This window comes from Comamonas guangdongensis (assembly GCF_041079535.1).
In the GTDB taxonomy this organism is placed as follows: Bacteria; Pseudomonadota; Gammaproteobacteria; order Burkholderiales; family Burkholderiaceae_C; genus Comamonas; species Comamonas guangdongensis.
This window is the reverse complement of sequence record NZ_JBFYGN010000021.1, coordinates 1-55,707: the sequence shown is the minus strand read 5'-3', so window position 1 is coordinate 55,707 and position 55,707 is coordinate 1. Positions and strand designations below refer to the sequence as shown.

The 55,707-nt window shown below is 64.8% G+C and carries 51 protein-coding genes, 1 pseudogene and 1 riboswitch (1 of these 53 only partly in view); of the genes and pseudogenes, 36 read left to right on the top strand and 16 right to left on the bottom strand.

The window, feature by feature from the left end; all coding sequences use genetic code 11:
* The 3 genes from AB6724_RS16630 to AB6724_RS16620 all read right to left on the bottom strand — a co-directional run.
* Positions 1–818, bottom strand: the 5' portion of a protein-coding gene (locus AB6724_RS16630) for an efflux RND transporter periplasmic adaptor subunit (protein WP_369339638.1). 409 nt of this gene lie to the left of the window's left edge; 818 of the gene's 1,227 nt are visible here — the first part of the coding sequence; the start codon lies at positions 816–818; its stop codon lies beyond the left edge, outside the window.
* Between the two features lie 104 nt (positions 819–922).
* Positions 923–2,404: a sensor histidine kinase gene (locus AB6724_RS16625; protein WP_369339637.1), complete on the bottom strand. Its 1,482-nt coding sequence runs from the start codon at positions 2,402–2,404 to the stop codon at positions 923–925.
* Entirely contained in the window at positions 2,401–3,066 is a 666-nt protein-coding gene (locus AB6724_RS16620) for a response regulator transcription factor (RefSeq protein WP_369339636.1), read from the bottom strand. Before AB6724_RS16620 ends, AB6724_RS16625 begins: the two co-directional genes overlap by 4 nt.
* A 151-nt stretch (positions 3,067–3,217) precedes the next feature.
* Between AB6724_RS16620 and ilvD the strand changes: the two genes are divergently transcribed.
* The 6 genes from ilvD (at position 3,218) to AB6724_RS16590 (ending at position 11,702) form a co-directional block, all read left to right on the top strand.
* Positions 3,218–5,077 (top strand): dihydroxy-acid dehydratase, encoded by a 1,860-nt coding sequence (gene ilvD / locus AB6724_RS16615; protein ID WP_369339635.1) that lies wholly within the window; start codon positions 3,218–3,220, stop codon positions 5,075–5,077.
* A 114-nt stretch (positions 5,078–5,191) separates the two neighbouring features.
* Positions 5,192–6,223, top strand: coding sequence for a Bug family tripartite tricarboxylate transporter substrate binding protein (locus tag AB6724_RS16610; RefSeq protein ID WP_369339634.1), 1,032 nt, complete (start codon positions 5,192–5,194; stop codon positions 6,221–6,223).
* Positions 6,224–6,386: 163 nt separating this feature from the next.
* Positions 6,387–7,229: a prolipoprotein diacylglyceryl transferase gene (lgt, locus tag AB6724_RS16605; protein WP_369339633.1), complete on the top strand. Its 843-nt coding sequence runs from the start codon at positions 6,387–6,389 to the stop codon at positions 7,227–7,229.
* Between the two features lie 164 nt (positions 7,230–7,393).
* On the top strand, positions 7,394–8,809 hold the full coding sequence (locus AB6724_RS16600; protein ID WP_369339632.1) for a malonyl-CoA decarboxylase: 1,416 nt from the start codon (positions 7,394–7,396) through the stop codon (positions 8,807–8,809).
* A gap of 96 nt (positions 8,810–8,905) precedes the next feature.
* Positions 8,906–9,937, top strand: a complete 1,032-nt coding sequence (locus AB6724_RS16595) for a Bug family tripartite tricarboxylate transporter substrate binding protein (RefSeq protein WP_369339631.1) — start codon at positions 8,906–8,908, stop codon at positions 9,935–9,937.
* 211 nt (positions 9,938–10,148) lie between these two features.
* On the top strand, positions 10,149–11,702 hold the full coding sequence (locus AB6724_RS16590) for a malonate--CoA ligase (protein WP_369339670.1): 1,554 nt from the start codon (positions 10,149–10,151) through the stop codon (positions 11,700–11,702).
* Between the two features lie 174 nt (positions 11,703–11,876).
* On the opposite strand, the gene AB6724_RS16585 is transcribed toward AB6724_RS16590, so the two are convergent.
* Positions 11,877–12,320 (bottom strand): universal stress protein, encoded by a 444-nt coding sequence (locus tag AB6724_RS16585; RefSeq protein ID WP_369339630.1) that lies wholly within the window; start codon positions 12,318–12,320, stop codon positions 11,877–11,879.
* Between the two features lie 194 nt (positions 12,321–12,514).
* Between AB6724_RS16585 and AB6724_RS16580 the strand changes: the two genes are divergently transcribed.
* The 9 genes from AB6724_RS16580 (at position 12,515) to AB6724_RS16540 (ending at position 20,697) form a co-directional block, all read left to right on the top strand.
* On the top strand, positions 12,515–14,890 hold the full coding sequence (locus AB6724_RS16580) for a heavy metal translocating P-type ATPase (RefSeq protein WP_369339669.1): 2,376 nt from the start codon (positions 12,515–12,517) through the stop codon (positions 14,888–14,890).
* Positions 14,890–15,027 (top strand): cbb3-type cytochrome oxidase assembly protein CcoS, encoded by a 138-nt coding sequence (gene ccoS, locus AB6724_RS16575; protein ID WP_369339629.1) that lies wholly within the window; start codon positions 14,890–14,892, stop codon positions 15,025–15,027. The genes AB6724_RS16580 and ccoS overlap by 1 nt, the downstream gene beginning before the upstream one ends.
* 63 nt (positions 15,028–15,090) lie before the next feature.
* Positions 15,091–16,527 (top strand): cytochrome-c oxidase, cbb3-type subunit I, encoded by a 1,437-nt coding sequence (gene ccoN, locus AB6724_RS16570; RefSeq protein ID WP_369339628.1) that lies wholly within the window; start codon positions 15,091–15,093, stop codon positions 16,525–16,527.
* A gap of 19 nt (positions 16,528–16,546) precedes the next feature.
* Positions 16,547–17,179, top strand: a complete 633-nt coding sequence (gene ccoO / locus AB6724_RS16565; RefSeq protein WP_369339627.1) for a cytochrome-c oxidase, cbb3-type subunit II — start codon at positions 16,547–16,549, stop codon at positions 17,177–17,179.
* Between the two features lie 17 nt (positions 17,180–17,196).
* Positions 17,197–17,334, top strand: a complete 138-nt coding sequence (locus AB6724_RS16560) for a cbb3-type cytochrome oxidase subunit 3 (protein WP_369339626.1) — start codon at positions 17,197–17,199, stop codon at positions 17,332–17,334.
* Between the two features lie 27 nt (positions 17,335–17,361).
* Positions 17,362–18,273: a cytochrome-c oxidase, cbb3-type subunit III gene (ccoP, locus tag AB6724_RS16555; RefSeq protein ID WP_369339625.1), complete on the top strand. Its 912-nt coding sequence runs from the start codon at positions 17,362–17,364 to the stop codon at positions 18,271–18,273.
* 81 nt (positions 18,274–18,354) lie between these two features.
* On the top strand, positions 18,355–19,797 hold the full coding sequence (ccoG, locus tag AB6724_RS16550) for a cytochrome c oxidase accessory protein CcoG (RefSeq protein ID WP_369339624.1): 1,443 nt from the start codon (positions 18,355–18,357) through the stop codon (positions 19,795–19,797).
* A gap of 80 nt (positions 19,798–19,877) precedes the next feature.
* Complete coding sequence (locus AB6724_RS16545) at positions 19,878–20,183, top strand: FixH family protein (protein WP_369339623.1); 306 nt, start codon at positions 19,878–19,880, stop codon at positions 20,181–20,183.
* 250 nt (positions 20,184–20,433) lie between these two features.
* Positions 20,434–20,697: a hypothetical protein gene (locus tag AB6724_RS16540; RefSeq protein WP_369339622.1), complete on the top strand. Its 264-nt coding sequence runs from the start codon at positions 20,434–20,436 to the stop codon at positions 20,695–20,697.
* Between the two features lie 64 nt (positions 20,698–20,761).
* Here the strand turns inward: AB6724_RS16540 and fnr are convergent, their stop codons facing one another.
* Positions 20,762–21,484, bottom strand: a complete 723-nt coding sequence (gene fnr / locus AB6724_RS16535) for a fumarate/nitrate reduction transcriptional regulator Fnr (RefSeq protein WP_369339621.1) — start codon at positions 21,482–21,484, stop codon at positions 20,762–20,764.
* A gap of 271 nt (positions 21,485–21,755) precedes the next feature.
* Here fnr and hemN point away from each other — a divergent pair, with 271 nt between their 5' ends.
* From hemN to AB6724_RS16510, 5 genes are all read left to right on the top strand, one after another.
* A complete protein-coding gene (hemN, locus tag AB6724_RS16530) occupies positions 21,756–23,138 on the top strand; it encodes an oxygen-independent coproporphyrinogen III oxidase (RefSeq protein ID WP_369339620.1) in 1,383 nt (460 codons plus the stop codon).
* 3 nt (positions 23,139–23,141) lie between these two features.
* On the top strand, positions 23,142–23,852 hold the full coding sequence (locus AB6724_RS16525; protein ID WP_369339619.1) for a sulfite exporter TauE/SafE family protein: 711 nt from the start codon (positions 23,142–23,144) through the stop codon (positions 23,850–23,852).
* A 111-nt stretch (positions 23,853–23,963) separates the two neighbouring features.
* On the top strand, positions 23,964–25,208 hold the full coding sequence (locus AB6724_RS16520; RefSeq protein ID WP_369339618.1) for a cyclic di-GMP phosphodiesterase: 1,245 nt from the start codon (positions 23,964–23,966) through the stop codon (positions 25,206–25,208).
* 23 nt (positions 25,209–25,231) lie between these two features.
* Positions 25,232–27,688 carry a sensor domain-containing protein gene (locus tag AB6724_RS16515; protein WP_369339617.1) on the top strand — a complete coding sequence of 819 codons (2,457 nt, stop codon included), beginning with the start codon at positions 25,232–25,234 and terminating at the stop codon, positions 27,686–27,688.
* Positions 27,689–28,056: 368 nt separating this feature from the next.
* On the top strand, positions 28,057–29,307 hold the full coding sequence (locus tag AB6724_RS16510) for a helix-turn-helix transcriptional regulator (protein ID WP_369339616.1): 1,251 nt from the start codon (positions 28,057–28,059) through the stop codon (positions 29,305–29,307).
* Between the two features lie 60 nt (positions 29,308–29,367).
* On the opposite strand, the gene AB6724_RS16505 is transcribed toward AB6724_RS16510, so the two are convergent.
* From AB6724_RS16505 to AB6724_RS16490, 4 genes are all read right to left on the bottom strand, one after another.
* The gene (locus AB6724_RS16505; RefSeq protein WP_369339615.1) at positions 29,368–29,823 is read right to left on the bottom strand and encodes a universal stress protein; all 456 of its coding nucleotides are present in this window, start codon (positions 29,821–29,823) and stop codon (positions 29,368–29,370) included.
* A 243-nt stretch (positions 29,824–30,066) separates the two neighbouring features.
* A complete protein-coding gene (locus AB6724_RS16500; protein WP_369339614.1) occupies positions 30,067–30,375 on the bottom strand; it encodes a hypothetical protein in 309 nt (102 codons plus the stop codon).
* Between the two features lie 665 nt (positions 30,376–31,040).
* Positions 31,041–31,433: a cell division protein ZapA gene (locus tag AB6724_RS16495; protein ID WP_369339613.1), complete on the bottom strand. Its 393-nt coding sequence runs from the start codon at positions 31,431–31,433 to the stop codon at positions 31,041–31,043.
* Between the two features lie 41 nt (positions 31,434–31,474).
* Positions 31,475–31,684, bottom strand: coding sequence for a DUF904 domain-containing protein (locus AB6724_RS16490; protein ID WP_369339612.1), 210 nt, complete (start codon positions 31,682–31,684; stop codon positions 31,475–31,477).
* A gap of 231 nt (positions 31,685–31,915) precedes the next feature.
* Positions 31,916–32,156, top strand: a riboswitch (cobalamin riboswitch).
* Between the two features lie 70 nt (positions 32,157–32,226).
* Here AB6724_RS16490 and AB6724_RS16485 point away from each other — a divergent pair.
* From AB6724_RS16485 to cobT, 13 genes are all read left to right on the top strand, one after another.
* Positions 32,227–34,122, top strand: coding sequence for a TonB-dependent receptor domain-containing protein (locus tag AB6724_RS16485; protein WP_369339611.1), 1,896 nt, complete (start codon positions 32,227–32,229; stop codon positions 34,120–34,122).
* A gap of 4 nt (positions 34,123–34,126) precedes the next feature.
* Positions 34,127–35,551, top strand: coding sequence for a cobyrinic acid a,c-diamide synthase CobB (locus AB6724_RS16480; RefSeq protein WP_369339610.1), 1,425 nt, complete (start codon positions 34,127–34,129; stop codon positions 35,549–35,551).
* Between the two features lie 17 nt (positions 35,552–35,568).
* Positions 35,569–36,162: a bifunctional adenosylcobinamide kinase/adenosylcobinamide-phosphate guanylyltransferase gene (locus AB6724_RS16475; RefSeq protein WP_369339609.1), complete on the top strand. Its 594-nt coding sequence runs from the start codon at positions 35,569–35,571 to the stop codon at positions 36,160–36,162.
* Between the two features lie 26 nt (positions 36,163–36,188).
* Positions 36,189–37,085 (top strand): ABC transporter substrate-binding protein, encoded by an 897-nt coding sequence (locus AB6724_RS16470; protein ID WP_369339668.1) that lies wholly within the window; start codon positions 36,189–36,191, stop codon positions 37,083–37,085.
* Between the two features lie 14 nt (positions 37,086–37,099).
* Entirely contained in the window at positions 37,100–38,107 is a 1,008-nt protein-coding gene (locus tag AB6724_RS16465; RefSeq protein WP_369339667.1) for a FecCD family ABC transporter permease, read from the top strand.
* Between the two features lie 8 nt (positions 38,108–38,115).
* Positions 38,116–38,895 carry an ABC transporter ATP-binding protein gene (locus AB6724_RS16460; protein WP_369339608.1) on the top strand — a complete coding sequence of 260 codons (780 nt, stop codon included), beginning with the start codon at positions 38,116–38,118 and terminating at the stop codon, positions 38,893–38,895.
* Positions 38,896–38,943: 48 nt separating this feature from the next.
* Complete coding sequence (cobO, locus tag AB6724_RS16455; protein ID WP_369339607.1) at positions 38,944–39,513, top strand: cob(I)yrinic acid a,c-diamide adenosyltransferase; 570 nt, start codon at positions 38,944–38,946, stop codon at positions 39,511–39,513.
* Between the two features lie 36 nt (positions 39,514–39,549).
* The gene (bluB, locus tag AB6724_RS16450; protein ID WP_369339606.1) at positions 39,550–40,260 is read left to right on the top strand and encodes a 5,6-dimethylbenzimidazole synthase; all 711 of its coding nucleotides are present in this window, start codon (positions 39,550–39,552) and stop codon (positions 40,258–40,260) included.
* Complete coding sequence (gene cbiB, locus AB6724_RS16445; RefSeq protein WP_369339605.1) at positions 40,257–41,339, top strand: adenosylcobinamide-phosphate synthase CbiB; 1,083 nt, start codon at positions 40,257–40,259, stop codon at positions 41,337–41,339. The genes bluB and cbiB overlap by 4 nt, the downstream gene beginning before the upstream one ends.
* Positions 41,332–42,339, top strand: coding sequence for an aminotransferase class I/II-fold pyridoxal phosphate-dependent enzyme (locus AB6724_RS16440; RefSeq protein ID WP_369339604.1), 1,008 nt, complete (start codon positions 41,332–41,334; stop codon positions 42,337–42,339). The genes cbiB and AB6724_RS16440 overlap by 8 nt, the downstream gene beginning before the upstream one ends.
* Positions 42,336–43,829 carry a cobyric acid synthase gene (locus AB6724_RS16435; RefSeq protein ID WP_369339603.1) on the top strand — a complete coding sequence of 498 codons (1,494 nt, stop codon included), beginning with the start codon at positions 42,336–42,338 and terminating at the stop codon, positions 43,827–43,829. Before AB6724_RS16440 ends, AB6724_RS16435 begins: the two co-directional genes overlap by 4 nt.
* Before the next feature lie 151 nt (positions 43,830–43,980).
* Positions 43,981–44,391, top strand: a complete 411-nt coding sequence (locus AB6724_RS16430) for a hypothetical protein (RefSeq protein ID WP_369339602.1) — start codon at positions 43,981–43,983, stop codon at positions 44,389–44,391.
* 165 nt (positions 44,392–44,556) lie between these two features.
* On the top strand, positions 44,557–45,690 hold the full coding sequence (gene cobT, locus AB6724_RS16425) for a nicotinate-nucleotide--dimethylbenzimidazole phosphoribosyltransferase (RefSeq protein ID WP_369339601.1): 1,134 nt from the start codon (positions 44,557–44,559) through the stop codon (positions 45,688–45,690).
* Positions 45,691–45,735: 45 nt separating this feature from the next.
* Here cobT and nth read toward each other — a convergent pair whose 3' ends face one another.
* From nth to AB6724_RS16410, 3 genes are all read right to left on the bottom strand, one after another.
* Positions 45,736–46,386 carry an endonuclease III gene (gene nth / locus AB6724_RS16420; protein WP_369339600.1) on the bottom strand — a complete coding sequence of 217 codons (651 nt, stop codon included), beginning with the start codon at positions 46,384–46,386 and terminating at the stop codon, positions 45,736–45,738.
* A gap of 76 nt (positions 46,387–46,462) precedes the next feature.
* A complete protein-coding gene (locus AB6724_RS16415) occupies positions 46,463–48,208 on the bottom strand; it encodes a ShlB/FhaC/HecB family hemolysin secretion/activation protein (protein ID WP_369339599.1) in 1,746 nt (581 codons plus the stop codon).
* Positions 48,209–48,292: 84 nt separating this feature from the next.
* A complete protein-coding gene (locus AB6724_RS16410) occupies positions 48,293–49,294 on the bottom strand; it encodes a collagen-like triple helix repeat-containing protein (RefSeq protein ID WP_369339598.1) in 1,002 nt (333 codons plus the stop codon).
* Positions 49,295–49,896: 602 nt separating this feature from the next.
* Here AB6724_RS16410 and AB6724_RS16405 point away from each other — a divergent pair.
* Together AB6724_RS16405 and AB6724_RS16400 are read left to right on the top strand one after the other, a co-directional pair.
* Positions 49,897–51,093, top strand: coding sequence for an aminotransferase-like domain-containing protein (locus AB6724_RS16405; protein ID WP_369339597.1), 1,197 nt, complete (start codon positions 49,897–49,899; stop codon positions 51,091–51,093).
* The gene (locus tag AB6724_RS16400; RefSeq protein ID WP_369339596.1) at positions 51,090–51,311 is read left to right on the top strand and encodes a SlyX family protein; all 222 of its coding nucleotides are present in this window, start codon (positions 51,090–51,092) and stop codon (positions 51,309–51,311) included. The genes AB6724_RS16405 and AB6724_RS16400 overlap by 4 nt, the downstream gene beginning before the upstream one ends.
* 105 nt (positions 51,312–51,416) lie before the next feature.
* Here the strand turns inward: AB6724_RS16400 and AB6724_RS16395 are convergent, their stop codons facing one another.
* The 3 genes from AB6724_RS16395 to AB6724_RS16385 form a co-directional block, all read right to left on the bottom strand.
* Complete coding sequence (locus tag AB6724_RS16395) at positions 51,417–51,560, bottom strand: DUF3149 domain-containing protein (RefSeq protein ID WP_283488461.1); 144 nt, start codon at positions 51,558–51,560, stop codon at positions 51,417–51,419.
* Positions 51,561–51,673: 113 nt separating this feature from the next.
* Entirely contained in the window at positions 51,674–53,101 is a 1,428-nt protein-coding gene (locus AB6724_RS16390) for a M20 family metallopeptidase (protein WP_369339666.1), read from the bottom strand.
* 41 nt (positions 53,102–53,142) lie between these two features.
* Positions 53,143–54,156 carry a tripartite tricarboxylate transporter substrate binding protein BugE gene (locus AB6724_RS16385; protein WP_369339595.1) on the bottom strand — a complete coding sequence of 338 codons (1,014 nt, stop codon included), beginning with the start codon at positions 54,154–54,156 and terminating at the stop codon, positions 53,143–53,145.
* 206 nt (positions 54,157–54,362) lie between these two features.
* Here AB6724_RS16385 and AB6724_RS16380 point away from each other — a divergent pair, with 206 nt between their 5' ends.
* On the top strand, positions 54,363–55,370 hold the full coding sequence (locus AB6724_RS16380) for a LysR family transcriptional regulator (RefSeq protein WP_369339594.1): 1,008 nt from the start codon (positions 54,363–54,365) through the stop codon (positions 55,368–55,370).
* Between the two features lie 116 nt (positions 55,371–55,486).
* Here AB6724_RS16380 and AB6724_RS16375 read toward each other — a convergent pair.
* A pseudogene (locus tag AB6724_RS16375) lies at positions 55,487–55,707 on the bottom strand (integrase core domain-containing protein); the annotation flags it as partial.

Sequence of the window (55,707 nt, the reverse complement as noted above, 5' to 3'; positions counted from 1 at the left end):
TGCACCGGCTGGCCGAGGCGGTACTGGCTGAATTCCGATTCGGGCACGCTGGCCACCATCCACAGCGTGCGCATGTCGGAGATCACCATGGGCGCGGGGTCCGTGCCGGGCTGCACCAGCTGTCCGGGCTGGGCCGCACGCTGCGTGACGCGGCCCGCAATAGGGCTCTTGACCGCGAATTCGAGGCCGATCTTGCGATCGCGCTCGATCCTGCTGACATCGGCCTCGCTCAGATCGAACAGGCGCAGATTCTGCCGTGCCGCATCGTAGGCGGCCTTGGCGCTTTGCTGATCCGCCTGGGCCTGCAGGTATTCCTTCTGGGGAATGCTGTTGTCCTTGGCCAGTGTTTCGGCGCGCCGCAGCGTCTCATTGGCATTGTGCAGCGTGGCGCTGGCCGAGATCAGCGTGGATGCGGCCTGGGCCATGTCGGGCACGGCCACCGTGTAGAGCACCTGACCGGCCTTCACATCGTCACCGGCCTTGACCAGCACCTGCGAGACGCGCCCCTGATAGGGCGAGAACACCTTGCTGGTGCGGTCCTGGTTGAAGTCGATGGCGCCGATGGAGTGGCGCACATTGGTGAAGGCATGGGTCTCGGGGTGGCCCACGTCGAAGCTGGCCAGCTGGTCGGGCTGGATGCGGACCATGCCTTTGTCGACCTTGCCGGATATGGACTCGACCGGCGTTTCTTCGGCCTGTGCATTGTGCGAGCCGGCATAGATGATGCCGCCCACGAGGGCCACGCAGGCGAGTGCCACGGCCGCGATGATGGTGGTGCGCTTTTTAGGCGAAATACTTTGAGGGACTGGGGCGGACATGTTGGGCCATCCTTGAGTTCAAGCTGCTCGGAGAGCGGCTGGACCCGTCTTGCAGACGTAGTCCAACTGCTGTGCAGCCGAACATAAGCCCGGCAAGCTTTACATCAGCTTGACATCCCGTTCTCGTCGTCGCCTGCGGCGTCGATTTCCAGCCGCTGGACCTCGCAGGGCAGGGTGATCTCAAAGCAGGCCCCTAGTCCCGGCTTGTGGAGCAGTGCGAACCTGCCGCCCAGGCGCTCCACGATGCGCTGGGCAATCGACAGCCCCAGCCCCGAGCCTTCCGGTATGCCGTGGTCGCCGCGCCAGAACGGCAGCAGCAGCTTCTCGCGCGACTGGGCATCCAGCGGCGGGCCGTCGTCCTGCACCTGCACGATCAGGTGGTGCTCATGGTGGTGCAGCAGCAGCGCTATATGCGTGCCGCCGTAGCGTATGGCGTTGTCCAGCAGGTTGGAGATGACCTCGCCCAGCAAGATGGGCGAGCCCTGCAGAAAGAATTCCTGGCGCGGATCGACATGGTTCTCAACCGTCAAGGTCTTGCCCGCAGCCTCGGCATGGCCGCGCCAGCGCGGTGCCGGCTCCAGCACGGCTTCCACGGCATCGAAGCGCTCGGGCTCGGCGGCAGAATCCTCGGCCACGCGCGCATAGGCCAGCAGCTGCTTGACCAGGCGCGCGCCGCGGGTGGCGACCTCGTCGAGCTGGGCCAGTACCTCCGCATCCATGGGCTGCAGCGGGTCGGCTTTCTGTATGCGCCGCATGTCGCCGACCAGCAGGCGTATGCCGGCCATGGGTGTCTGCAACTGGTGGGCGGCATCGGCGATGAAACGGCGCTGCTCGGTAACCGAGGCCTGCAGCCGCTGCAGCAGGGAGTTGGTATGCGCCACCAGCTCGCGCAGCTCCTGAGGCACCTGCTCCACGGGCAGGGGCGATAGATTGTCGTCGCCATGCGCCACGACCAGAGCGCTGAGCTGGCGAGCGGGCGACAGGGCGTGGCGGATGCTGTAGTAGAACAGCGGAATGATGAGGAAGCCGGCCAGCAGGGCCGGCAAAAAAATGGCCGTGGCGATCTCGTCCTTGACCTGGCGGCGCTTTTCCTTGGACTCGGCCACGATGACCCAGACAGCTTCGTCGCCGGCGGCGGGCTGAAGGCGCTGGGCCACGACTCTCAGCGGCGTGCCATGGCGGCTGAGGTGGTCAAAGAAGATGGCCTGTCGTTCATGGCGCAGCTCGATATCAGGGATATCCAGCTGCAGATCGCCGACCAGCTTGCGACCGCTTTCGGTGTGCACCGAATAGTGGCTCAGCGACAGCGAGTCGAACACCAGGGAGTCGGCCGTCTCCTTGCTGGCCGCGAAGCTGGCGATGCCCTCGTTCCAGCGCAGTTGTGCCGACAGGGCCTGGGCGTCGTCGGCCAGCAGCCGGTCGAACGAGGTGCTGGTGCTGCGCCCGGCCAGCAGGTAGGCGGCGCCGGTGGCCAGCACCGCGCAGGCCACCCACAGCGAGACCACGGGCAGCATCAGCTGCTTGAGCAGGCTGGGTCTGATCCAGCCCAGGGGATTCAGGTTCAGACGGTGGCCGCGCGCGCTCACAGCAGCTCCAGTGCGTAGCCCACGCCGCGCAGCGTGACGATGTTCACCCCAGCGGGCGCCAGCTTGCGGCGCAGCTTGAGGATGTAGATTTCCACCGAGTTGGCGCTGAAGTTGCTCTCCCAGCTCGACATGGCCGAGATGATGCGGGACTTGGGCACGGCGCTGCCGTGCGAGGACATCAGCAGCTCCAGCAGCGCCGCCTCGCGCGGGCTCAGCGCCAGCCGCTCCTGGCCGAAGTACAGCTCCTTGGTGTCGGTGTTGAAGCGCAGGTTGCCCAGGCTCAGCAGATTGCTGGCATTGCCGCTGCGCCGGCGCGTGACGGCCCTGAGGCGGGCCACCAGCTCCTCGGGCTCGAAGGGCTTGGCCAGATAGTCGTCGGCGCCGTTGTTCAGCCCCTGCAGGCGGCTGGTCAGCCCGTCATTGGCGGTGAGTATGAGCACCGCCAGGTCCTTGCCCAGGCTGCGCCAGCGCGAGAGCACCTCCAGGCCGCCGCGTCGGGGCAGGCCCAGGTCCAGCACGGCCGCGTCATAGTCCTGCGTTGCCGTTGCGGAAAGAGCGTATTCGCCATCGGTGACGGCGTCGACCTGCCAGCCTTCGGCCTGCAGCATGCGGCTTATGCCCAGTCGCAGGGCGGGATCATCTTCAACAACAAGTACACGCATGGTTGGGGTCTGTGAAATGCTCGGGTGTGGCGGTCGCCATTTTTGCGCCAAATGCGAAGCATTGGTGCGTCCTGTGCCGGTTTGCCGCTCCGCCGTACGGTGGCGGCTGGGACATAATGGATCATTTCCGTCTTACACACCGATATCCCCCATGCCCGCATACCGCTCCAAAACCTCCACCGGCGGCCGCAACATGGCCGGTGCACGCGCCCTGTGGCGTGCCACCGGCATGAAAGATGGCGACTTTGACAAGCCCATCATCGCCATTGCCAATTCCTTCACCCAGTTCGTGCCCGGCCACGTGCACCTGAAGGACCTGGGTCAGCTGGTGGCGCGCGAGATCGAGGCCGCGGGCGGCGTGGCCAAGGAATTCAACACCATTGCCGTGGACGACGGCATCGCCATGGGCCACGACGGCATGCTGTATTCGCTGCCCAGCCGCGACCTGATCGCCGACTCGGTCGAGTACATGGTCAATGCCCACTGTGCCGACGCTCTGGTGTGCATCTCCAACTGCGACAAGATCACGCCCGGCATGCTGATGGCCGCCATGCGCCTGAACATTCCGGTGATCTTTGTCTCCGGCGGCCCCATGGAAGCGGGCAAGACCAAGCTGGCCAACCCCACCACCCATGTGATGGAGTTCAAGAAGCTGGACCTGGTGGACGCCATGGTCATTGCGGCCGACCAGAGCTACACCGACGAGCAGGTGGCCCAGGTCGAGCGCTCGGCCTGCCCCACCTGCGGCTCCTGCTCGGGCATGTTCACGGCCAACTCCATGAACTGCCTGACCGAGGCCCTGGGCCTGTCCCTGCCCGGCAACGGCACCGTGGTCGCCACGCACGCCGACCGCGAGCAGCTGTTCAAGCGCGCGGGCCGCCGCATCGTGGAACTGGCCCGCGAGTACTACGAGCAGGAAGACGCATCCGTGCTGCCGCGCGCCGTGGGCTTCAAGGCCTTCGAAAACGCGATCACGCTGGACATCGCCATGGGCGGCTCCACCAACACCATCCTGCACCTGCTGGCCATCGCCCAGGAAGCCGGCATCGACTTCACCATGGCCGACATCGATCGCCTGTCGCGCGTCGTGCCCCAGCTGTGCAAGGTTGCGCCCAACACGCAAAAGTATCACATCGAAGACGTGCACCGCGCGGGCGGCATCATGGCCATCCTGGGCGAGCTGGAGCGCGCCGGCAAGCTGCACACCGATGTGCCCACCGTGCATGCCAAGACCATGGGCGAAGCCCTGGCACAGTGGGACATAGTTCGCACGCAGGACGAGTCCGTGCGCCACTTCTACCTGGCCGGCCCGGCCGGCATCCCCACACAGGTGGCTTTCAGCCAGAACACCCGCTGGCCCAGCCTGGATCTGGACCGCGCCGAAGGCTGCATCCGTTCCTACGACCATGCGTTCAGCAAGGAAGGCGGCCTGGCCGTGCTGACCGGCAATATTGCCGAAAAAGGCTGTGTGGTGAAGTCCGCGGGCGTGGACGAGTCCATCCTGGTCTTCGAAGGCCCGGCCCATGTGGTGGAGTCGCAGGACGAGGCCGTGGAACATATCCTCCACGACAAGGTCAAGGCGGGCGACGTGGTCATCGTGCGCTACGAAGGCCCCAAGGGCGGCCCGGGCATGCAGGAAATGCTGTATCCCACCAGCTATCTCAAGTCCAAGGGCCTGGGCAAGGCCTGTGCGCTGCTGACCGACGGCCGTTTCTCGGGCGGCACCTCGGGCCTGTCCATCGGCCACTGCTCGCCCGAGGCGGCTGCGGGCGGCGCGATCGGCCTGGTGCGTGACGGCGACCGCATCCGCATCGACATCCCCAACCGCACCATCGATGTGCTGCTCAGCGCCGAAGAGCTGGCCAAGCGCCGCGAGGAGCAGAACAACAAGGGCTGGAAGCCCGTTCAGCCGCGCCCGCGCAAGATTTCTGCGGCGCTCAAGGCCTATGCCAAGCTGGTGACCAGCGCCGATACCGGAGCCGTGCGCGACCTGTCGCTGCTCGAGGACTGAGTTACTTTTGTTGCCGCATCGCGCCGGCATGGTCATGCGTGTTGGCGCACAATCAGCAGCCGCCCGATCTCATTCGGGCGGCTGTTTTTATTGCGCCGCGAGAAAGTGAAGTCCATGCCTGCCCATACCCGCCGTTCTTTTTCCTCAAAGACCGCAGGCCTGGCGCTCAGCGCCTGGTGCACAGGCCTGCTTGCCATGCTGGGCGCGGCGGCGGTGCAGGCCGCCGAACCCAGGTATCCGCAGCGCCCCGTGCGGCTGGTGGTGCCGTTCGCACCGGGCGGCTCGACCGACATCGTGGCGCGACTGATCGCCGAGGCCATGCACACCGGCCTGGGCCAGCCCGTGGTGGTGGACAACCGTGCCGGTGCCAGCGGCCTGATAGGCTCCGAGTTCGTGGCCCATGCGAGCCCCGATGGCTATACCCTGGGTCTGGGGACCATCAGCACGCTGGTGGTCAATCCGATCATGCTGCCCCAGGCTTCGCGCATCGACCCCGCCAAGGCCTTTGTGCCCGTGGTGGCGCTGGCCTCCATCCCCTCCATGTTTTCCGTGAATCCGGGCCTGGGCGTGCACAACTATGCACAGCTGCTGGCGCTGGCGCGAAGCCGGCCCGACCAGCTCAATATAGGCTCGGCCGGTGTGGGCTCCATAGGCCATCTGATTGCCGAGCGCATGAATGCCGATCTCAGGATCAGGCTGCACCACATTCCCTACAAGGGCCAGGGTCCCGTGGTCAGCAGCGCACTTTCGGGCGAGACCCAGGTGCTCAGCGATCAATACCCGTCTTCGGCCCCGCATGTGGCAGCGGCGCGCCTGATCCCGTTTGCCGTGGGCGCGCAGGAGCGGCTGCCGGCCTTTCCCCAGGTGCCGACCTTCAAGGAGCTGGGCCACCCGGGCCTCAACAGCCTGTCCATCACCTGGTTCGGCATCGTGGCCCCGGCGGGCACGCCGGCTGCCGTGGTGCAGACGCTCAACGCGGCGGCCAATGCCGCGCTGCGCGAGCCCGCGCTGCAGGAGAGGCTGCAGAGCCTGGGGGGGCAGTCCCTGGGCGGCACGCCCCAGCGCCTGCGCGAGCTGATGGACGAGACCGCGCAGGTCGTGCGCGAAACCGTGAACGAGCACGGCCTGCAGCCCGCAACGCGCTGATGGCCGGTGCCTTGACGGTGCTGTGGGGCAGCAGGCAGGACCTCTGCAGGTCCGGAAGGACGGTGTTGCGGCTCTAGCCGCGTGCGGTGAAGCCTGCGTGACGCCGTAATAAGCTGTCGGGCGAGGCCGCGATTTGCCGCAGCCGCCTGCGCGCTGCGGCACAATGCCAGCCATGCTGATGTATCCGCACATTGATCCTGTAGCCGTGCAGATTGGCCCGCTGGCCGTGCACTGGTATGGCATTACCTATCTGGTGGCGTTTGGCCTGTTCCTGTTCCTGGGCACGCGCCGTCTGCACCACCCGCCGTTCAAGTCCATGACGGGCGAGTGCGCCTGGTCGCGCAAGGACGTGGAGGACATTCTCTTCCTCGGCGTGCTGGGTGTGGTCGTGGGCGGGCGGATCGGCTACTGCCTGTTCTACAAGCCCGGCTACTATCTCACGCATCCGCTGGAGATCTTCGCGGTCTGGCAGGGTGGCATGAGCTTTCACGGCGGCCTGCTGGGCGTGATCGGCTCCATGCTCTGGTTCGCCCATTCGCGCCGGCGCAGCTGGCTCGAAGTCGCCGACTTCGTCGCGCCCTGTGTGCCCACAGGACTGGCGGCGGGCCGCGTCGGCAACTTCATCAATGGCGAGCTCTGGGGCCGCTTTGCGAGCCCCGATCTGCCCTGGGCCATGGTGTTTCCGCAAAGCGGCTCCATGGCGCCGCGTCACCCTTCGCAGATCTACCAGTTCCTGATGGAAGGCCTGCTGCTGTTCATCATTCTGTGGCTGTATGCGCGCAAGGAGCGCAAGCCCGGCCAGGTGGCGGCGGTGTTCCTGCTCGGCTACGGCGTGTTCCGCTTCACGGCCGAATACTTCCGCGAGCCCGACGACTTCCTGGGTATTCTGTCGCTGGGCATGAGCATGGGCCAGTGGCTGTGCATTCCCATGATTGTGGCCGGCATCGTCATGTGGTGGTGGTGCGGCAAGCGGGCACCGTATGCGCTCAGCCACTCGCCGGACTGAGGGGCGAGCCCCGGAGAGGAAGACGCAGGCCATGGCCTGCGTTTTTTATGCCCGCCTCTTGCAGCCGCGCGATTTGCCACAAACTCTGAACATAATGAGGCAAAGCGTTGCTGAGCATGCGGCAAATGCTTCGCGATTGAGAGCGGACAAACAAGGAGGCGTAGATGGGATGGGCAGCAGACTGGATTGAACAGACCAAGCTCTGGGTGCGCGGCGCGGAGGGCGGCAAGGCCGATGGCCAGCAGCGCCCTCTGCTCCAGAGGCTGGAGGCCACGCTCAGGCGCGGCCAGGAAGCGCTGTCGCCGCGCGATCTGCGCCGTCTGCTGCAGGACATGCAGCAGGTGGCCGACGCCGCGCTCAGCGACGTGGAGGGCGGCCGCCATGCGCTGGTGCTGATGGATTGGTATGCCAGGGCCGATGCGGCCGCGCGCAAGGACTTCTGGCTGCTGGCCATAGAGCAGTTCGGGCCCGACGCCAAGGCCTTGCAGGCCGCGCGCGACCGCTATGACCGGGCCGGCAGCGATGTCGAGCGCAGCGAGGCCGAGATGGCTTTGCGCCGTGCGCTGATTTCCTCGCGCACGCGGCTGCTGCAGCGCTTCGCCCAGCCCCAGGGTGGCATGGAGTTTCTCGTCAATATGCGGGCCGAGCTGCTGGCCTTGCCCAAGGCCGAGCAGCGCTATGTGGCGCTGGATGCCGAGCTCGAGCATCTGTTCTCCAGCTGGTTCGACGTGGCGCTACTGGAGCTCAGAAGCCTGAACTGGGACTCGCCGGCCTCGCTGCTGGAAAAACTCATCCAGTACGAGGCCGTGCACGATATCCGCAGCTGGGCCGATCTCAAGAACCGGCTGGACAGCGACCGCCGCTGCTACGGCTTCTTCCATCCGCGCATGCCCAATGTGCCGCTGATCTTTGTGGAGGTGGCGCTGCTCGACAAGCTGGCGGGCAGCATGGAGCCGCTGCTCGACGAATCCGCGGCCGCGGCCAATCTTGCCAAGGCCAATACGGCCATCTTCTATTCGATCAGCAACACCCAGACCGGCCTCAAGGGCGTGAGCTTCGGCGACTCCCTGATCAAGCATGTGGTGGAAACGCTCACGCAGGAGTTTCCCAAGCTCAAACAGTTTGCCACGCTGTCGCCGATCCCGGGCCTGCGCAGCTGGCTGGGCAAGCACGGCGATGCGGCGCTGGCCGAGCTGGACGAAAAGCAGAAAGCTGCGCTGAAGCAGGCCGCCGGCGGTAGTGATGCCGCACATCTGCTGGCCGCGCTCGACGATCCGGCCGCGCTCAAGGACCGTTCGCCCGTGCGCGCCGCGGCCATGTTCTGCGCCGCGCGCTATCTGGGGCGGGAAACTGCCAAGGGGCGTCCGCTCGATGCCGTGGCACGCTTTCACCTCGGCAACGGTGCGCGCGTGGAGCGCCTGAACTGGGCGGCGGATCTGTCGTCCAAGGGGCTCAAGCAGTCCATGGGCTTGATGGTCAACTATCTGTACGACCTCAAGCGCCTGGACAAGCACCGCAGCCTGCTGGCGCAGGGCAAGATTCCGGTGTCTTCGGAGATCGAGTCCCTGTGCAAAGCGTGATGCGTTCCTGAACCGCCTCTGTCTTTGCCCTGCGCCGTCCAATCACAAGCCCGGCAGCAGCTTTGCTGCAGACCGGGCCAGCAGAGGAGGCAGAGCATGCAGGGCTTTTGGGTAGAGAGTGGGGGTGAGGGCGAACAGGCGGGGGTGAAGCGGCGCGCGCTGCTCAAATCCGCGAGCGCGCTGGCGGCGCTTGGCGGCTGGTCAGGCCTGGTCCGGGCCGCCGGCGACTGGCCGGCACGGCCCGTAAACCTGATCGTGCCGTTTCCCGCGGGCGGCGGCACCGATGCGTTTGCGCGGCCGTTCTCGGCCCAGTTCGCCAAGACGGCCGGCAAGACCCTGGTGATAGACAACCGCGGCGGTGCCGGCGGCACCCTGGGTGCGAGCATCGCCGCCAAGGCCGCGCCCGACGGCTATAACTTCTTCATGGGCGGTACCCACCATGTGATTGCGCCCTCGGTCTACCCGAGGCTGGAATACGATCTCGAGCGTGACTTCGTGCCCCTGGCCCTGCTGGCCAGCGTGCCCCAGGTGGTGGTGGTCAACCCCAAGAAGGTGCAACCCGGCACCGTTCAGGAGCTGCTCACGGATCTGCGCGCCCATCCCGGCAAATACAACTACGCATCGGCCGGACCCGGCTCCTCCCACCATCTGGCCGGTGAGCTGTTCAAGCTGCAGACCAAGACCGAAATCACCCATATCCCATACAAGGGAGCGGGACCGGCGCTACAGGATTTGATAGCCGGCAATGTGGACATGCTGTTTGACGGCCTGGGCTCGTCGGCCCAGCACATCAAGAGCGGCCGCATCAAGGCGCTGATGGTGGCCGGCGCCCAGCGCAACCCGGCGTTTCCGGATGTGCCCTGCGCGGCCGAGTGCGGACTGCCCGATTTCACCGTCACCACCTGGTATGGGCTCTGGGCGCCCAAGGGTACGCCCGTGGCCGCGCAGCAGCAGATGCTGGAGGAGGTGCGCAAGATAGGCGCGGCGGACGAAATCAAGTCCGCCTGGGCCAAGAACGGCGCGGACTACGGCAAGCTCAGCCAGCAGCAGTTTGCGGCCATGATCCACGGCGAGATCCAGCGCTGGGCGCAGGTGGTCAAGGCCTCGGGTGTGAAGATTGATTCGTGAGCCCCTGAGCCGCTGCGCGGCTTCCCCTGCTGCACGTCGCTTTCTCTGGCTTTGCGGGAGTGGTGGCGCGGCCGGCATGGGCTCTTGCTCGGTGCCCATGGTCCGGACCGTGCTTGGGCGCGCGACCGGAGAGGTCCCAATCAGGCCCTATGATGGGCCTGCATTTTTTGCCATTACCGTTATTGAGTTCGACAGCATCACGATGACCGATATGCCTCAAGCCAATCTTTTCAGCGCGCTGCGCGCTGCGTTTCCAGCGGATCTGACAAAAACTGCCGTCGAGGCCATAGAGCCCGATGGCCAGAGCCTGTACTACAGCTGGGCCGATCTCGAGCATGGCAGCGCGCGCATGGCCAATCTGCTGGCTTCGCTGGATCTGCCCGAGGGCAGCCGCATTGCGGTGCAGGTCGAAAAGTCGGTGGAAGCCATGATGCTCTATCTGGCCACGCTGCGCTCGGGCCATGTGTTCCTGCCGCTGAACACGGCCTACCAGAGTGCCGAGATGGAGTACTTCATCACCAATGCCGAGCCGGCCGTGGTGGTGTGCGCGCCCGGTTGCTTTGGCTGGGTGTCCAAGATTGCGTTCAACCACGGCGTGGGCCACGTCTATACCCTGGGCACGGACCGCACGGGCACGCTGCTGGAGCGCGCTGCGCATCATGGCGATGAGCACCAGGTCGTGCCGCGACGCGCCGATGATCTGGCCGCGATTCTCTACACCAGCGGCACCACGGGGCGTAGCAAGGGTGCCATGCTGACCCACGGCAATCTGCTGAGCAATGCCGCCATGCTCAAGGTCTACTGGGGCTGGCAGGAAGGCGATGTGCTGATCCATGCGCTGCCCATCTTCCATGTGCACGGCCTGTTTGTCGCGATCCATGGCGCGCTGCTCAATGGCAGCCCCATGATCTGGTTCGCCAAGTTCGAGCCCGGGGCCGTGATGGCCCGCTTCAAGGATGCGACCGTGTTCATGGGCGTGCCCACGCTGTATGTGCGCATGCTGGCCGATGCGCGGCTGGACCGCGACACGGCCGCGCATATGCGGCTGTTCATTTCGGGCTCGGCGCCCATGTTGATCGAGACCTTCCGCGCCTGGAAGACGCGCACCGGCCACACGATTCTGGAGCGTTACGGCATGAGCGAGACCATCATGCTGACCTCTAACCCTTATCAGGCCGATCAACGTTATGGCGGCGAGGCCGAACGCCGGGGCGGTACCGTGGGTTTCCCGCTGCCCGGCGTGGGCGTGCGCATTCATGCAGATGACGGCCAGGCCTTGCCCGCCGGCGAGATCGGCAATATCGAGGTGCAGGGTCCCAATGTCTTCAAGGGCTATTGGCGCATGCCCGAAAAGACGGCCGAAGAGTTCACGGCCGACGGCTGGTTCAAGACCGGCGATGTGGGCATGCAGGATGCGCGCGGCTATTTCACCATCGTCGGGCGCAGCAAGGACCTGATCATCTCGGGCGGCTACAACGTCTATCCGGCCGAGGTCGAGGGCTTTATCAACGAACTGCCAGGTGTCGACGAGAGTGCCGTGGTCGGCGTGCCCCATCCCGATTTCGGCGAGGTCGGCGTGGCCGTGCTGGTGCCGCGCAAGGGCGCGCAGCTGGACGCGCAGCAGATCATCGAAGCGCTCAAGGCCAGGCTTGCCAATTTCAAGGTGCCCAAGCGCTGCTATGTGGTGGACAGCCTGCCGCGCAACACCATGGGCAAGGTGCAGAAAAAGCTGCTGCGCGACCGCTACCAGCAGGAGTTTGTCTGAGCTTGGGGCGCGCGGTGCCGAGTGCTGGCCCGGCCGCACGCTTCCGATACTTCCGATAGATGAGCGGCTAGCGCCGGTCCTTCAAGGGGTGCAGATAGGAAACCGCCAAAAACAAAAGCAGCTGCTGCGCAAGCTGCTTTTGTTTTATGAGCACGCCTTGGCGCGTGCGGCCACTTAGCGCAGCACCAGCACCGGCAGGTGGGAGTGGGTCAGCACATGCTGGGTTTCGCTGCCCAGCAGCAGGCGCTGCAGGCCCTTGCGGCCGTGCGATGCCATGACGATCAGATCGCATTCGCGCTTCTTGGCCGTGTCCACGATGGACTCGGCGACCAGATCGGAGTGCACGACCTCGGTGGTGACGTTGACCTTGCGCTCATGGCCAAAGGCCTTGATGCCGTTGAGCAGTCCCTCGGCCTGGGCCGTCCACTGTTCCTCGATGCGCTTGGCCTCCTTGAGGTCCAGCAGGTCGCTGCCCTCCAGATAGCTGCGCGGGTAGTGGGACACCACCTTGAGCGCGATCACGCTGGCGCCGCAGAGGGCGGCCAGATCCAGGCCCGCATGCACGGCTTTATCCGAGAGTTCCGTGCCGTCGGTCGCGATCAGGATGCGGTTATACATAGGGTGCTCCTTTCTGGTCTTGTCCTATGAATTCAAGCATAGAACGTTCCGGCTGTTAACGGTTGATTAATGTCAAGGTCGTTATGATGGCGGCCCGTTACGCTTGAAACATGTCTCAGAACCATCCTGTCCAGCCCGCCCAGGCCGAGCAGGCTGTTGTTGACCCCGGTTTCCCCGTCCAGCCCCAGGCATCGATGCATTTGCTGGACGATCCGCAAGAGTGGAGTTCCTTTGGCCGACCCGCGGCCCGGAACTCCCAGGCTCCCATTCCTGAAGACCCGACCGAAGCCCCGGTGTGGGATTCCTTTGTGGTTCTGGAGGGCATGCACTGTGCTGCGTGCGCGCTGACGATTGAGGAAGCGCTGCGAGCCGTGCCCGGTGTGGAGGGGGCCGAAGTCAGCGCAGCCACGCGCCGTGCCCGTGTCGTGTGGCGCCACGCCCAAGTGCTTCCGTCCCAGTGGATGGAGGCCGTGGCGCGCGCCGGCTATCGTGCCCTGCCGGCACGCGACGCTTTCGCGCGCGAGCTGCGCCAAGCCGAAACGCGGCGCGCGCTGTGGCGCTGGCTGGTCGCGGGGTTCTGCATGATGCAGGTCATGATGTATGCATGGCCGGCCTACACGGCCAAGCCCGGCGATCTGGACCTGGAGTTCGAGACGCTGATGCGCTGGGCCTCCTGGGTGATCTCCCTGCCCGTGGTCCTGTTCTGCTGCGGGCCTTTCTTCAAGAGCGCGCTCAAGGACATAGCCCAGCGCCGCGTGAGCATGGACCTGCCCGTGGCCATAGGCATGCTGATCACCTTCGTCATCAGCACCCTGGGCACCTTCGATCCGGCCGGCCCCTTCGGTCATGAAGTCTTTTTCGACTCGCTGACCATGTTTGTCTTCTTCCTGCTCACCGGCCGCTGGCTGGAGCTGCGCCTGCGCGACCGCACGGCGGGGGCGCTGGAGGCCGTGATGAACCGGCTGCCGGATTCGGTGCTGAGGCTCAAGCCCGGCGGCGACGAATTCGAGCGCGTGGCCACGCGCCGCCTGCGCACCGGCGATGTGGTGCGCGTGCTCACCGGCGAGGCCTTTCCCGCCGATGGAACCATTCTGCGCGGCAGCACCCATGCCGACGAGGCCTTGTTGACCGGTGAATCCACGCCCGTATTGCGCGCAGAAGGTGATGCAGTCACCGCTGGAAGCTACAACCTTGATAGCGTTGTCGAGCTGCGCGTGGACAGCGTGGGCGAGAGCACGCGCTTCGCGCAGATCGTAGGCCTGATGGAAAGCGCCTCGCTGCAAAAGCCGCGCCTGGCCCAGCTGGCCGACAAGGTGGCGCGGCCCTTCCTGGTCGTGGTGCTGCTGGCCGCCCTGGGCGCGGCCGTCTGGTGGTGGCCCACGGACCCGGGCCAGGCCATGATGGTGGCCGTGGCCGTGCTCATCGTCACCTGCCCCTGTGCGTTGTCGCTGGCCACGCCCGTGGCCATGCTGACGGCGGCCGGCACGCTGGCGCGCAGCGGCGTGCTGGTGCGCAATCTCCAGGGGTTGGAGGCGCTGGCCAGCGTGGACACGCTGGTGTTCGACAAGACGGGCACGCTGACCCGCGACGGTCTGGTGCTGCGCGCCCTGACCCCGGCCGCAGACCAGAGCGCCGACGCGGTGCTGGCCCTGGCGGCCTTGCTCGCGCGGCAGTCCATGCATCCGGCCTCGAGGGCGCTGGCCCGGGCCGCCGAGGTGGCGGAGCTTGCGGCCGGTGCCTGGCAGCTGGATTCGGTGCAGGAGCTGGCCGGCAGCGGCCTGGATGTCTGGGTACAGGGCAGGGCGGATGCCGGCCTGCGTCGCCATTTGCGCCTGGGCTCGGCCCGGCATTGCGGGGTGGCGGAGCTGGCGCCGCAAGAGCCCGGCCAGAGCGTGCTGCTGGCCGAGGAGGTCGATGGCGGATGGCGGGCTCTGGCCCAGTTTCATCTCAGCGAGGATCTGCGCGCCGAAGCGGCCTGGGTGATTGCCGAACTTGGGCGCCAGGGCGTGAGCGTGCAGCTGCTTTCGGGCGATCGCCCGGCGGCCGTGCAGGCCGTGGCCGCCCAGCTGGGCATAGAGCAGGCGCAGGGCGATTGCCGACCCGAGGACAAGCTGGCCCGGATGCAGGCCGCCCAGGCCGCCGGCCACCGCGTGGCCATGGTCGGCGACGGTCTGAACGACGGCCCAGTTTTAGCCGGAGCGCATGTCTCTTTTGCGTTTGGTAGAGCAGTGCCGCTGGCACAATCGCGAGCAGACTTCGTGGTACTGGGAGACAGCCTGGAGTTAGTGCTGCAAAGCCTGTTGCTGGCCCGACGGACCTTGTCCGTGGTGCGCCAGAACCTGGGCTGGGCAGCAGCCTATAACGCGATCTCTATTCCTCTGGCCCTGATGGGCTGGATGCCTGCCTGGCTGGCAGGGCTCGGCATGGCGCTGAGCTCCTTGCTGGTCGTCGCCAACGCAGCCCGTCTTGCACGTGCGTTGCCGCAGCAGGCGGCTGATAGCAACGCGTCAGGCCCTGCGCATCTTGCGCCGCGGGGCACCGTCATGCCACTGACTCAAGGAGGCCATTGATGGACGTTTTGTATGTATTGATACCGCTTTCGGTGGTGCTTGTTCTGGCCATTGTGGCCGCCCTGTGGTGGGCGGTTTACCGGGGTCAGTTCGAGAGCGTGGAACAAGAAGCTGAACGCATTCTTCGAGACGATTGATATGGCTCAACGAGCCCAATGAGAAACCAATGAACACTTTGCAAGCAATCTAAGAGGTGCCCGATGGAAGCAACAAATAACAATGCTGTCTATTACGACGACACCGTCGTAAGACAGTTCTCTATCATGGCCGTGGTATGGGGGGTGGTAGGTATGGCTGTGGGCGTGTTCATCGCGTCCCAGCTGGCTTGGCCGGAACTCAACTTCGGCATCCCATGGCTGAGCTACGGACGTCTGCGTCCGCTGCACACCAACGCCGTGATCTTCGCCTTTGGCGGCTCGGCTCTGTTCGCCACCAGCTACTACGTGGTGCAGCGCACCTGCCAGACCAAGCTGTTCATGCCCAAGCTGGCCAGCCTGACGTTCTGGGCCTGGCAGCTGGTCATCGTCGGCGCCGCCATCAGCCTGCCGCTGGGCTATACCCAGGGCAAGGAATACGCCGAACTCGAATGGCCCCTGGACCTGCTGATCGCCGTGACCTGGGTGTCCTATGCGATCGTGTTCTTCGGCACCATCGGCATCCGCAAGGTCAAGCACATCTACGTGGCCAACTGGTTCTTCGGCGCCTTCATTCTGGCCGTGGCCCTGCTGCACATCGTCAACAACGTCTCCATCCCCGCCGGCTGGATGAAGAGCTACTCGGCCTATGCCGGCGTGCAGGACGCCATGGTGCAGTGGTGGTACGGTCACAACGCCGTGGGCTTCTTCCTGACCGCAGGCTTCCTGGGCATGATGTATTACTTCATCCCCAAGCAGGCCGGTCGTCCCGTGTACTCGTATCGCCTGTCGATCGTGCACTTCTGGGCGCTGATCTTCACCTATATGTGGGCCGGTCCTCACCACCTGCACTACACCGCGCTGCCCGACTGGGCACAGTCGCTGGGCATGGTGTTCTCGCTGATTCTGCTGGCTCCCAGCTGGGGCGGCATGATCAACGGCATCATGACGCTGTCGGGTGCCTGGCACAAGCTGCGTGACGACCCCATCCTGCGTTTCCTGATCGTGTCCCTGTCGTTCTACGGCATGTCCACCTTCGAAGGCCCGATGATGGCCATCAAGACCGTGAACGCGCTGTCCCACTACACCGACTGGACCGTGGGCCACGTGCACTCGGGCGCCCTGGGCTGGGTGGGCCTGATCACCATGGGTTCGCTCTACTACCTGATCCCGCGCCTGTTCGGCAAGACCAAGATGCACTCCGTGCCCGCCATCGAGCTGCACTTCTGGATGGCCACCATCGGCATCGTGCTGTACATCGCCGCAATGTGGATTGCCGGTGTGATGCAGGGCCTGATGTGGCGCGCCGTGAACCCCGATGGCACGCTGACCTACACCTTTGTGGAAAGCGTGAAGGCGACCTATCCCTTCTATGTGATCCGTGTGACCGGTGGCCTGCTGTATCTGGGCGGCATGCTGGTGATGGCCTGGAACACCTGGAAGACCGCAATGTCCGGCCGTTCCGTGAAGGTGGCAGTGCCTGCCGCCCTGGCCCACGCCTGAGCATTGAGGAGCACAAGCAATGTCTGAACAAAATACCGCAGCTCCCAAGAGCTTTTCCCACGAGAAGATCGAGACCAACAACTTTCTGCTGATCGCACTGACACTGTTCGTGCTGGCCATCGGCGGTCTGGTGGAAATCGTGCCGCTGTTCTTCCAGAAGTCAACCACGGAAGCCGTGGCAGGCCTCAAGCCCTATACGCCGCTGCAGCTCATGGGCCGCGACATCTATCTGCGCGAAGGCTGCTACAACTGCCACTCGCAGATGATCCGCCCCTTCCGCGCCGAGACCATGCGCTACGGCCACTACTCGGTGGCCGGCGAGTTCGTCTACGACCACCCGTTCCAGTGGGGCTCCAAGCGTACCGGTCCCGACCTGCACCGCGTGGGCGGCAAGTACAGCGACGAATGGCATCGCATCCACCTGAACAATCCGCGCGACGTGGTGCCCGAGTCCAATATGCCTGCCTACTCCTGGCTGGAAACCAGCAAGGTGGATGACACCGTGGTGGCCCAGCGCATGAGCGCGCTGCGCAAGGTGGGCGTGCCCTACACCGACGAGGAAATCGCGGGTGCACAGGCCCAAGTCAAGGACAAGACCGAGATGGAGGCCGTGATCTCCTATCTGCAGGTCCTGGGCCGAGCCGTCAAGTAAGAGAGGAGGGGCTGGAAATGGATATCACCACCATGCGCATCGTGGCCACGCTGGCATCGCTGGCGTGTTTCGTGGGTATCTGGTGGTGGGCGTATGCCCGCCGCAACCAGGCCCGTTTTGACGAGGCAGCTCAGCTCCCATTCCTGGAAGACTGAGTCTGATCACCACAACGAGAACATCCCATGAGCGATTTCTTTAACAATTTCTGGTCCGTGTACATCGCGGCCGTCTCGCTGATCGGCATTCTTGGCTGCTTTATGCTGCTGGTGCTGGTGGCGCGCAAAAAAGTTGTCTCCTCGGGCGACAACACCACGGGCCATGTCTGGGACGAAGACCTGCGCGAACTCAACAACCCCATGCCCAAATGGTGGATGGGTCTGTTCGTGATCACCGTGATCTTCGGCCTTGCCTATCTGGCCGCCTACCCCGGCCTGGGTGCTTTCGAAGGCAAGCTGGGCTGGAGCCAGACCGGCGCCTACGACAAGGAAATGGCCAAGGCCAAGGCGGACCTGGAGCCCATGTACGCCAAGTTCGTCAGCATGCCCACCGAGGAAATGGCCAAGGATCCCAAGGCCATGGCCATCGGCGAGCGCCTGTTCATGAACAACTGCGCGCAGTGCCACGGCTCCGACGCACGCGGCGGCAAGGGCTTCCCCAATCTGGCCGACGGCGACTGGCTGCATGGCGGCACGCCCGACAAGATCAAGGAAACCATCACCAACGGCCGCATCGGCGTGATGCCTCCCATGGCGGCTGCCGTGGGTACTGCAGAAGACGTGCGCAACGTGGCCAACTATGTGCTGAGCCTGTCGGGCAGCCCGCACGATGCCGTCAAGGCGTCTCTGGGCAAGTCCAAGTTCGTGGCCTGCGCCGCCTGCCACGGCATGGACGGCAAGGGCAACCAGGCCCTGGGCGCGCCCAACCTGACCGACGACATCTGGCTGCATGGCTGGGGTGAGGCGGCCATCGTGAACATGGTCAATAATGGCAAGCACAACGAAATGCCTGCCCAGAAGGAAAAGCTGACCGAGGCACAGATTGCCGTGCTGGCATCCTATGTCTGGAGTCTTTCGCACACAGAAGCTCAGAAGTAGTCTGGCTTAAAAGGCGGTGCCTAGGCACCGCCTTTTTCTTGTTTGTGATTTCAGAAATTACAAAAACATTAAGGAACTGCGATGTCATGCGATAACGGGAAACCCCGCAAGGTCATCCCGATCACTCCCGAGCCTCAGGAAGGCGGGCCCGAATATGTGCCCATGTTCGCGTCCGAGAAAAAAGTCTATTCCCGCTCCATCAGCGGGCTGTTCTCGCGCTGGCGCTGGATCATGGTGTTTCTCACCCAGATCGTCTTCTACGGTCTGCCGTGGCTGCAGTGGGGCGAGCGCCAGATGGTGCTGTTCGATCTGGGCGCGCGGCGCTTTTACCTGTTCGGGCTGGTGCTCTACCCACAGGACTTCATCTATCTGACGGGCCTGCTGATCATCTCGGCACTGGCCCTGTTTTTGTTTACGGCCGTGGCCGGCCGCCTGTGGTGCGGCTTCTCCTGCCCGCAGACGGTCTATACCGAGATCTTCATGTGGATCGAGGGCAAGGTCGAAGGCGACCGCAGTGCCCGCATGCGCATCGACAAGGGCGGCTGGACCTTCGAGAAGCTCTGGAAGAAGTCGCTCAAGCAGTTCCTCTGGATTGCGCTGTCCCTGTGGACCGGCTTCACCTTCGTCGGCTACTTCGTGCCGATTCGCGAGCTGGGCGTGGAGCTGATGGCGCTGCAGGGCGGCTGGCAGATTTTCTGGGTGCTGTTCTACGGCTTCGCCACCTACGGCAATGCCGGCTATATGCGCGAGCAGGTCTGCAAATACATGTGCCCTTACGCGCGCTTCCAGAGCGCCATGTTCGACAAGGACACCATGATCGTCAGCTACGACGCGGCGCGCGGCGAAGGCCGCGGCCCGCGCAAGAAAGACGCGGACTACAAGGCTCAGGGCCTGGGCGACTGCATAGACTGCAAGCTCTGCGTGCAGGTCTGCCCCGTGGGCATCGACATCCGCAACGGCCTGCAGTACGAGTGCATAGGCTGCGGCCTGTGCATAGACGCCTGCAACTCGGTGATGGACAAGATGGAGTATCCGCGCGGCCTGATCCGCCTGACCACGCAGAATGCCGTGGCCAAGGCCTGGAAGCAGGTGCAGGTGATGCGGCGCATCTTCCGCCCGCGCGTGCTGATCTACTCCAGCGTGCTGCTGGCGCTGAGCGCCGCCATGATTGCCAGCCTGGTGCTGCGTCAGCCGCTCAAGGCCGATGTGATCCGCGACCGTGCATCGCTGTCGCGCATCGTGGCCGGCGGCAAGCTCGAAAACGTCTACCGTCTGCAGATCATGAATGCCACCGAATCCGAGCAGCGCTACCGCATCAGCGCCGTGGGCCTCGAGCATCTGGAAGTGGCTTCCGAGCAGGAGGTCGTCGTCGGCCCGGCCGAGACCCGCGGCATTGCCGTGCGCCTGCAGATTCCCTATGGCTCGGCGGAGCCGGGCTCGCATGCCGTGCACTTCAATGTGGATGCCGTGAATCCCGAGGCGGGGCGGACGTCCGAAAAAGCCGTGTTCCTGGTGCCGCGCTGAGCGGCGGACTATCATCTGTCCGGCCCGAGTCGACCCTGTGCGACACCGGCCGGGCGATAGCAATTTGAAAGAGGTTTCTCATGTCGGCAACACAAGCAAGAGCCGCCCAGGCGCAAAAAGCTCCCCATCCCGAGGACGGCAAGCCCTGGTGGAAGTTCGCCCATGTCTGGCTCATCATCTCCGGACCGCTGGTCGTGGTGATTGCGGGCTTGGTGACCGCCTATATCGCCATGAGCAAGCCCGATCCCGTGGTCGATCCCGATTACTACCGCCATGGCCTGGAAATCAACCAGCGCCTGACCGAAGCGCAAAAAAGCCTGGCTCCGGCCGTGACCGGCCGCAACCATGCGGCGACCCCGGCCCACGACCATCCTCTGGATCGCTGAGCGTCCGGCGCCACTCCATCAAAGGCCGCTTTGCGGCCTTTGTCATGGCAGGACTCTCAAAACATGAGCGCTCTGCGCTGGTTCTTCATGATTTTCAGGTGATTTGAGGTGGAAAATCAATGAGAGGCAGGCGCTGTAAGCTCTCTAAAACATAGCGGTTCAGGGTTTCCCGCCTTGGTGCATGCCCCCGGTCTGCGATCTCCATCCTTGTGCAAAATGGCATTGCCCCCACAGCCCAAGGAGATTCGTGATGGACGCTCGCAGCTGGATGTGGATTGCCTGGCCTGCCTTTCTGGCCGCGGCGATCATGGAAATGGTGGTTTTTGCGTTTGTGGACCCGCTGGATGCGCACTGGATGGGCGCCCCCCTCGAGTGGTCGCGCAGCGCCATCTATACGGTGGGCTTCTTCGTCTTCTGGCTGGTCACCATGGTGGGCAGCCTGATGACCAGGATGCTGGCGCGCTCGGCGCATGAGCTCAACGGCGGCATAGTCTCCGAGCCCTGGGTGGAGTAGGGCGCCGAGGCCGCAAAAACAAAGCCCGCTGCGTGCGGGCTTTGTGCTTGTGGGAGGGAAGGGCTCAGCTCTGGCACTGCTGGCTGTTGACGATACGCTTGAGCGCGTCGGTGTCGAGAATCCGCAGGTGGCGCTGCTTGACCTCGAGGATGCCGTCCTCGGCAAACTTGGAGAAGGTGCGGCTCACGGTCTCCAGTTTCAGACCCAGATAGCTGCCGATCTCCTCGCGCGTCATGCGCAGCACTAGCTCGGACTTGGAAAAGCCGCGCGCCGACAGGCGCTGCACGAGATTGAGCACAAAGGCCGCGAGGCGCTCTTCGGCGCGCATGCTGCCCAGCAGCAGCATCACGCCGTGCTCGCGCACGATTTCGCGGCTCATGACCTTGTGCACATGGTTTTGCAGCGCCGTGACCTCGCGCGAGAGCTGCTCGAGCTTGTCGAAGGGCATCACGCAGACTTCGGCGTCTTCCAGCGCCACGGCGTCGCAGGTGTGGTGATCGTTGACGATGCCGTCCAGGCCTATGATTTCGCCCGCCATCTGAAAGCCGGTTACTTGGTCGCGCCCATCTTCGGTGGCCACGCAGGTCTTGAAGAAACCGGTGCGGATCGCATACAGCGAGGTGAATTCTTCGCCATTGCGAAACAGCAGCCCCCCGCGCTTGACCTTGCGGCGCGTGGCCACGATTTCGTCAATGCGCTCTATCTGTTCATCGTCCAAGCCCATGGGCATGCACAGTTCACGCAGATTGCAGTTGGAGCAGGATGCTTTGATGGTTTGAAGATTCATGGGGTTTGCAGCAACGGCACACACAGGCTTGGCTTTAGCCGTCGTGCCAGTCATTGACCTCGTAGTTTGAGATGAGATGGATCAAATTGTCGCAGCCCTTGCCTTGGAGTCCCTTGATTTTCGTCAAGGACAGGGGGTTTGCCTTGGGGCACAGTGCAGGCATTCATTCAAAAAACCGCGTTTGCTGCACCTGCCTTCAGACTTGTTGCCTATCCCAGGTCATGAGAGCTCTTTGTTGCAGGCAATGTGAGCGCACCCTGACGCCAGAGTTATGACCGCAGTCACGCCCGAGTTGCTAAGCCGTTTTGATATACCGGGGCCACGCTACACGTCGTTTCCAACAGCCGACCGTTTTGTTGAGGCTTTCGGCCCCGACGACTATATATTGGCGCTGCAGCAACGCAAAGCCCATTCCGGCAGCCGCGCCCTGCCTTTGTCGCTTTATGTGCATGTGCCGTTTTGCGAGTCGCTGTGTTACTACTGCGCCTGCAACAAGATCGTCACCAGGCATCATGACAAGGCCGCAGAGTACCTGGACTATCTGGCGCGTGAAGTTGCCATGCATACCCAGCATTGCGGCAGAGGGCAGATGGTGAGCCAGCTGCATCTGGGGGGCGGCACGCCGACCTTCTTCAGCGACGACGAGCTGCGTCGGCTGATGGCCTTGATGCGCGAGCATTTCAAGCTGGACCCCGCAGGCGAGTACTCGATCGAAGTCGATCCGCGCACCGTGAGCAATGAGCGCCTGGCCGTGCTCAAGGACATGGGCTTCAATCGCCTGAGCTTTGGCGTGCAGGATTTCGACCCCGAGGTGCAGAAAGCCGTGCACCGCGTGCAGCCCGCCGAGCAGGTCTTCGCGCTGGTGGGAAAAGCGCGCGAGCTGGGCTTCGTCTCCATCAATGTGGACCTGATCTACGGCCTGCCCAAGCAGACACCGAAGTCCTTTGCGCGCACGCTGGAGCAGGTCAACGCGCTGCGTCCCGATCGCATCGCGCTATATGCCTATGCGCATCTGCCCGAGCGCTTCAAGCCGCAGCGGCGCATCGAATCCGCCGATCTGCCCATGGGCCAGGACAAGCTCAACATGCTCTCGGGGGCCATCGACGCCTTCATGGACGCCGGCTATGTCTATGTGGGCATGGACCACTTCGCCCTGCCCGATGACTCCCTGGCGATCGCCAAGCGCCAGGGCCGGCTGCACCGCAATTTCCAGGGTTACAGCACCCAGCCCGACTGCGATCTGATTGCGCTGGGCGTCTCGGCCATCGGCAAGGTGGGCGCGACCTACAGCCAGAACGTCAAGACGCTGGAGGAGTACTACGACGCGATCGACGGCGGTCTGCTTCCCGTGCAGCGCGGTCTGGCGCTGTCGCGCGACGATCTGCTGCGCCGCGCCGTGATCATGGCCGTCATGTGCCAGGGTGTGGTGTTGTACGAGCCCATGGAGCAGGCCTGGCTGATCAACTTCCGCGAATACTTTGCGCCCGAGATGGCGGCGCTTGAGGAAATGCAGAAGAACGGGCTGCTGACCTTGAGCGATGAAGGTTTTCAGGTCACTGCGCTGGGCTGGTTTTTTGTGCGCGGAGTAGCCATGCTGTTTGACCGCTATTTGCAGGCCGACAAGAACCGGACGCGGTTTTCACGCATCATCTAGCGCATGTTGTTGACGCTGGTCTGGACCGCTTTGATCATGGGGCTCGTGGGTGGGCCCCATTGTCTTGTTATGTGCGCTGCTCCCTGCAGCGCGGTGAGCGGCGTGCGCCCGCGGGGCGAGCAGCCCGTGGTCGTGCACGGGCTGCAAAAGCGGCAGTGGCTGCGGGCCGGCTGCTTCCACCTGGGGCGTATCGCCGGCTATGCGCTGCTGGGCGGCGTGGCGGCCGTGGCCATGGAAAGCCTTTCCTGGCTGACCAGCCAGACCACGGCGCTGCAGCAGCTGTGGACCTTGATGCATGTGGCGGTCATGGCCTGGGGGCTGGCCATGGTGGTGCAGGCGCGCCAGCCCGTGTGGCTGGAGCGCGCGGGCCGCGCCGCCTGGGCCAAGGTGCAGCCCTGGGTGACTGCGCCGGGAGGCAGCCTGGCAGCGGGCTTTGCCTGGGCGCTGATGCCTTGCGGCCTGCTGTATTCCGCGGTGCTGGTTGCGGCTCTCAGTGGCGGGGCCTGGCAGGGGGCGCTGTCCATGGTGGCTTTTGCGCTGGGCGGCGCTCTGTGGCTGGTGGCTGGGCCCTGGCTGTGGCATCTGGGGCATTCGCGGCTCAACGGCTTGCGTGCTCAATGGGGCACGAGAATTGCAGGTCTGATGCTGATCGGCGTGGCCGCCTGGGCTTTGTGGATGGATTTGGTCTACAAACCCAGTCTTTGGTGCCGATAAGCTAGGAGTGTGGTGCTTGGGCAGGTTTGCCCGCATCCCTATTGACCCTAGTTCCGCTCTAGCAGCCACAGAACTGCGGAATAATGCAACATCTTGTGTGTTTAGTCCAAAGTGAATCGTTTCGTCTCTATTGATATCGGACAGTTGCGTCTCGGCATGTATGTCTACCTGGACACAGGCTGGCTGCGTCACCCGTTTCCGGTCAATAGTTTCAAGATCACCACGGCCGAGCAGTTGCAGACGCTTCAGTCGCTGAGCCTGAAGAGCGTTCAGTACGATCCCTCGCGCAGCGACCCCGAGCCCGGCTCGGGCGCCGGCATTGAGGCTCCGGCAGACGGCGGCCAGGAACCGGTGGCGCAGGCCCGCGACGACGTCGAGGCTTGGCGCGCCTGCATGCAGGTCCTGCAATCCCAGTTTCAGAGCGCGGTATCGGATTTCGACGCCGTGCAGGGGCTGGTTCCTACCGATCTTCCGGCCGCGCGTGAGCGCAGCGATGCCCTGGTCGCCGAGTATGTGGTGCAGCTCGCTCAGGAGCGCGACGTGATCTTGCATCTGCTGGCCGATGAGGGCGGTGGCGCGGCCTGCGTGCATGGCGTCAACACCGCCGTGCTCGGCATGCTGGTGGGCAAGACCATGGGCTTGCAGGGACAGGCTTTGCACGATCTGGGCGTGGCCGCCTTGCTGCACGACCTGGGCAAACAGGCGCTGAATATCCCGGTCCATGCGTTTGCGCTGAACCAGGGGCAGGTCGGCAGTTCTCTCTATATGCGGCATGTGGGCGAGTCTGTAGCCCTGGCCCAGGCCATGGGCTATGGGCCGGCCGTGACCACGGCGATCGCCCAGCATCACGAGTGGGCCGATGGCAGCGGCTTCCCATTGGGCTTGCTGGCCAGCGATATGGAGCTGGCCGGGCAGATTCTGGCGCTGGCCAACAGCTATGAGCGTTTGTGCAATCCACCCCATGCCGCCGCGGGCCAGACACCGCATGAGGTCCTGGGGGCGCTCTACGGGCAGTACCGCCAGCGCTACGCTTTCGACGTGCTTCAGGCCTTTGTGCAGACGCTGGGTGTGTATCCTCCTGGCTCGCTGGTAGAGCTCAGCGACGGCCGTCAGGGGCAGGTGATATCGGTCAATACCCGCCAGACGCTCAAGCCCAGTGTTCTGGTCTACAGCCCGGATCTGGAAACCAGGCTGCAGCTGGTGGATCTGGCTCAACAGGACCTGCTCGGCATACGGCGCGGCCTGCACCGGGACCAGGTCAAGCAGGATGCCATCAAGTCCTTGCAGCCCCACAGGCGCACATGTTACTTTTTTGACAGTTCCGCGGCCATCGCGGCAGAGAAAGGCTCGTTGTGACACCGCAGCCGTCGCAGGCAACCATGGGCAATTTTGCCGACAACCTGCTCGTATCCATGCTGGACGGCTTGCAAGAGGCCGTCTGGCTGCTGGATGCACAGAATCTGCAGGTACTGCATGTGAATGCCGCCAGCATAGCCTTGACCGGATATCAGTCCGAAGCTGCACATGGCCTGCATGTCGAGATGCTGTGCGCCACCCTGGTGCAAAAAGCTTTCTGGCAGGATGCCTCCAATTGGCGCAGCGGCGCGCAGTTCATTTCGCAGATCTGCCGTGCGGACGGCAGCCAGGTTTCGGTAGAGATGCGAGTCAAGCCACTGGCGCCGACCCCATGGTTGATGCTGACCATGGTGGATCGCAGCGCTCAGTTGCAGTACGAAACCGAGCTCGAGACCTTGCTTGCCGAAATGCGCGCCACGCTGGAGTCGGCCGCCGACGGCATTCTGGTCTGCGATCCCAAGGGCGGCATACGTGCCTTCAACCATAGGTTTGCCGAGCTGTGGGAGTTGCCCGCCGATCTGCTCACGCGTCACGACGACGCCGCCATTTTTGCGCATCTTGAGACCCAGATCGTCAGCAGCGGCAGCCAGTTCACCTTGCTGCAGGAGACGCCGGATCTGTCGGCGCCCGAGGCTTCCGAAGTCCTGCAACTGAGCAATGGCCGGGTGATCGAACGCCGTTCCGTGCCGCAGCTGAGCCGGGGCGTGGCCATAGGTCGCATCTACTCCTGCCGGGACATTACCGCCGAAACCCTGGCCGCCAACGAGCAAAGGCTGGCGGCCCGGGTGTTCGAGTCCAGTCTGGACGGCATTTTCATCGCCGACGAGCAGGGGCGAATTGCCCAGCTCAACCCCGCGGGCCGCCAGCTTCTGAATGGCGCCAATGTGCTGGGACAGGCAGCCTGGCAGCTGTTTGAATCCGGTGCCGGGCCCGTCACCGATCTGCCTCAGCAGGTGAAGGTGCGCTGGGAGCAGGGCAGCTTCTGGGAAGGCAATCTGTGGCTCAAGCGCGGCGGCGGCCAGCGCTGTGCGATCTGGCTGTCCTGGGTGGCTTTGCGCGATGGCTATGGTCGCGTGGTGCAGAGCATAGGCTTTATGCGCGACATGACCATGCAGCGCAGCGCGCAGTTGCAGATCGAACAACTGGCCTACACCGATGCCTTGACGGGCCTGCCCAACCGCCTGAGCCTGAGCCGCCATGTGCAGTCGGCGATTGCCACCGCGCATCTGACGCAGGAGCCGTTCAGCATCCTGTTCCTGGACCTGGACCGCTTCAAGATCATTAACGACTCCCTGGGTCACGATTTCGGGGACCGGGTGCTCAGGCTTGTGGCCCAGCGCCTCGGGGCTTTGCTGCGTCCCACCGACGTGCTGTGCCGTCTGGGCGGCGACGAGTTCGTGCTTTATCTGCAGGGCTGCAGCGGCGAGGGCGCGGCCAAGGTTGCCGAGCGCATACTCAACGAGATGCGTCAGCCCTTCATGCTCGACGGCCTGGGCTTTTCCGTGCAATGCAGCATCGGCGCGGCGCAGTTCCCCACGGACGGGCTGACGCTGGACGAGCTGATCCGCCAGGCCGATATCGCCATGTACCGTGTCAAGGAGCGCGGGCGCGGCAATTTCAGCTTCTACCAACCGCAGATGAGCGCAGGCCTGCTGTCGCGCATGAAGCTGGAGCACGCCATGCGCCAGGCCCTGGACAAGGGGCATATGGCCGTCTATTTCCAGCCCCAGGTGCATATCCAGTCGCAGCGCATCGTGGCGGCGGAGGCTTTGCTGCGCTGGACCGATCCGGAACTGGGCGTGATTTCGCCCGCCGTCTTCATTCCGCTGGCCGAGGAGTCGGGCTATGTGGTGGCGCTCGATGCCTGGGTGCTGGAGCAGTCCGTGCAGGAGGCCGTGCGCTGGCATGCCCGGGGCATGCCGATCAAGGTCTCGGTCAACGTTTCCGCACTGGAGTTCCGCCAGCCCGACTTTGTCGAGCGGCTGACCAGCGTGCTCAAGAACAGTGCGCTGCCCGCGCAGTGGCTGGAACTGGAGCTGACCGAGAGTATCTTGCTGCAGGACGCGCAGGAGATGGCCATGCGCGTGCACCAGATCGCGGAACTGGGCGTGGGTCTGGTGATCGACGACTTCGGCACCGGCTACTCCAATCTTGCCTATCTGAAAAAGCTGCCGATCTCCAAGATCAAGATCGACCAGAGCTTTGTGCGCGGTCTGCCCTATCAGGCCGAGGACAAGGCCATCGTAGCCGCCATCATCAGCATGGGCAAGGCGCTGGGAGTGGAGATCGTGGCCGAGGGCGTGGAAACGGAGCAGCAATGCGCGGCCATTGCGCAAATGCATGGCGACTATTTCCAAGGCTATCTATGCTCGCCGGCTCTGCCCGCCGAGCAGTTCAGGCAGCGCCTGCAGGCGCAGAACCATTTGCCGCCAGCGCATCTGGAGAGCGTCGACGGCCCAAGACGCCATGCCGACCTCTGAGCCCCGCCGGGCCTGAGTGCCTGGCGCGGCGGCTTGGGGTATCGGGATCAGGGAAAGGACTATCGTCTATCTTGACGATGTCGCGGCGCAGGCTCTCTGACATCATCGAGGCCTTCTCCTCGCACCCTGTTTCCGCAATCGCGCATGGCTGGGGTGGACTCGGCACAGCATGCAACAGAACCTCGCGCGTGCACCAGACGTTTCTCCCAAAAAGAGCAGCGTGCTCCGCAGTACGGGTAGGGGAATAACGCCGATTTAATCATCGATGGAAACAATGGGCGCGTCGCTGCGATGCGTTCGGCGTGTTCAACATTGGCCATGTTGTCAGTGCATGGGGCTCGGGCTGGTGATTGTTTGTTGAGGTTTGCATGCCCGAGAGTGCCTACGCCAATATGGATTTTTCAAATTACAAGCCATCTTCTCAGGATTTTGTCTTGAAAGACCTGCCGGTGCGCGTCAATCCTGCGCCGGGGCCGCTCGGAGCCGATGATGAGGCCGCGGTCACGGCCGAACATCTGAGCCAGCTGATCAGCGCACTTTATGTGGCGGCCATGGAGCCGGATGCCTGGCAGGTATTCCTGGAAATCCTGCGTCAGCGGATCGGCGGCAACTATGCCTCATTCATCGTGCGCGATACGCATGGCGAGAATATAGGCTGGGTGATCTCCGCCGCAGACTCGCGCCGAGATCTGCTGCAGCATGACCCCTATGCTTTCTGCAGCCCTCTGCGCGGCATTCCCCGCGATACGGTGGTCGTGCTGGCCGAGTGGATGACCGAGCGAGAGTGGCGTGCGTGCCGCTACTACACCGACTGGTGCAAGGATGTCGACGTCTTCAATGTCATGGCCATAGACATTGTGACCGACGATGGTTGCTACTACGGTCTGCGCGTGACGCGTTCCGAGGCCATGGCGGGCTTCGGCCCTCGCGAGAAGGAGTTGATGGGCCTGCTGATTCCGCATTTCAAGCGGGCGCTGAACATGCATCTGGCACTGCACCGTGACAGGCAGGTCATCTCTCTCTATGGCCGGGCCACGGCCCAGCTGATGATGGGGGTGGTGATCCTGGATCAGAACGGCATGGTGATCGAGTCCAATCCCGCGGCCACCACCATCTTGAACAGCGGAGATGGCCTGAAGGTGAACAACGGCGCTCTGGAAGCGGCCTATGCCAATGACAATCGCAAGCTGCAGCGCCTGGTCCGCGATGCGCTGCTCCATGCCCAGACCTCGCAGCTGTCCATGACCGAAGGCATGTCCATCGGCCGCCAGTCGGGCCAGCTGAACTGGGGTGTGGTGGTGCAGAGCATTTCCTCCGATGAATGGAGCGAAGGCAAGCAGCGCCCCAGCGTGGCAGTCTTTGTGCGCGACACCACGGGCAGGGCCGATCCTCCACTGCAGCTCGCGCAGCAGCTGTTTCAGCTCACTCCGTCGGAGACTGCGGTCGCGATCCAGCTGGCCAACGGCCTTTCGCTGGATGAGGCTGCCGAGACGCTGAACATCCGCCTCAACACGGCGCGTGCGCATCTGCGCTCCATTTTCTCCAAGACCGGGGTGCGCCGACAGACCGAGCTGGTGCGGCTGTTTCTGAACAGCGTGGCCTGGCTTGGCAACAAATAGCGCCGGCATGGGTCGCCCAATTTGCGGCCTATAGCGGCAGCTTGCGCGGCCCGCGCCCGATCAATGGGTTTTCAATGCCGGGCGGTGCACCAGCACGGGGATGCTGCTATGGGTGAGCACCCTCTGGGTTTCGCTTCCCAGCAGAACTCCGCTGATGCCCTTGCGTCCATGGGAGGCCATGCAGATCAGGTCGCAATGGCATGTCTCGGCCTCCTTGATGATGGCGCGATAGACGGAAATGCTGGTCACTCTGACGGTTGCGCAGGGCACGTCCTGCTGCAAAGCCAGATGCTCGATGAACTGCAAGGCGCTATCGGCTTCCTGGTTGGCGCTGCGCTCGATCTCGGTGGTGTTGAACGTCACCATGCCTTCCGAGCCATAGATGGCGGCGTAATCGGGTATCACATACAGGCCCGTGACCCTGGCGCCCTGTTCGTGGGCCAGGCGTATGCCGGCGCGAACCGCTGCCTGCGAGAGTTCCGAGCCGTCCGTAGGAATAAGCAGATGTTTGAACATGTCCAGCTTTCTTGCGCATCAGTAAGCAGTGCGTCGCAGCCAATCTATTCCAAGGTCGACAGCCCGGCAATACATGGAGGGCAAACATGCTGCCGCTGGTCAATGGCTCAGGGGAGCTCCGTCGGCGCTTGTCTCTCAGGAGCCGGCAACTGGCCAAAGCAGATTGCATGGGTGTCGCGTGCCACATGACCGGCTTTGCGGTCCACCATGCGGAATCCGGCAGAGGCAGCGGCGCGCCGGGCTTCAGCGGCAGGAAACGCTGCGCCAGCTCGATTTACCGTCGTTAAAGCATTCGGTCCAAACCGTCATCGCGGGTACTTTGCGGCGCGACAACATGATCTGGTTGGGTATGCTGGGGCCCAGGCTGGCAAGCTTGCCCAGTTCGTCGAAGACCTGCACCACGCACAGGCTGACTTCCTCGCTGAAATCGGACTCAAGCACGACCCGGTAGGTCTTGGTGAAGACCTCCCAGTCCAGCTGCTTGGCGACATAGGTATGCAGGCGTACATAGGCTCGGTTTGCGCTTTTGGCCGTGGGGTTGATTTTCCTCATGATCCAGACTCCATAACGCTGACGTCGCTTGCCCAAGATTGACGAGTCACAATGCTTTGCAAGCAGTACTTCGTTGTATCAAGCGCTTACCTTGTCCGGTGTAGGCGCTTTTGCTGTCGCGGGATCAGTGGTTCAGACCAGGTCGCGCAAGCTGTCGTGCCTTGCCGCTGTAGCCGCCTATTGAGCAGGGCCAATCCGACACGGCGGTCAAGGGTGTTGCGGGGCCAGGGATGCCGTCGCCGGCGAGATGGAGAGAAGTCGCTGCGAGCCCGGGTGTCGCTGGCAAGCGCAAAAAAAAGCCCGCGCTGCGGGCTGATCTCGATAGGAAACCGAGGCCTGGGCTGTTGACTGGATTGGTATGGAGGCAGGCGCTATGCGAAGCCGCTCCGATGCAACAACCTGGTGATGTGCAAGGTGTCTGCAAACACCACCGGCTCGTCATCCTGAACCGGGGGTTCAGGTGGGCGAGGGCAACCTATCGTTGGGTTCATCTGACGCGAGACGATCACGCTCAATAGGTGATGTACCAAGCCCGTGCTCGTGGAGCATTGGTTCAAGGAAATATAAAAACCGGCAGATTTGCAGACGGTTTTATTCTACCGGTGATTGCCGAGGTCCAGACAGCAAAACCGCTTTGTTCCTATGTTTTCAGACTTTCACAATTCTCAGAGCAGCCGGGCATCGCTCTCCAGCGCCTGGTCCAGCCTGAGCACCAGCTGCTCGGCCAGCTCCTGCTGGCGCTGCTGCTCGGCCCTGACCGTTTCGCTGACTTCCTCGGCGGGCTGCTGCCGGGCCTGCTGCTCCTGCATCAGGGCCTGCATTTCGGCCTGGGCGCTGGCCATATGGGCTTGCTGGGCGTCGCGATCGAGTACGTCAAAAGCCATGTTGAGTGCCGCCAGCACCGCCACGCGCTCGCGCGATCGGACCTTGCCGCTGTCGCGAATGCGGGTCATGGCCTCGTCCACGCGGCGCACGGCTTCCTGCACGCGTTCTTCTTGACCATCGGGGCAGGTCAGCACATAGCTTTGCTGCATGATTTGCACATCGATCTGCTTCATGGGCGTCTGTGGCGGGGTCTGGTGATGGGAGGGGACGGAGGTCACTCTCCCTGGTTGGCGGGCAGGCGCTCGATCAGTGCATCCACGCGTGCGCGCGCAGCCTGAAGACGCAGGCGCAGCAGATCGCGCTCCTGGGTCAGGGCGGCGACCTGGTCGGAGAGCAAGGCATTGGTGCGCTGCAGTTCCTCGTGGCGAACCAGCAGACGCTCCACGCGCTCGGCAATGAGATCAAGAGAAGGCTGGGGGGTCATAGACTCTGCCATTGTAGGTCTTGCAGTCTGTGGATGGGCATTAATGTGCAGGCAAATCCGCAGTCTCGGTGCCGCCGGGTGGGCTGCCTGAGAACCTTAGTCGGAAAAGCGTCTGATTTCTCCCAAAATCGTAGCGCCCCGCGCATGTCGTATCTGCGCCAAGGACATTTTTAACGTAAGAAATCGTCACCCGATTCCTCCGAATGGAGGATGAAGCGCTGTATTAACTCATTACAATGCGCCGCTGTTGGTGCTCGGAGCCGCTTTTCTGCGGCCCCAGTTCAACGGGAAGCAGGGAGGTGTCCGCCGATTCACGGGCGCACCGAGCCTGCGCTGCCCCCGCAACGGTCGGCGAATGGAGTGCCTGCGCACCCGCCTCTTCCTTCCATAGCCACTGGCGTCTGCGCGCTGGGAAGGCTGGCAAGAGGACGATTCGCCTAGCCCGGATACCGGCCAACAGTGGTGTGCCAGCTTTTTTGCTCGCATGTGTTGCCCATCGTCGGCGGGTAGGCTGGCGGGGGCGTCTTCGTTGTTTGCTTTCCATGAGTTCGCAATATTCGCCTCTGTGCGCCGATGCACAGACGGTTTCGGGCGCGCGCGCCTCTTTCGCTCTTCGTTCCACCGGGCTGGCCGCGGCGCTGGTTTGCATGGCCTGCGCCGCACAGGCCCAGCAGCTCGCTCTGGCCCTGGGCGAGACCGTGGTGACTGCCAACCGCATCGAGCAGCCCCTGTCGGATCTGGTGGCCGACATGTCCATCGTGGATCGTCAAACCATCGAAACCGCCGGCGCGGCGGGCGTGGCCGATGTGCTGGCGCGCCTGCCCGGCGTACAGATGGTGCGCACGGGCGGCGTAGGCTCCAACACCAGCGTCTATCTGCGCGGTGCCGAGACTCGCTTTACGGCTGTGTATATCGATGGTGTGCGCATTGACTCCCAGTCCACGGGGGGCGCCTCGTGGCAGGACATTCCGCTGGAAGCGATCGACCGCATCGAAGTGCTGCGCGGCCCCGCGGCAGCGGTCTACGGTTCGGATGCGATTGGCGGCGTGGTGCAAATCTTCACCAAGAAGGGCGAGGGCAAACCCACTCCCTATGTGGGCCTGGGCTGGGGCAGCCGCGGCACGGTGAAGGCGCAGACCGGCATCAGCGGCGGCCAGAACGGCTGGGACTACAGCCTGGGCGCCTCGCATGCCAGCAGCAACGGCTTCGATGCCAGGACCGTGCCCGGCTTCAACCCCGACGCCGATGGCTACCGCAACAATGCTTTCAATGGCCGCATCGGCTATCAGATCACGCCCAACCAGCGCGTGGAAGCCACGGCGCTGAGCAGCTATATGAATGCGGGCTACGACGCCACCGTCTCCAAGACGGCGCCCATGGCCGATGATCGCAGCATCTACAAGATGAGTGCACTAGGCCTGAACTGGCAGGCCAAGTGGAGCGACGTCTACAGCACGCGTCTGCAGTACACCCAGTCGCGCGACTATTACGAGACCCGCCCCTCGCCCTACAAGACCGACACGCGCCTGCACAACTATCTGTTCCAGAACGAATGGAAGCTGGGTGTGCAGACCGTGACGGCTGCACTGGAGCGCCGCGAGGACAGCCTGGTCAACGGCAATATCGACCGCTCGCGTTCGCAGAACGCGCTGGCCCTGGGCTATGGCCTGCATTCGGGCAAGCACACGCTGCAGCTCAATGCCCGCCATGACCGCGACAGCGAATTTGGCGGCAACACCACGGGCAGCGCCGCCTATGGCTATGAATTCCTGCCCCACTGGCGGGCCACGGCCTCGGCGGGCAATGCTTTCCGCGCGCCCACGCTGTACCAGCGCTTCAGCATGTATGGCGACTCCTCGCTGCAGCCCGAAAAAGCCCGCAATGTGGAACTGGGCCTGAAATGGGGCAAGGGCAGCGACAGCTTCTCGGCCACGGTCTACCGCAACAATGTCTCCAACCTCATCAATTACGTAGGCAAGACCGGCACCTGCCCCGGCAACGTGGGCGCTTTTGGCGGCTGCTATGCCAACGTCGCCAATGCCCGCTATGAAGGGATCACCTTCGCCGCCAGCACCCGTATCGGCGTGGTGAACCTGCAGGGCTCGGTGGATTTCCAGAACCCGCGCGACACGGGCAAGGATCTGCAACTGGCGCGCCGCTCCAAGCGCTACGCCAATCTGTCCGCCGACACCCTGGTGGCGGGCTGGAAGCTGGGCGTGGAGATGCAGATGGCCGGCAGGCGCTTTGACGATGCGGCCAACAAATACGTGCTGGGCGGCTACACCCTCTGGAATCTGAGCGCGCAAAAGCAGCTGAGCCGCCAGTGGAGCCTGGTCGCACGCCTGAACAATCTGAGCGACAAAACCTACGAGCTGGCCCGCACCTATGCCACCGAAGGCCGCAGCGCCTATGTGGGCGTGACCTGGACCGGCAACTGAAGCCATGACCAGTTCCTCCTTGATGCCGGCAACCCGCTGCCCCGCGCTGCTGATCAGCTCCACGGCCTCGGGCCAGGGCAAGACCACGCTGACAGCAGCCCTGGCCCGGTTGCATGCACGCCAGGGCCGCAAGGTCAGAGTGTTCAAGTGCGGGCCGGATTTTCTCGATCCGTACTGGCATGAACTGGCCAGCGGCGCGGCCGTGCATTCGGTGGACCTGTGGATGACGGGCGAGGCCGATGTGCGCGCCCGTCTGCATGCGGCCGCGCAGGAGGCGGACCTGATTCTGGTCGAGGGCGTGATGGGTCTGTTCGACGGCAGTCCCAGCGCGGCCGATCTGGCGCAGTTGTTGGGCCTGCCCGTGCTGGCCGTGGTCGATGCTTCGGCCATGGCAGGCACGTTCGGTGCGCTGGCCTACGGGCTGCAGCACTATCAGCCCGGCATGCGCTGGGCGGGGCTTGTCGCCAACCGGGTGGCCAGCGGCCACCATGCCGATCTGCTGCAGCGGGGGCTGCGCGACCCCGCCATGTGGCAAGGCACCATGCCGGCCGTGCAAATCGGGGATGCGCCGCGGGCCAGGTCGGCGGCGCTGCTGCCCGAGCGGCACCTGGGCCTGGTCGCCGCCCATGAGCTGCCGGATGCGCTGCAGCGCCTGGATGCCGCGGCCGATGCGCTGGCGCAGACGCCGCTGGGCCAGCGTCCCTGGGATGCCGTGGATGGGGGGGCTAGCTGGCAGGATTGGTGCGTGGACTTTGCCGGGTCCGATGCCGCCCCGCCGGAAGTCGGCCCCTGGCTGGCGGGCCGCCGCATTGCGATTGCACGGGACTCGGCTTTTTCGTTCATCTATCCGGCCAACCTGGACTGTCTGCGCGCCATGGGCGCCGAGCTGGTGTTTTTCTCGCCATTGGCCGGGGAAGGGCTGCCGGCCTGCGATGCCCTGTGGCTGCCCGGCGGCTACCCGGAACTGCATGCGGCGGCGCTACAGGCCAACCAGGCCCTGCGCGCCGGCATCGCGCAGCATGTGGCGCAGGACAAGCCTGTGTGGGCCGAATGCGGCGGCATGCTGGCGCTGTGCGAGTCGGTGACGGATCCGGCCGGCGCCACCTTGCCTCTGTGGGGCGTGCTGCCCGCCCGGGTCGTCATGCAGACCCGGCTGGGCGGACTGGGCATGCAGCAGCTGGCGCTGGAGGCGGGCGTGCTGCGCGGTCATACCTTTCACTACAGCCGGCTGGAGACGGCCATGCGGGAGCAGACCCGCAGCAGCCGCCCCGGCGCGCCGGTCCAGGCCGATCGCGGCGAAGCGCTGTATGTGCAGGGCAGCCTGCGCGCCAGCTATTTCCATGCCTGGTTCCCTTCATGTCCCGCAGCCGCAGCCCGGCTGTTCGGCGGGACGTCGAGCGGGATTTTTGGCGCAACAATCGGGGTCTGAGTTTTTTGCCTTCCACCATGACCGCTGACAGCTCCAGTTCCATCCAGCCACGCACCCAGTTCATTCTGGGCGGACAGAAAAGCGGCAAATCGCGCCGGGCCGAAATGCTGGCGCGCCAGTGGCTGCTCGCCGACCCGCGACATGAGGCTGCGCTGGTCGCCACGGGCCAGGCCTGGGACGCCGAGATGCGCGAGCGCATCGCGCGTCACCAGCGGGACCGCGCCGAGCGCGTGCCGGGCATGCAGACCATAGAGGAACCGCTGGATCTGGCCGGCATGGTGCGCGCCCACAGCACGGCGCAGCGCCTGCTGGTGATCGACTGCCTCACGCTGTGGCTGACCAACTGGCTGATGCCTGTCGAAGAGGGCCTTGAATCAAAAACGCCTCCAGGTGAGACTTGGCAAGCGCAGGCAGCTCTGTTTTTGAAAGCGCTGCAACAGGCGCCGGGCCCGGTGATACTGGTCGGTAACGAGATCGGCCTGGGCGTGATTCCGCTGGGAGCCGAAGTGCGCGCCTTTGTCGACGCTCTGGGCACGCTGAATCAGCAGGCGGCTCTGGCATGCGAGCGCGTGACTTTGATGGCGGCCGGCCTGCCTTTGCAACTGAAATGAAGCATTCCGTATTGAAGCCTTGGTTGATGCGCTGTATGGCGGCGCTGGCCTTGTGCGGCCTGGCCTCCTCGGCCGCCGCCGTGCAGCTTGTGGCGCCGCAGGCCGTCACCGACGACCGCGGTCGCACGGTGCAGCTTCCCGGCAATCCGCAACGCATCGTCAGCCTGCTGCCCTCGCTGACCGAGAGCGTCTGCGCATTGCAGCTATGCGACCGGCTGGTGGGCGTGGACCGCTATTCGAACTGGCCCGAATCCGTGCGCAAGCTGCCGGTGCTGGGCGGCGGCATAGACCCGAACATCGAAGCCGTGGTGGCCATGAAGCCCGACGTGGTGCTGCTGTCGCGCGCGGCCCGGGTGGCTGACCGGCTGGAGGCGTTGGGCCTCAAGGTTGTGGTGGTCGAAGTCAACTCGCAGCGCGGCGTGCACAAGGCGCTAGCGCGTCTGGCGCGGCTGCTGGGCGTGCCCGAGGCCGAGGCGGAAAAGGTCTGGCGCGAAATCAATGCCGGCGTGGACGCCGCGGCGCAGTCCGTGCCAGCAGCGGCGAAGAATGCACGCGTCTATTTCGAGGTCAACCGCGGACCGTATGCGGCGGGGCCGCAGTCCTTCATCGGGGAGACCTTGACACGCCTGGGCGTGCGCAATGTGGTGCCGGCGGAGCTGGGGCCGTTTCCGCGGCTGAGCCCGGAGTTCCTGCTGCGCGCCAACCCCGATGTGATCATGCTGGGTGACCGCAGCATGCAGGTGGCGCAGACCTATCCGGGCTGGGAGCAACTGGCCGCCGTCAGGAAGCAGCGCGTCTGCATCTTCCCGCAGCAGGAGTCGGACATCATTGTGCGCCCCGGGCCGCGCATGGCCGAGGCCGCGCGGCTGATGGCGCGCTGCCTGACGGACAAGCTGGGCAAGCAAGCGGAGGGCGGCAAGTGAGCGCCGTGCTCGACATGGGCCCCGGCCAGGCCCGCAGCCGCTGGCTGGCCCTGGTGCTGGCGCTGCTTACGGTGCTGCTGCTGGCCGTGGGTGCCAGCGTGGGCAGCACCGGCTGGGAAAGCGTGCTGCGCATGCGGAGTGACCCGGTAGCCTGGCAGATCGTGACCGACATCCGCCTGCCGCGCTCGGCCGGCGCCTGGCTGGCTGGCGCGCTGCTGGGCCTGGCGGGTGCGGTGGCCCAGGGTCTGTTTCGCAACCCGCTGGCCGACCCGTACCTGCTGGGCAGTGCGGCCGGCGCAGCGCTGGGCAGCGCCATCGGTTTGGTGGCCATGGGCACGGCGCTCACCGGCCTTGACATCTGGCATCGCCTGGGCATGACCGGCATGGCCTTTCTGGGCGCAGCGGCAGCGGTGCTGCTGACGGTAACGCTGGCGCGCAATGTGCAGAGCACGCTGCGCCTGCTGCTGGCCGGTGTGATTGTCGGTGTGGTGCTGGGCGCAGTGCGCGACCTGATCGAGCTGCGCCACCCTGACATCCTGCAGGCCATGCAGAGCTTCGTGCTCGGCACCTCGGCCTTCGTGGGCTGGAACGGCTGCGCGCTGATGCTGGCCGTGTGGCTGCTGTGCTCGCTGGCGGCCTGGGCCTTCTCGCGCGCGCTCGACGGGCTGACGCTGGGCGAGGCCACGGCGCACAGTCTGGGCCTGCCGCTGGCGCCCATGCGCTACGGCCTGGTGCTGGTGCTGGCGCTGGCCACCGGCACCTCGGTGGCTCAGACCGGATTGATCGCCTTCGTGGGCCTGGCAGCACCGCACCTGGTGCGCAGTCTGGTGCGCGTGGGCCACGGCCGCAGCATCCTCCTGGCCGGCGGTATGGGCGGCGTGCTGCTGCTGGCAGCCGACATCCTGGCGCGCTGGCTGATTGCGCCGCAGGAGCTGCCGGTGGGCGTGCTCACCGCGGCGCTGGGCGGCACCTATCTGCTGTGGCGCATGCACCGGCGCACCGTGGGCGGAGGTCTGGGATGAGCACCGCCATGCCAAAGATCGCCATCGCCGCCGAGAACATCGGCGCCCAGGTGCACCACAAGCCCATCCTGCACGACGTGACGGCGCGCTTCGGCGCGGGGCGCTGGACCAGCATCGTCGGCCCCAACGGTGCGGGCAAGTCCTCGCTGCTCAAGGCTCTGTGCGGCTTGTGGCCGGCGCAGGCGCTGCAGGGCGAGGTGCAGCTGCTGGGCAAACCCTTGCAGCGCTGGCCGCGCCAGGAGCGCGCGCGCGCACTGTCCTGGCTGGGCCAGAACGAAACCGCCACCGATGAGCTGACCAGCTACGACGTGGCCATGCTGGGCCGCTTGCCGCACCAGACCTGGCTGGCCTCGCCCAGCGACGAGGACCATGCCGTGGTGCGCCAGTGCCTGCAGGCTACCCAGGCCTGGGACTGGCGCCATCGGCCGCTGGCCGAACTCTCGGGCGGCGAGCGCCAGCGCGTGCTGCTGGCGCGCGCGCTGGCCGTGCAGGCGCGGGTAGCGCTGATGGACGAGCCGCTGGCCAACCTCGATCCGCCGCACCAGACCGACTGGATGCTCATCGTGCGTCAGCTGGTGGCCCAGGGCACCTGCGTGGTCAGCGTGCTGCACGAGCTGTCGGTGGCACTGCAGGCCGACGACATGCTCATCATGCAAGCGGGCCGGGCCGTGCATCACGGCGCATGCGGCGATCCCGTCACTCATGCGGCGCTGGAGGCCGTGTTCGAGCACCGCATCCGGGTGCGCGAGCTGGACGGGCACTGGCTGGCCATGCCACGGCTTGATTGATTTTTGAATTTTTGCCTTGTAGCCATTGATGGATAAGCGGTAGCAGCTATGAATATTGAAACTCCTCCCACCGAGAAGCCCTATGAGAAGCCCGAGGGCGAGCGCCGCGGCCTCGTCATCGTCAACACCGGCGACGGCAAGGGCAAGAGCACGGCAGCCTTCGGTCTGGCCTTCCGCGCCACGGGCCGGGGCAAGGCCGTCAAGGTCTTCCAGTTCATGAAAGTGCCCACGGCCCGCTTTGGCGAACACCGTCTGGCCGAAAGAGTGGGCCTGCCCATAGAGGGTCTGGGCGACGGCTTCAGCTGGAAGAGCAAGGATCTCGAGCAGTCCGGCCAGCTGGCACGCGATGGCTGGGAAAAGGCCAAGGCCGACATTCTCTCGGGCGAGCAGTTTCTGGTGGTGCTGGACGAGATCACCTACCCGCTGATCTATGGCTGGCTGCCGCTGGAAGATGTGCTGGAAACGCTCAAGTCCCGGCCCAGCGATGTGCATGTGTGCCTGACGGGGCGCCGATGCCCGCAGGAAATCATCGACATCGCCGATACGGTGACGGAGATGAAGCTGGTCAAACACGCTTTCCAGGCGGGTATTCCTGCTCAAAGAGGTATCGAAGACTGATGGCTTTTGCCATGTCTGCGGCGCGACAATAGCCTCATGACCGAATCCAAGACCAACTCCATCGCGACGATTGCCGCCACGCCGTTCACCGAAGCCGAGCGTGCCGCCGTCTACCGCGCCATCTACGAGCGCCGCGATATGCGCCACTTCGCGGGCGGGCAGGTCTCGGACGAGGTGCTGCTGCGTCTGCTGCGCGCCGCCCACCATGCGCCCAGCGTCGGCTTCATGCAGCCCTGGCGCTTTATCCGCGTCAAGAGCGCCGAGCTGCGCCAGGCCATTCATGGCCTGGTCGAGGAGGAGCGCGTGCGCACCGCCCATGCTTTGGGCGAGCGCGAAGAAGATTTCATGAAGCTCAAGGTGCAAGGGGTGCTGGACGCGGCCGAGGTGCTGGTCGTCACCATGCCGCCGGGGCGCGAAGCCCATATCTTCGGCCGCCGCACCTTGCCCGAGATGGATATTGCGAGCACGGCCTGCGCCATCCAGAACCTGTGGCTGGCCGCGCGCGCCGAGGGCCTGGGCATGGGCTGGGTCTCGATTTTCGACCCCCTGGCCCTGGCCCAGCTGCTGCGCATGCCCGAAGGCGCGCACCCGCTGGGCGTGCTGTGCCTGGGGCCGGTCCAGGCCTATTACGCCGAGCCCATGCTGCAGCAGGAGAAATGGGCCAGCCGCGCGCCGCTGGAAGACATGTTGATGGATGACGTCTGGGACGACAGCCGGGCTCTGGCCAAGGGCAAGCCCGGCGCATGACGGTGGTTTCCGCATGGGAGTGGCTGGCCTGGTCCTTCAGCCCGCTGGCCTGGCTGTGGCAGGCGTTGACGGCCGAGCCCGCCGCCCAGGCTTTCTGGTCGCAGCAGGTGATAGGCGCGCTGGGGGCCATGCTGGTGGCCCTGCTGCTGGACCGGATCTGGGGGGAGCCGCCCCTGTGGATGCACCCCGTGGTGCTTATGGGCAAGCTCCTGGGCGGGCTGGGGCAGAGAATTGCGCCATGCTCTGAAGTTGCCCGGGATTACAGGCGTTTTTGGCTTGCAGCGCTTGCCTGGTGCGCGCTGGCTGCTCTGTTTTTCATGGCTTACTGGCTGGTGCTGCTGCTCCTGCAGCCGGCGCCCTGGTGGCTGAGAGGGATGCTGACGGGCGTGCTGCTCAAGCCTCTGCTGTCCTGGCGCATGCTCAGGGACGAGGTGCAGGCGGTGGAGGCTGCGCTGCAGCAATCGCTGGCCGCGGGCCGCGAGCGCCTGTCCTGGCTGGTGAGCCGCGACACCAGCGAGCTCGATGCGGCGACGGTGCGCGAAAGCGCGATCGAGACCCTGGCCGAAAATCTCAGCGATTCCGTTATTGCGGCGCTGTTCTGGTTTGCCGTGGCCGGCCTGCCCGGTGCGGCCCTGTACCGTTTTGCGAATACCGCCGATGCCATGTGGGGCTACCCGGGCTGGCGGGGCCGGGGCGAGCAGCGCCGCCACTGGCAGTGGGCGGGCAAATGGGCGGCCCGGGCCGACGATGTGCTCAACTGGATTCCCGCACGCCTCACGGCGGCCTGGCTGGCGCTGGTGGCCGGCGGCCTGTCCTGGGCGGGTCTCAGACAGGATGCTCTGGCGGCCCCTTCGCCCAATGGCGGCTGGCCCATGGGGGCCATGGCCCGGGCTCTGGGGGTCCGCCTGTCCAAGCCGGGCGTATACCGGCTCAATCCCTCGGGCGCCGCGCCCGAGGCCGGCCATTTGCAACGCGCGCTGCAGCTCGCCTCAAGAGTGGTGTTGGCGCAGGTGCTATGTGCGCTGGCTGCTATGGTTTTGATGGTGCTGTGGATGTGGCGGGGAGGGGGGCATGGCTGACTTCATCCATGGCGGCACCGATGCGCTGGGCATTCCCGCGCATGATTTCTCCACCAACCGCAATGCCTGCGGTCCCTGTCCTATCGCGGTACAGGCGCTGCAGGCGGCCCATCTGGCCCAATATCCCGATCCGCACTACACCGATCTGCGCGCGCAGCTGGCGGCTTTTCACGGCGTGAGCGCCGGGGGCATCGTCATAGGCGGCAGCAGTAGCGAGCTGATCCACCGCCTGACCCAGCATGTGCTGCGCAGCGGCGCGACTCTCATCACCCTGCCGGGCCATCACTACGGCGACTATCTGCAGGCAGCGCGAGCCTGGGGCCTGGCCCCGCAGCCCAGATCGGCCGAAACCGGCCCGGGCCTGCACTGGGCCTGCGAGCCCTCAAGCCCGCTGGGCCAGGCCGAGGATATCTGGCCCGCCTGGTCCTCGGCTCCCGGCCGGGGCCGGGAATGGCGGGTGCTCGATTGCGCCTATCGCCCGCTGTGGCTGGAGGCTACGGCGCCCCAGCGGGCGCTGGACCATGTGTGGCAGCTATGGACACCCAACAAGGCGCTGGGCATGACCGGCGTGCGCGCCGCCTATGCGATTGCGCCGCTGCAGGCCACGGCCCTGGAGTTGGGCGACCTGCGCGATCTCGCACCTTCCTGGGTGGTCGGTGCCCATGGGGTCGCCATGCTCCAGGCTTGGGTCGGGGCCGAGGTGCAGCAATGGCTGGCGCATAGCCTGGATACGTTGCGAGCCTGGAAAGCCGCGCAACTGGCGCTGTGCGAGCGGCTGGGCTGGCAGCCCGTGCCCGGCCACCTGGCGAATTACTTTGTGGCGCGGCTGCCTATGGCACCAGAGGTGCTGGTGCAGCGGCTGGCGGCTTTGCGTGCGCAGGGCATCAAGCTGCGCGATTGCTCCAGCTTTGGCCTGCCCGGCCATGTGCGCTTGGGCGTGCTCGAACCTGCGGCCCAGGCCGCGCTGGAGCGGGCCTGGCAAGATTGTGAGACGACATGAGTGACAAGATTCAACTGCCGCGGCCCGTTCCGGGCCAGCGCCTGGCGACCTGCGTGATGGTTCTCGGCACCAGCAGCGGTGCCGGCAAGAGCTGGGTGACCACGGCGCTGTGTGCCTGGTATAGGGCCCAGGGTTACAAGGTGGCGCCCTTCAAGGCGCAGAACATGAGCAACAACGCCCGCGTCGTTGCCACCCCCGACGGCCAATGGGGCGAGATCGGCACCGCCCAGTATCTGCAGGCCCTGGCCGCGGGCTGCACGCCCGATGTGCGCATGAACCCGCTGCTGCTCAAGCCCGAGGCCGATACCAGGAGCCAGGTCGTGCTGTTCGGGCAGGTCAGCAAGGAACTCACGGCCATGCCCTGGCGCGGCCGCAGCCAGCATGTCTGGCCGCAGATCGCGCAGGCGCTGGACGAGTTGCGCGCCGAGAACGAGGTGGTGGTGATTGAGGGGGCGGGCTCGCCGGCCGAAATCAATCTGCATGCCAGCGATGTGGTCAACATGCGGGTGGCCAGGCATTGCCAGGCCCACTGCCTGCTGGTGGCCGATATCGACCGGGGTGGCGCGTTTGCCCATCTGTACGGCACCTGGGCGCTGTTGCCGGAAGACGAGCAGCGGCTCATCCGTGGCTTTGTGCTCAACAAGTTCCGTGGCGACGCGAGCCTGCTCGCCCCGGCGCCGCAGATGCTGGAGGAAAAGACCGGCGTGCCCACGGTGGCTTGCATTCCCATGCAGTTCGGCCATGGACTGCCCGAAGAAGACGGCGTGTTTGATGACCGGGGCAGCGCCGGAGCCGGGCAGGCGGTGCACACCACGGTTGCCATCCTCGCCTATCCGCGTCTCAGCAATCTCGACGAATTTCAGCCTCTGCTGCAGGTGCCCGGTCTGCGCGTGGTCTGGGCGCGCAGCCCGGCCCAGCTTGCGGCCGTCGACTGGGTGATATTGCCGGGCTCCAAGGCCACGGCCGCCGATCTGGCCTGGATGCGCGCCCAGGGGCTGGACGCCGCCGTGGTCGCGCATGCCAATGCCGGTGGGCGCGTGCTGGGCATCTGCGGCGGCCTGCAGATGCTGGGTGAGGCCTTGATCGATCCGCACGGCGTGGACGGCAATGCGGCCGGCCTGGGCCTGCTGCCGCTGGTGACCCTGTTTGAGCAGGACAAGCTGGTGCAGCCCACGGCCCTGGTCCTGCCCGAGCTGCAGGCGCCCTGGCAGGCCTTGGGCGGAGCCGCGGTGCGCGGTTATGAGATCCACCACGGGCAGACCCGCTTGCGGGCCGATATGCAGGCCGGATCCGACGCCAAGGCCCGCGAGCTCCTGCCCGGCATGCTGTGGCAGGGCGGCAATCCCGCGGTACTGGGGACCTATCTGCATGGCCTGTTTGAGAACGCCGCGGTGATCCATGCGCTGTTCGGCCGCTCCGCCCCGAGTCTGGAACAGGTGTTCGAACGCCTGGTGCAGGGCGTGGAGCAGTGGTTTGAGGGTTCGAATTGATCTGGCGCAGTTGGCCCGGGCGGCGGACAGTGCAGGATGGCCTTGTCTGTAGGCCGTGACTTGCAGAGGCTGATGGTCTGGGCCGATAAATGCAGGCCCGGAATGCTTGCAAGCTAGTTCTGTTATTCACTCAACGGGATTGGAGTTGAACATGAGCTCTTTCGGAATCCGCAATCTGCAACTGGCCGTGGGGGCCGTAGCCCTGGCAATCGCCGGCATGGCCGGTGCCCAGACTTCCGACATGCCTGCTCCCGCGCAGCCTGCTGCCAAGCATCACCACATGCATATGCACAAGCATGAGCACAAAGGCCAGCGCAAGTACGACGACAACCCCGGAGCCAAGGAAGATGCAGCAGCCCGCGCCGCCCAGCGCGAGGGCAAGCTAGGCGACCGCGGCACAGAAAGCCAGTACGAGCGCAATGCGCTGGCACGCTGCGGTGTGTTCAAGAATGACGAGGACCGCCATAGCTGTACCGAGCGCATGCGCAACGGCCAGACCAGCGGCTCGGTGAAGGGCGGTGGCACCATTACCGAATACACCGAACAGGTGCCCATGCGCTAAGGCGCTGCGCCGACCGCGACAGGGCCTGCGGGCCCTTTTGCTTTTGCCGGCATGGTCTTGCCGCGCTGCAAACGCGCGATACTTGAGGGCTGCACGGTGTGCCGGGTCAGCGCCAGGCGCTGAGCCGATCCCGCCGTATTCATAGCAAGACCACCGGTATTTCCCATGAGCTGCGCGCCATTTGATTCCCCTGTTTCCGATTCTCTGTCCCAGGCCGTGAAGGCGCTCTGGTCATGGCCAGCGGTGCCGGATATCCGCGATGAGGCGCTGGCGGCGCGCGTCCAGCACAAGCTGGACTTCAAGACCAAGCCCCAGGGCTCTCTGGGCACGCTGGAGCGTCTCGCAGCGCGCATCGCCGGCATTCTGGCCACGGATGCACCGCAGCTGGAGCTGCCGCAGATGGTGGTCTTTGCCGCGGACCACGGTCTGGCCGCGCGTGGAGTGTCGGCCTATCCGGTCGACGTGACCTGGCAGATGGTCGAGAATTTTCTCGCCGGCGGCGCCGCCGTCAGCGTGCTCTCGCGCCAGCATGCGATTGCGCTGAATGTGATGGACTGCGGCGTGGCACGCGATTTTGCCGTGCGCGAGCAGGACCCCGAGCACAAGCTGCCAAAGGCCGGCGAGCCGCGGCTGTGGCGACGCAAGGTGGCCTACGGCACGGCGGATTGCAGCCAGGGCCAGGCCATGACCGTAGAGCAGTGCGCCATGGCCATGCGCAACGGCGCCGAGCTGGTCAAGAAGCTGCCCGGCAATGCGCTGCTGCTGGGGGAGATGGGGATAGGCAATACCTCCAGCGCCTCTTTGCTGCTGGCGCGCCTGTGCGGCGAGCCCATCGAGGCGGTGACGGGGGCCGGCACGGGCCTGGATGCCGAGGGGCTGGCGCGCAAGCTTGCGGTACTGCGCCAGGTGCTGGAGCTGCATGCCGATGTGCAGCAGCCGCTGGCCGTGCTCGCCGCCATGGGGGGGCTGGAGATCGCCGCCATGACCGGGGCCGTGCTGCAGGCTGCGGCCGAGCGCCGCGTGATCGTGGTGGACGGCTTCATCACCACGGCTGCCGTGTTGGTGGCCAGCCGTATGCAGCCCCATGTGCTGCAGCGCTGTGTCTATGCCCACTGTTCGGGCGAGCCCGGGCATGCGCGCATGCTGGCCCATCTGCAGGCCGAAGCCTTGCTGGACTGGCAGTTGCGCCTGGGCGAAGGCTCGGGCGCGGCGCTGGCCTGGCCGCTGCTGCAGTCGGCCTGCACCATGCTCAACGAAATGGCCAGCTTCGAGTCTGCGGGCGTCAGCACCAAGAGCTGAGGCCGGGCTCGCCGGGTCAGGCCGCTGCGTGCTCCTGGTCCGGCCCTATTTGCCGGCGCTGGGCGCAGGCGTCTTGGGAGAGAAATCGCAGTATTGCGCGGCCACGCATTCCCAGCAGCGCGGCTTGCGCGCCTGGCAGACATAGCGGCCCAGCAGGATCAGCCAGTGGTGCGAATCGACCGCGTATTCGTCGGGTACGCGCTTGAGCAGCTGTTTTTCGACTTCCAGCGGGTTTTTGCCGGGGGCCAGGCCCGTGCGGTTGCCGACGCGGAAGATATGCGTGTCCACCGCCATGGTAGGCTGGCCGAAGGCAACGTTGAGCACCACATTGGCCGTCTTGCGCCCCACGCCGGGCAGGGCCTCCAGTTCTTCACGGCTGCGGGGCACCTGTCCGCCATGCAGCTCGACCAGCATGCGGCAGGTTTCCATCAAATGCTTGGCCTTGCTGCGGTACAGGCCTATGGTCTTGATGTAGCTTTCCAGCCCTTCCAGGCCCAGGTCCAGAATTGCCTGCGGCGTATTGGCGACCGGAAACAGCTTGCGCGTGGCCTTGTTCACGCCCACGTCCGTGGCCTGGGCCGAGAGCAGCACGGCGGTGAGCAGCTCGAACACCGTGGTGTATTCCAGCTCGGTCTGCGGTGTGGGATTGGCGGCCTTGAGGGCCGCAAAAAAAGGCCCGATATCGCTTTTTTTCATGCCGCTATTGTGGCCTGCCCGGGCGCTCCCGCCGCAAAAGGCCGCGGCCAGGAGGCGGCGGCCGGTGCGCGGACGTTCAGGGGTCGAGGTTGTAGCTGAGGAGCAGGCTGTAGCGCAGCTTGCGCTCGGGATTGTTCAGCGAGCGATCGCCAAGCGGCTTGCTCAGGGCCAGATCCAGCGCGTAGTGGCGGCTGTCCGAGATCCGCAGGCCCAGGCTGGCCGAACGCAGGCTATTGCCCTTGAGGTCGCTGCTCTGCTGCCGGGTTCTGGCCCATTCGTACAGCAGATAGGGCTCCAGCGTGCGCAGCCACCGATGGTCGAAGGCGAACTGGTAGTTGCCCTCCACGCTGGCGCCAAGGCCGGAATCCCCGGAGAACTCGCCGGCCTGATAGCCGCGTCCAAAGCGGGTGGAGCCAAACGAGATTTTCTCGGGCGTGGGCAGGATGTCGGGACTGTACTGGCCGCCCAGGGCAAATGCGGCCCCGAACTTGCTGGCAAAGCGATGACGCTGGGCATAGTCAAAGGCCAGACGAGTGAAATCCAGCTTGGCAGCATCGGCCAGAGGGTAGTAGCGGCCTTGATAGAGCAGGTCTGCGCCTTTGCGCGCGCCCATGGAGTCCAGGCCGTGCGCCAGCAGCAGGCTGGCCGATCGCGCGGTCCGGGCATTGGCCGAGCTCCACGCCACCTGGCCGTAGAGCGTGCGCACGTTCTCTTCCTGCATCTGCGACAGGCCGGCATAGCCGCCCGCCGTGTACAGATATTCCTTGCTGTAGTTGATGGCGTAGATGCCGGCCGTGGTGCTCAGCTGGGTGCTGTTGCCGAGTATCCAGGGGTGGCTGAGATTGAAGTCCAGCTTGCGCTGGCGTGTCAGATCATCGATGCCGGCAATATGCGTGGCGGGGTTGTTGAGGCTGCGGTAGTCCGAAAAGCTCAGGCGGGCCTGCGTTCCTTCGGGCGTCAGCTGCTGGGTCAGGCCGAGCAGCAGATAGCGCTCCTTGTCCGGGTTCTGCAGCATGCTCGAAGCCTGCAGCTGGCTGCCCGACCACAGGGGGTCGTTGAGCGTGAGCGAGGCGATCACGCGCGGCGTGGGCTGGCGGATCTCGCCGCCCAGGGTGACGACAACGGGCTTGTGCTTGGACTTGATCAGCAGGGGCACGGCACCGTCGGTGGTCGTAGGCAGATTGGCCGAGGCCACGATCTGAACGCCGGGCAGCCGTGCCATGAGCTGCGTCTGATGTTCGAAGGTCTTGGTGGTCAGCGGCTTTTCATGGAGCAGGGGCTGGGCCAGTTCGCGAATGTCCGGCTCGGAGCGGCCAAAATCGCCCTCCAGATTCAGGCTCGAGACAAAGCCCTCGACCACATTGACCTGAACCACGCCGTTGGCAAGGCTCTGGGGGGGCAGATAGGCAAACGACAGCGCATAGCCATGGCGTTGGTAGAGTTCGCCGACCTTCTGGGCGGCGGCCGCAAGCTCGCCCACGGTATGCATGCCGTTGATGAAGGGCGTGAACAGGGCGCTGACTTCCTCGAACGGGATCGCCTTGCTGCCCTGTACGTTCACGCCCCTGACGGCCACCTGCAGGCTGGCGATGTCCTGTGCGGCGGGCTGCGGTTTCTCTATCTGGATAGGGGTCTGAGTGCGCTCGGCGGCCTCCGGGACCTGGGGCAGGCTGTTGAGCGGATTGCCCGATTGCGCCCAGGCCGGCGGTGCCGCAAAACATAGTGCCAGCAACGGAATGCAGCCAGCCCAGCGCATCCGTCCGTTCTTGCTTATCTCCAAAGCGCCCCCCCATCCCGTGTTGTTGTGCTTGTCATTGTTCATGAAAAATCTGCAGGTCTGGCATGAAAAAGCCCGCAGCAAAGCGGGCTTCGGAGGTCGCGGCGGCCTGGCACTGCGGGGCCTGCATTACTTGGCGCCCAGTGTCACGCCCAGCGAATTCGTCACGTTTCCGAGCAGGCCGCCGAGCGGGTTGCCGGTGGAGGCCGCGGCATTGGTGTTGTTGGTGATGCCGAGGCTGGTGTTGCCGGCCACATTGGTCGCTCCGCCGACCACGCCGGTGACGGCCCCCAGGGTGCCCGAGACCAGATTGCCTGCGCCGCCCAGCGGGCCGGCCGCGCCACCGCCTGTCGCTCCACCGGCTGCTCCTCCCAGGGCTCCGGTCACATTGCCGAGCACACTACCGACAGCGCCAGATCCTGTGCTGCCGGGACTGCCGGCCACCACGCCACCCAGGCTCGCGACCGTATGGCCCACGTTGGAAACCACGTTGCCCAAAGGTGCTACCACAGGAGCCTGGGTTCCTGTGAGGGAGCCTCCGACATTGCTGACCAGTCCGCCGGTTGCGCCCAGCAGGTTGTTGACGGGCTGGCCCAGGCCCGTGGCCTGGCCCAGGTTCTGCACGGTGCCTATGCCTGTGCTCAGCACCGGCGTGGCAACATTGCTCACCGTGCTGGTCAGGCCGGTGACCAGGCTGCTGTTGGTCAGTCCGGAAACGGGCTGATTCAGGCCCGAGACGGTTTGCCCCACAGCCTGCACCGTGCCGCCGGCAAGGCCGGCCACGTTGCCTACTACGCCGAGCTGGGGTTGGTCCAGAGCGCTGACGGTCTGACCGAGGCTGGTCACGGCATTACCTGCATAGCCGACGGCGGGCCCGGCGCTTTGCAAGGTGGTGCCCACGGGGTCGGAGCTGCTGCCAATCTTGCCGACGCCGTTGGCCAGACCGCTGTTGAGCGTGTCCACGGCCTTGCCTACATTGCCCAGAATACCGCTGGCGGGCTGCGCAACGCCGTTCAAAGGGGTGTTGGCCGTTGCCGAGCCCAGTGCATTGGTGACGATGGTGTTGGCATCGCCGATGACGCCTGTGGCGCCCGTGACCGCGCCCGAAGCATTGGCAACGGTTTTCTGCAAGGGCGTCAGAGGGGCGTTAGCGCTCGGTGTACCTCCAGTATTTCCATTGCCATTGCCGCTACCGGTATTGCCGGTGTTGCCATTGCTTCCGCCATTCCCACTGCCGCTGCCTCCGCCTCCGCCTGCCACCACATCGCCCCCGCCGGTACCGCCGGGGCCCAGGTCGCTGCGCAACGAGCCGCTCGAGCCGCAGGCCGCAAGGCTGGCGACCAGTGCCACGGCACACAGGCTGCGCAAACCTGTTGCGGCAGTTGCTGTCGTTGCAACAGAGGGTGTCTTGCTGGTGAAAGTGAAAGTTCGCATAAATCCTCCATCCCAAAAGCCGAATCGAAAAAAATGCGGTGACGCCGCTGTCGGTGATCGATGGGCGTATGTTCTTTTCGCGCAGACCCTGCTGTCCAATTCAAAGTTTGAGACACGAAGTTATACGTAATTAACGATTGCTATCGATATTGAATTATTGGTAGGATTTTGACTACTTGGTCTCAAGATGCATTCCTACAAACGGCTACGGCTTTCCTTTGGAGCGCGAGCAGGGTCACAATAGGCGCTTGCCGCGCAAGCGGCCGAGTGTTTTCTGTCGCGCCTTAATCAAGAAACGTATGCAATTTGCCAAACGACTCAACAACGTAGAGACCTCTGCGATCCGTGAACTGTTCAAGCTGCTGGGCAAACCCGGCATCATCAGTTTTGCGGGCGGTTTTCCGGACAGCGCCATGTTCGATGTGGCAGGCATCAGCGCGGCCTCGGCCAAGGCCTTGCAGCAGGAAGCTGGCGCGGCATTGCAATATGGCGCCACCGAGGGCTATCAGCCGCTGCGCGAGCAGCTGTCGGCCTTCATGGCGAGCAAGGGCGTGCCCGATGTGGCGCCCGAGCAGCTCATCGTGACCACGGGCAGCCAGCAGGCGCTGGACCTGCTGGGCAAGACCATGGTGGGCGAGGGGGACAAGGTCATCGTCGAGGGCCCGACCTTCCTGGCCACCATCCAGTGCTTCCGCCTCTATGGCGCCGAAGTGGTTTCGGCGCCCGTGGACGAACATGGGGTCAGGACCGACGAGCTGGAAAAGCTGATTGCCGAACACAAGCCCAAGCTGGTCTACCTGATCCCCACCTTCGGCAACCCCAGCGGCGCCATGCTGAGCCTGGAACGCCGCAAAAAGGTGCTGGAACTGGCCGTCAAATACCAGACTCTGGTGGTGGAGGACGACCCCTACGGCGATCTGTACTTCGACGCAGCGCCTCCGGCCAGCCTGCTGTCTCTGACCCGGGAAGTGCCCGGCAGCCGCGAGTGGCTGGCCCATTGCGGCTCCCTGTCCAAGGTGCTGAGCCCCGGCCTGCGCATAGGCTGGCTGATTGCCCAGCCCGAGCTGCTGGCCCGCGCCGTGATGTGCAAGCAGTTCAGCGATGCCCATACCAGCACCTATGCCCAGGCCACGGCCGCACAGTATCTGAAGTCCGGCGCCATGCCCAAGACTCTGGCCCATGTGCGCGAGGTCTATGCGCTGCGCGCCAAGGCCATGGGCGATGCGCTGCGCAAGCAGCTGGGCGATGCCGTGGAGTTCGTCCAGCCCCAGGGCGGCCTGTTCATGTGGGTGCGGTTGACGGGGGCACGCGGCCAACTGGCCGATGCCAATGTGCTGGCCAAGAAGGCCATCGAAGAAGGCGTGGCCTTTGTGCCCGGCGCTCCGTTCTTTGCGGCCAATCCCGATAACGCGACCTTCCGCCTGTCGTTTGCCACGGCCGACGAGGACAAAATTCGCGACGGTATCGCCCGACTTGCCAAGGCCTTGCAGGCATGAGCGAGGCTCAGCAGGCGCTGCAGGAGCGGATCACGGAGCTGGAGATCAAGGCCAGCTATACCGAGGATCTGCTGGAGCAGCTGAATATGACGATCTACCGGCAGCAGCAGCAGATCGATCTGCTCGTCAACGAGGTGCGCGAACTCAAGCGCCAGACGCCGGAAGGCGGGCCGGGCGGCCCGCGCAATCTGCGCGACGAGCTGCCGCCGCACTACTGAAGTCGCTGCACGGTCCGCTCGCCCAACAAAAAAGGCCGGAGGAACTCCGGCTTTTTTTGCGCAACTCGGGGCCGCGGCAGCATCCGCAGCCCGCCAGCCGGAGCATCACTCCAGCGGCGTCTGGGCCACGTTCTTCATCTTGCCCATGAACAGGCGCGTGAAGAACACGGCCATCACGAGAATCAACAGGATCACGATCAAACTCATCAGGCCATAGTCGGTAGAGAAAAGGTCGATCATCAGCTTCATGCACAGCTCCTTGGTGAGTGACAGCGGTCTGTCGTCACTATCGCCTTGAAGCGCTCGGACGGCTTTGTGCTGGGTCAAGCCTTGGTGCAGGCGTGCTGCGCCGGGCCTGCCGCTCAGGCGCGCGTGAACGGCAGGGGCACTTGCGCCGGTATCGGGCAGACATAGGGCTGGCCCGCGCGGCGCTCCAGCAGCTCGGCCTTGGCCTCGGCAATGCGCTCGGGCTGCTCCAGCAGCGAGATGGCCGTGGCCGCGAGCACCTTGGCCGCGCGCACCATGCCCGCATGGGCCAGGCCCGACTGGCCTTGCGACACCATCTGCCAGGAATGCATGGGGGTGCCGAAGGCGTAGCAGGCCACCCAGGCCTGTACGGTGGGCGTGATCCAGCTCACGTCGGCCACATCGGTGGAGCCGAACATGATGTCGTTGGCCTGCGGATCGTAGGGCGCCAGGCCTTCGAAGACCGCCGGCACCTTGCCGCGCAGCACGCTGGCCAGCGGCCGGCTGACCTGCTCTACGTCGTTGCTGTCCAGCGTGGCCTGGAAGTCGCTGGCCAGCTGCTGCTGGCGCGCATCGACCTCGAGCCGGCCCAGGGCCTGCATCTGCGCATACATCACCTGGTTCAGCGTGCTGTTCTGCAGCAGATTGGAGCAGGCCTTGTCGAAGACCACCTCGACCTGGCAGTCGGTCATCAGTGCCGCGCCCCTGGCCACGTTCTGCACGCGCTCGTAGAGTTCGGCCGCCTCATGGTTGCGGGCCGCGCGGACCAAGTACAGCACCTCGGCGCGCGCCTGCACCACATTGGGCGAAAGCCCGCCCGAATCGGTGATCGCATAGTGCACGCGCGCATCCGAAGGCATGTGCTCGCGCAGATAGTTCACGCCCACGTTCATCAGCTCCACGGCGTCGAGCGCGCTGCGGCCCAGGTGTGGCGAATGGGCCGCATGCGAGGCCTTGCCGCGGAAGATGAACTTGGCCTGGATATTGGCCAGCGTGCTCTGGCTGAACACGCCGGTAAAGCTGGCCGGGTGCCAGGTCAGCGCCGCATCCACATCGTCGAAAACGCCGGCGCGCGCCATAAAGGTCTTGCCCGATCCGCCTTCCTCGGCCGGGCAGCCGTAGTAGCGTATGCGGGCCTTGCGGCCGCTGGTCTGCAGGTACTGCTGCAGGGCGAGGGCCGCAAAGTGGGCCGAGGTGCCCAGCAGATGGTGGCCGCAGCCGTGGCCGGCCAGGCCCGGGCTGTCGATGGAGGGGGTGCAGACCAGGGCGCCGCTTTGCTGGTTCAGGCCCGACAGCGCATCGTATTCGCCGAGAAAGGCCAGCACCGGCCCCTCGTCGCCCCATTCGGCCGTGAAGGCCGTGGGAATGCCGGCCACATCGCGGGTGATGCGAAAGCCCGATTGCGCGAGGGCGTCGATGTGCAGCTGGGCCGAGGCGGTCTCAGCATAGCGCAGCTCGGCCAGCGACCAGATGCTGTCGGCCAGCGCGGTCATGCGCGGCGTTTCCTGTGCGAAGAAGTCCTGAAGTTCGTCTATGGGGTGCATGGGGGACATGGGATTCATGAGGCTTAGGTTTGCTGCGGGGCTCATTCGGGCTTGACGCCGGCCTTGTCCAGCAGGGCCTTGTTGCGCTTGATCTCGGCCGCGATCTGGGCCGGGAACTGGGCCTGGTCCATATCGGTGGCAGCGGCGCCCAGGGTCTTCAGGTGTTTTTGCACGTCGGGCTGATGCACGGCTTTCACGGCTGCCTCCTGCAGCTGCTTGACGATGGTGGCGGGCGTGCCGGCCGGCACGACCAGGCCGAACCAGCTGATGCCCAGTTCGTTGAGCTCGGGATAGCCCAGTTCCTTGAACGTGGGCACGCTGGGCAGCTCGGGCGAGCGGCTGTGGCCGGCCAGCACCATGGGTAGCAGCTTGCCGCCCTTGATCTGCGGCATGGCCGAGGGCAGCTGGTCCGCCATCACCTGCACCATGCCGGCCAGCGCGTCGTTGAGCGCGGGGCCGTTGCCGCGATAGGGCACAATCTGGATCTCGGTCTTCATGGTCTCGTTGAACGAGGCCAGCATCAGATGCCCCAGCGTGCCCAGGCCGGGCACGCCGGCGCTGTAGACGCCGGGCTGGGCCTTGATCTTGGCCAGAAAGCCGGTGAAGTCCTTGACGCCCATTTTTGGGTGGGCCATGTAGACCGAGGGCATGGTCACCAGATTGGCCACGGGCACGAGCTTGCCTTCGATCTTGGCGGCGCGGGTGTACAGCGAGGGGTTGATGGTGGCCGTGCTTACCGTGGCCATGCCTATGGTGTAGCCGTCGGGTGCGGCCTGGGCGATGGCTTCGCTGCCTATCATGCCGCCGGCGCCGCCCTTGTTGTCCACGATCACGGGCTGGCCCAGGGTGGAGCGCATGCCTTCGGCAATCACTCGCGCCACGATGTCCGTGGAGCCGCCGGCCGCAAACGGCACGATGAGCTTGACGGGCTTGCTGGGGTAGGCCTCGGCAGCCAGCGCCTGGGACAGAGGCAAGCCCCACAGGGCGCTGGCAGCGGCAAAGGAGATCAGGGACAGACGGCGAAAGCGAGTGTGTTGGCGTGAGGGTGCGGACATGAGCGGCTCCGGAAAGATATCGGCAAAAGCGTTTGCCCACAAACCGTGTGGCCTGCGCTTGATATGCCATTGCGGGTGGAAATATAGAAATTCCAGCCTTTGTGCAGTTCACGATATTTGCTCGAAGCTATAAGCTATGTCGATATCTCTCGGGCGCTTTCCTCTGAGCTATGCCGATGGGCACCGTACAAACCCTAGGTCCAATCATGTCCGATCGTTACCCTTTTTCCGAGCCGCAGCGCGGCGAGGATGCTGCCACTCCCGAAGGCCGCCAGCTTTTCTCCCGGCTGACCAAGCAGGTGCGCCTGCGCCAGCTGCAGCTGCTGGCGGCTCTGCAGCAATGCGGCTCGGTGGTGCAGGCGGCGGCCCAGCTGCACATGAGCCAGTCGGCTGCGACCCAGGCGCTGGCCGAACTGGAGCGGGTGCTGGACATGAAGCTGTTCGAGCGCCATGCGCGGGGCATGCGGCCCACGGTTGCGGGCCAGACCCTGATCGATACCGCACACGGCGTGCTGGCGGGGCTGCAGGAGGTTTCCGAGTCGCTGGCCTCCATACGGCGCGGAGCGGCGGCCGCGCTGAGACTGGGAGCCATTCCCGCGGCCGCCATGTCGGTGTTGTCGCAGCTGCTGCCGCGCTTTTATGACGCGCATGCGCAGGTGCATGTTGACGTGCACGAGGACGCCAGTGCGCATCTGCTGTCGCAGCTCATGGGCTCGGGCCTGGATGCCGTGTTCTGCCGCCAGCCCGAGGTGCTGCCTGCCGCCTTTGTTTTCGAGCCGCTGCTGCTGGATGCGGCCGTCGTGATCGCCGATGCGGGCCACGCGCTGGTGCGGCGCCGCGATATAACGCTGCAGGCCTTGAAGGGTGCGCGCTGGGTGCTGCCCAGCTACGGCATCGCGGTGCGCAACATCCTGGAGACCGAAGTCCTGCCCATGCTCGAGGACGCCTCGTGGTTTCCCGCATCCACCGTGTCGCTGCCCGTGCTCGAGGGACTGCTGACCCAGCCCGGTGCGGTTTCTCTGGTGCCGCGCAGCATACTGCCGGGTCTGCGCACCCAGGGGCGGGTGCGGGTGCTGGACGTGTATATCGAAGGCCGGTTGCCGCCGCTGGGCGCGGTGTATAGGCGCGAGCGGGCGCCGGCGCTGCTGCTGGAGATGCTCAGACTCTGGCACCGGCTCCAGCTGCCCTATGCGGCGCCCACGCCCGCCGAATAGGCCGGCATGACGCAAGGCGCAAAAAAAATCGATGTTTGTGCATTTCTAGATGTGTTTGTGAAAACTGATCTGACTTCCATGCGACGTCCCCCCGTTTTCAGTAGCACAAGGCTTTGGAGTCCGGGGTTAATTTAACGGGTTTTGCATCAGCCTCTGGGCATAGGCAGCAGGCGTGAGTCCGCCGAGCGATCGCTTGGGCCGCTCTTCGTTGTATTCCCGGCGCCAGGCTTCCACGATTACCCGGGCATGCGCCAGACTGGTGAACCAATGTTCGTTCAAGCACTCATCCCTAAAGCGCCCGTTGAATGATTCGATGTAGGCGTTCTGGTTGGGCTTG

Excerpts from the sequence above, each read along its gene's own strand:
- AB6724_RS16620 (WP_369339636.1), bottom strand. The coding sequence starts at position 3,066 with ATGCGTGTACTTGTTGTTGAAGATGATCCCGCCCTGCGACTGGGCATA.
- ilvD (WP_369339635.1), top strand. The coding sequence starts at position 3,218 with ATGCCCGCATACCGCTCCAAAACCTCCACCGGCGGCCGCAACATGGCC.
- AB6724_RS16610 (WP_369339634.1), top strand. The coding sequence starts at position 5,192 with ATGCCTGCCCATACCCGCCGTTCTTTTTCCTCAAAGACCGCAGGCCTG.
- lgt (WP_369339633.1), top strand. The coding sequence starts at position 6,387 with ATGCCAGCCATGCTGATGTATCCGCACATTGATCCTGTAGCCGTGCAG.
- AB6724_RS16600 (WP_369339632.1), top strand. The coding sequence starts at position 7,394 with ATGGGATGGGCAGCAGACTGGATTGAACAGACCAAGCTCTGGGTGCGC.
- AB6724_RS16595 (WP_369339631.1), top strand. The coding sequence starts at position 8,906 with ATGCAGGGCTTTTGGGTAGAGAGTGGGGGTGAGGGCGAACAGGCGGGG.
- AB6724_RS16590 (WP_369339670.1), top strand. The coding sequence starts at position 10,149 with ATGCCTCAAGCCAATCTTTTCAGCGCGCTGCGCGCTGCGTTTCCAGCG.
- AB6724_RS16585 (WP_369339630.1), bottom strand. The coding sequence starts at position 12,320 with ATGTATAACCGCATCCTGATCGCGACCGACGGCACGGAACTCTCGGAT.
- AB6724_RS16580 (WP_369339669.1), top strand. The coding sequence starts at position 12,515 with ATGCATTTGCTGGACGATCCGCAAGAGTGGAGTTCCTTTGGCCGACCC.
- ccoS (WP_369339629.1), top strand. The coding sequence starts at position 14,890 with ATGGACGTTTTGTATGTATTGATACCGCTTTCGGTGGTGCTTGTTCTG.
- ccoN (WP_369339628.1), top strand. The coding sequence starts at position 15,091 with ATGGAAGCAACAAATAACAATGCTGTCTATTACGACGACACCGTCGTA.
- ccoO (WP_369339627.1), top strand. The coding sequence starts at position 16,547 with ATGTCTGAACAAAATACCGCAGCTCCCAAGAGCTTTTCCCACGAGAAG.
- AB6724_RS16560 (WP_369339626.1), top strand. The coding sequence starts at position 17,197 with ATGGATATCACCACCATGCGCATCGTGGCCACGCTGGCATCGCTGGCG.
- ccoP (WP_369339625.1), top strand. The coding sequence starts at position 17,362 with ATGAGCGATTTCTTTAACAATTTCTGGTCCGTGTACATCGCGGCCGTC.
- ccoG (WP_369339624.1), top strand. The coding sequence starts at position 18,355 with ATGTCATGCGATAACGGGAAACCCCGCAAGGTCATCCCGATCACTCCC.
- AB6724_RS16545 (WP_369339623.1), top strand. The coding sequence starts at position 19,878 with ATGTCGGCAACACAAGCAAGAGCCGCCCAGGCGCAAAAAGCTCCCCAT.
- AB6724_RS16540 (WP_369339622.1), top strand. The coding sequence starts at position 20,434 with ATGGACGCTCGCAGCTGGATGTGGATTGCCTGGCCTGCCTTTCTGGCC.
- fnr (WP_369339621.1), bottom strand. The coding sequence starts at position 21,484 with ATGAATCTTCAAACCATCAAAGCATCCTGCTCCAACTGCAATCTGCGT.
- hemN (WP_369339620.1), top strand. The coding sequence starts at position 21,756 with ATGACCGCAGTCACGCCCGAGTTGCTAAGCCGTTTTGATATACCGGGG.
- AB6724_RS16525 (WP_369339619.1), top strand. The coding sequence starts at position 23,142 with ATGTTGTTGACGCTGGTCTGGACCGCTTTGATCATGGGGCTCGTGGGT.
- AB6724_RS16515 (WP_369339617.1), top strand. The coding sequence starts at position 25,232 with ATGGGCAATTTTGCCGACAACCTGCTCGTATCCATGCTGGACGGCTTG.
- AB6724_RS16510 (WP_369339616.1), top strand. The coding sequence starts at position 28,057 with ATGCCCGAGAGTGCCTACGCCAATATGGATTTTTCAAATTACAAGCCA.
- AB6724_RS16505 (WP_369339615.1), bottom strand. The coding sequence starts at position 29,823 with ATGTTCAAACATCTGCTTATTCCTACGGACGGCTCGGAACTCTCGCAG.
- AB6724_RS16500 (WP_369339614.1), bottom strand. The coding sequence starts at position 30,375 with ATGAGGAAAATCAACCCCACGGCCAAAAGCGCAAACCGAGCCTATGTA.
- AB6724_RS16495 (WP_369339613.1), bottom strand. The coding sequence starts at position 31,433 with ATGAAGCAGATCGATGTGCAAATCATGCAGCAAAGCTATGTGCTGACC.
- AB6724_RS16490 (WP_369339612.1), bottom strand. The coding sequence starts at position 31,684 with ATGACCCCCCAGCCTTCTCTTGATCTCATTGCCGAGCGCGTGGAGCGT.
- AB6724_RS16485 (WP_369339611.1), top strand. The coding sequence starts at position 32,227 with ATGAGTTCGCAATATTCGCCTCTGTGCGCCGATGCACAGACGGTTTCG.
- AB6724_RS16480 (WP_369339610.1), top strand. The coding sequence starts at position 34,127 with ATGACCAGTTCCTCCTTGATGCCGGCAACCCGCTGCCCCGCGCTGCTG.
- AB6724_RS16475 (WP_369339609.1), top strand. The coding sequence starts at position 35,569 with ATGACCGCTGACAGCTCCAGTTCCATCCAGCCACGCACCCAGTTCATT.
- AB6724_RS16470 (WP_369339668.1), top strand. The coding sequence starts at position 36,189 with ATGCGCTGTATGGCGGCGCTGGCCTTGTGCGGCCTGGCCTCCTCGGCC.
- AB6724_RS16465 (WP_369339667.1), top strand. The coding sequence starts at position 37,100 with ATGGGCCCCGGCCAGGCCCGCAGCCGCTGGCTGGCCCTGGTGCTGGCG.
- AB6724_RS16460 (WP_369339608.1), top strand. The coding sequence starts at position 38,116 with ATGCCAAAGATCGCCATCGCCGCCGAGAACATCGGCGCCCAGGTGCAC.
- cobO (WP_369339607.1), top strand. The coding sequence starts at position 38,944 with ATGAATATTGAAACTCCTCCCACCGAGAAGCCCTATGAGAAGCCCGAG.
- bluB (WP_369339606.1), top strand. The coding sequence starts at position 39,550 with ATGACCGAATCCAAGACCAACTCCATCGCGACGATTGCCGCCACGCCG.
- cbiB (WP_369339605.1), top strand. The coding sequence starts at position 40,257 with ATGACGGTGGTTTCCGCATGGGAGTGGCTGGCCTGGTCCTTCAGCCCG.
- AB6724_RS16440 (WP_369339604.1), top strand. The coding sequence starts at position 41,332 with ATGGCTGACTTCATCCATGGCGGCACCGATGCGCTGGGCATTCCCGCG.
- AB6724_RS16435 (WP_369339603.1), top strand. The coding sequence starts at position 42,336 with ATGAGTGACAAGATTCAACTGCCGCGGCCCGTTCCGGGCCAGCGCCTG.
- AB6724_RS16430 (WP_369339602.1), top strand. The coding sequence starts at position 43,981 with ATGAGCTCTTTCGGAATCCGCAATCTGCAACTGGCCGTGGGGGCCGTA.
- cobT (WP_369339601.1), top strand. The coding sequence starts at position 44,557 with ATGAGCTGCGCGCCATTTGATTCCCCTGTTTCCGATTCTCTGTCCCAG.
- nth (WP_369339600.1), bottom strand. The coding sequence starts at position 46,386 with ATGAAAAAAAGCGATATCGGGCCTTTTTTTGCGGCCCTCAAGGCCGCC.
- AB6724_RS16415 (WP_369339599.1), bottom strand. The coding sequence starts at position 48,208 with ATGAACAATGACAAGCACAACAACACGGGATGGGGGGGCGCTTTGGAG.
- AB6724_RS16405 (WP_369339597.1), top strand. The coding sequence starts at position 49,897 with ATGCAATTTGCCAAACGACTCAACAACGTAGAGACCTCTGCGATCCGT.
- AB6724_RS16400 (WP_369339596.1), top strand. The coding sequence starts at position 51,090 with ATGAGCGAGGCTCAGCAGGCGCTGCAGGAGCGGATCACGGAGCTGGAG.
- AB6724_RS16395 (WP_283488461.1), bottom strand. The coding sequence starts at position 51,560 with ATGAAGCTGATGATCGACCTTTTCTCTACCGACTATGGCCTGATGAGT.
- AB6724_RS16390 (WP_369339666.1), bottom strand. The coding sequence starts at position 53,101 with ATGCACCCCATAGACGAACTTCAGGACTTCTTCGCACAGGAAACGCCG.
- AB6724_RS16385 (WP_369339595.1), bottom strand. The coding sequence starts at position 54,156 with ATGTCCGCACCCTCACGCCAACACACTCGCTTTCGCCGTCTGTCCCTG.
- AB6724_RS16380 (WP_369339594.1), top strand. The coding sequence starts at position 54,363 with ATGTCCGATCGTTACCCTTTTTCCGAGCCGCAGCGCGGCGAGGATGCT.